The sequence below is a fragment of the Stenotrophomonas sp. YJH_SMC_37 genome (genome assembly GCF_059370035.1).
Genome location: NZ_JCAFTG010000005.1, coordinates 1 through 57,671 on the forward strand (window position 1 = coordinate 1; position 57,671 = coordinate 57,671).

49 protein-coding genes and 1 tRNA gene (1 of these 50 running past the window's edge) are annotated in these 57,671 nt (G+C 66.3%); 21 read left to right on the forward strand and 29 right to left on the reverse strand.

Going from position 1 to position 57,671, the window contains the following annotated elements; all coding sequences use genetic code 11:
- Positions 1–347: 347 nt before the first annotated feature.
- The 3 genes from AC5P8J_RS08885 to AC5P8J_RS08895 all read right to left on the reverse strand — a co-directional run bounded on the left by AC5P8J_RS08885 (position 348) and on the right by AC5P8J_RS08895 (position 3,552).
- Complete coding sequence (locus AC5P8J_RS08885; RefSeq protein ID WP_111098295.1) at positions 348–2,066, reverse strand: thiamine pyrophosphate-dependent enzyme; 1,719 nt, start codon at positions 2,064–2,066, stop codon at positions 348–350.
- A 109-nt stretch (positions 2,067–2,175) separates the two neighbouring features.
- The gene (locus AC5P8J_RS08890) at positions 2,176–3,033 is read right to left on the reverse strand and encodes an SH3 domain-containing protein (protein ID WP_111098296.1); all 858 of its coding nucleotides are present in this window, start codon (positions 3,031–3,033) and stop codon (positions 2,176–2,178) included.
- A gap of 36 nt (positions 3,034–3,069) precedes the next feature.
- The gene (locus AC5P8J_RS08895) at positions 3,070–3,552 is read right to left on the reverse strand and encodes a DUF3574 domain-containing protein (protein ID WP_021202058.1); all 483 of its coding nucleotides are present in this window, start codon (positions 3,550–3,552) and stop codon (positions 3,070–3,072) included.
- 214 nt (positions 3,553–3,766) lie between these two features.
- Between AC5P8J_RS08895 and AC5P8J_RS08900 the strand changes: the two genes are divergently transcribed.
- From AC5P8J_RS08900 to otsA, 4 genes are all read left to right on the forward strand, one after another.
- Positions 3,767–6,199, forward strand: a complete 2,433-nt coding sequence (locus tag AC5P8J_RS08900) for a TonB-dependent receptor plug domain-containing protein (RefSeq protein ID WP_227854175.1) — start codon at positions 3,767–3,769, stop codon at positions 6,197–6,199.
- 263 nt (positions 6,200–6,462) lie between these two features.
- Complete coding sequence (gene otsB / locus AC5P8J_RS08905) at positions 6,463–7,221, forward strand: trehalose-phosphatase (RefSeq protein WP_021202060.1); 759 nt, start codon at positions 6,463–6,465, stop codon at positions 7,219–7,221.
- Between the two features lie 39 nt (positions 7,222–7,260).
- Positions 7,261–9,042, forward strand: coding sequence for a glycoside hydrolase family 15 protein (locus tag AC5P8J_RS08910; protein WP_227854176.1), 1,782 nt, complete (start codon positions 7,261–7,263; stop codon positions 9,040–9,042).
- Positions 9,039–10,403 carry an alpha,alpha-trehalose-phosphate synthase (UDP-forming) gene (gene otsA, locus AC5P8J_RS08915; RefSeq protein ID WP_021202062.1) on the forward strand — a complete coding sequence of 455 codons (1,365 nt, stop codon included), beginning with the start codon at positions 9,039–9,041 and terminating at the stop codon, positions 10,401–10,403. Before AC5P8J_RS08910 ends, otsA begins: the two co-directional genes overlap by 4 nt.
- Before the next feature lie 125 nt (positions 10,404–10,528).
- Here otsA and AC5P8J_RS08920 read toward each other — a convergent pair whose 3' ends face one another.
- From AC5P8J_RS08920 to rluD, 4 genes are read right to left on the reverse strand one after another with little or no spacing between them, the layout of a single operon-like run.
- The gene (locus tag AC5P8J_RS08920) at positions 10,529–10,966 is read right to left on the reverse strand and encodes a thiol-disulfide oxidoreductase DCC family protein (RefSeq protein WP_171953466.1); all 438 of its coding nucleotides are present in this window, start codon (positions 10,964–10,966) and stop codon (positions 10,529–10,531) included.
- Complete coding sequence (locus AC5P8J_RS08925) at positions 10,941–11,447, reverse strand: DUF4166 domain-containing protein (protein WP_134731297.1); 507 nt, start codon at positions 11,445–11,447, stop codon at positions 10,941–10,943. The genes AC5P8J_RS08920 and AC5P8J_RS08925 overlap by 26 nt, the downstream gene beginning before the upstream one ends.
- A 20-nt stretch (positions 11,448–11,467) precedes the next feature.
- Positions 11,468–12,238 carry a peptidoglycan editing factor PgeF gene (gene pgeF / locus AC5P8J_RS08930; RefSeq protein ID WP_494533835.1) on the reverse strand — a complete coding sequence of 257 codons (771 nt, stop codon included), beginning with the start codon at positions 12,236–12,238 and terminating at the stop codon, positions 11,468–11,470.
- Complete coding sequence (gene rluD, locus AC5P8J_RS08935; RefSeq protein WP_021204201.1) at positions 12,238–13,227, reverse strand: 23S rRNA pseudouridine(1911/1915/1917) synthase RluD; 990 nt, start codon at positions 13,225–13,227, stop codon at positions 12,238–12,240. Before rluD ends, pgeF begins: the two co-directional genes overlap by 1 nt.
- A 113-nt stretch (positions 13,228–13,340) precedes the next feature.
- On the opposite strand from rluD, the gene AC5P8J_RS08940 reads away from it, so the two are divergent.
- Together AC5P8J_RS08940 and AC5P8J_RS08945 are read left to right on the forward strand one after the other, a co-directional pair.
- Positions 13,341–14,228 (forward strand): outer membrane protein assembly factor BamD, encoded by an 888-nt coding sequence (locus tag AC5P8J_RS08940; protein ID WP_031270743.1) that lies wholly within the window; start codon positions 13,341–13,343, stop codon positions 14,226–14,228.
- 190 nt (positions 14,229–14,418) lie between these two features.
- On the forward strand, positions 14,419–15,621 hold the full coding sequence (locus tag AC5P8J_RS08945) for a lipase family protein (RefSeq protein WP_495216763.1): 1,203 nt from the start codon (positions 14,419–14,421) through the stop codon (positions 15,619–15,621).
- A 113-nt stretch (positions 15,622–15,734) separates the two neighbouring features.
- On the opposite strand, the gene AC5P8J_RS08950 is transcribed toward AC5P8J_RS08945, so the two are convergent.
- The 3 genes from AC5P8J_RS08950 to sucC form a co-directional block, all read right to left on the reverse strand.
- A complete protein-coding gene (locus AC5P8J_RS08950; RefSeq protein WP_021204204.1) occupies positions 15,735–17,369 on the reverse strand; it encodes an NAD+ synthase in 1,635 nt (544 codons plus the stop codon).
- Between the two features lie 224 nt (positions 17,370–17,593).
- The gene (gene sucD / locus AC5P8J_RS08955) at positions 17,594–18,469 is read right to left on the reverse strand and encodes a succinate--CoA ligase subunit alpha (RefSeq protein ID WP_005418610.1); all 876 of its coding nucleotides are present in this window, start codon (positions 18,467–18,469) and stop codon (positions 17,594–17,596) included.
- Positions 18,470–18,493: 24 nt separating this feature from the next.
- Positions 18,494–19,663, reverse strand: coding sequence for an ADP-forming succinate--CoA ligase subunit beta (sucC, locus tag AC5P8J_RS08960; protein WP_005418614.1), 1,170 nt, complete (start codon positions 19,661–19,663; stop codon positions 18,494–18,496).
- A 379-nt stretch (positions 19,664–20,042) separates the two neighbouring features.
- Between sucC and AC5P8J_RS08965 the strand changes: the two genes are divergently transcribed.
- Both AC5P8J_RS08965 and AC5P8J_RS08970 read left to right on the forward strand, forming a co-directional pair.
- A complete protein-coding gene (locus AC5P8J_RS08965) occupies positions 20,043–21,656 on the forward strand; it encodes a sensor histidine kinase (RefSeq protein ID WP_021204205.1) in 1,614 nt (537 codons plus the stop codon).
- A 60-nt stretch (positions 21,657–21,716) separates the two neighbouring features.
- Positions 21,717–23,090 carry a sigma-54-dependent transcriptional regulator gene (locus tag AC5P8J_RS08970; protein WP_134731295.1) on the forward strand — a complete coding sequence of 458 codons (1,374 nt, stop codon included), beginning with the start codon at positions 21,717–21,719 and terminating at the stop codon, positions 23,088–23,090.
- Between the two features lie 173 nt (positions 23,091–23,263).
- Here AC5P8J_RS08970 and pilB read toward each other — a convergent pair whose 3' ends face one another.
- From pilB to AC5P8J_RS08985, 3 genes are all read right to left on the reverse strand, one after another.
- Positions 23,264–24,991, reverse strand: a complete 1,728-nt coding sequence (gene pilB / locus AC5P8J_RS08975; RefSeq protein ID WP_494533836.1) for a type IV pilus assembly protein — start codon at positions 24,989–24,991, stop codon at positions 23,264–23,266.
- Between the two features lie 90 nt (positions 24,992–25,081).
- The gene (locus AC5P8J_RS08980) at positions 25,082–27,112 is read right to left on the reverse strand and encodes a sulfatase-like hydrolase/transferase (protein ID WP_494533837.1); all 2,031 of its coding nucleotides are present in this window, start codon (positions 27,110–27,112) and stop codon (positions 25,082–25,084) included.
- Positions 27,113–27,241: 129 nt separating this feature from the next.
- Positions 27,242–27,640 (reverse strand): pilin, encoded by a 399-nt coding sequence (locus tag AC5P8J_RS08985; RefSeq protein ID WP_134731289.1) that lies wholly within the window; start codon positions 27,638–27,640, stop codon positions 27,242–27,244.
- A gap of 361 nt (positions 27,641–28,001) precedes the next feature.
- On the opposite strand from AC5P8J_RS08985, the gene AC5P8J_RS08990 reads away from it, so the two are divergent.
- Genes AC5P8J_RS08990 through coaE form a run of 3 tightly spaced genes read left to right on the forward strand, consistent with a single transcriptional unit; the run spans position 28,002 to position 30,756 of the window.
- Positions 28,002–29,261 (forward strand): type II secretion system F family protein, encoded by a 1,260-nt coding sequence (locus AC5P8J_RS08990; protein WP_134731287.1) that lies wholly within the window; start codon positions 28,002–28,004, stop codon positions 29,259–29,261.
- Between the two features lie 8 nt (positions 29,262–29,269).
- Positions 29,270–30,133 (forward strand): prepilin peptidase, encoded by an 864-nt coding sequence (locus AC5P8J_RS08995; RefSeq protein WP_021204211.1) that lies wholly within the window; start codon positions 29,270–29,272, stop codon positions 30,131–30,133.
- A gap of 11 nt (positions 30,134–30,144) precedes the next feature.
- Positions 30,145–30,756, forward strand: a complete 612-nt coding sequence (gene coaE, locus AC5P8J_RS09000; protein ID WP_019660174.1) for a dephospho-CoA kinase — start codon at positions 30,145–30,147, stop codon at positions 30,754–30,756.
- Between the two features lie 160 nt (positions 30,757–30,916).
- Here coaE and AC5P8J_RS09005 read toward each other — a convergent pair whose 3' ends face one another.
- The 6 genes from AC5P8J_RS09005 to rimK form a co-directional block, all read right to left on the reverse strand.
- Positions 30,917–31,303: a hypothetical protein gene (locus AC5P8J_RS09005; RefSeq protein ID WP_134731285.1), complete on the reverse strand. Its 387-nt coding sequence runs from the start codon at positions 31,301–31,303 to the stop codon at positions 30,917–30,919.
- A gap of 494 nt (positions 31,304–31,797) precedes the next feature.
- On the reverse strand, positions 31,798–33,165 hold the full coding sequence (locus AC5P8J_RS09010) for a sensor histidine kinase (RefSeq protein WP_031269244.1): 1,368 nt from the start codon (positions 33,163–33,165) through the stop codon (positions 31,798–31,800).
- A complete protein-coding gene (locus AC5P8J_RS09015; RefSeq protein ID WP_005410804.1) occupies positions 33,128–33,805 on the reverse strand; it encodes a response regulator transcription factor in 678 nt (225 codons plus the stop codon). Before AC5P8J_RS09015 ends, AC5P8J_RS09010 begins: the two co-directional genes overlap by 38 nt.
- Before the next feature lie 8 nt (positions 33,806–33,813).
- On the reverse strand, positions 33,814–34,287 hold the full coding sequence (locus tag AC5P8J_RS09020) for a hypothetical protein (RefSeq protein ID WP_021201975.1): 474 nt from the start codon (positions 34,285–34,287) through the stop codon (positions 33,814–33,816).
- A gap of 93 nt (positions 34,288–34,380) precedes the next feature.
- A complete protein-coding gene (locus AC5P8J_RS09025; protein ID WP_019660178.1) occupies positions 34,381–34,857 on the reverse strand; it encodes a hypothetical protein in 477 nt (158 codons plus the stop codon).
- Positions 34,858–35,100: 243 nt separating this feature from the next.
- Positions 35,101–35,979, reverse strand: coding sequence for a 30S ribosomal protein S6--L-glutamate ligase (rimK, locus tag AC5P8J_RS09030; protein WP_026347043.1), 879 nt, complete (start codon positions 35,977–35,979; stop codon positions 35,101–35,103).
- A gap of 167 nt (positions 35,980–36,146) precedes the next feature.
- Between rimK and AC5P8J_RS09035 the strand changes: the two genes are divergently transcribed.
- Entirely contained in the window at positions 36,147–36,512 is a 366-nt protein-coding gene (locus AC5P8J_RS09035; RefSeq protein ID WP_227845086.1) for a hypothetical protein, read from the forward strand.
- 92 nt (positions 36,513–36,604) lie between these two features.
- On the opposite strand, the gene AC5P8J_RS09040 is transcribed toward AC5P8J_RS09035, so the two are convergent.
- Complete coding sequence (locus AC5P8J_RS09040) at positions 36,605–37,762, reverse strand: hypothetical protein (protein ID WP_494533821.1); 1,158 nt, start codon at positions 37,760–37,762, stop codon at positions 36,605–36,607.
- 115 nt (positions 37,763–37,877) lie between these two features.
- On the opposite strand from AC5P8J_RS09040, the gene AC5P8J_RS09045 reads away from it, so the two are divergent.
- Positions 37,878–38,747 (forward strand): PoNe immunity protein domain-containing protein, encoded by an 870-nt coding sequence (locus tag AC5P8J_RS09045; RefSeq protein WP_332329872.1) that lies wholly within the window; start codon positions 37,878–37,880, stop codon positions 38,745–38,747.
- 134 nt (positions 38,748–38,881) lie between these two features.
- Here AC5P8J_RS09045 and AC5P8J_RS09050 read toward each other — a convergent pair.
- Positions 38,882–38,955 (reverse strand) — tRNA-Gly (locus tag AC5P8J_RS09050).
- A 115-nt stretch (positions 38,956–39,070) separates the two neighbouring features.
- The gene (locus tag AC5P8J_RS09055) at positions 39,071–40,891 is read right to left on the reverse strand and encodes an autotransporter outer membrane beta-barrel domain-containing protein (protein ID WP_180832925.1); all 1,821 of its coding nucleotides are present in this window, start codon (positions 40,889–40,891) and stop codon (positions 39,071–39,073) included.
- Positions 40,892–41,131: 240 nt separating this feature from the next.
- Between AC5P8J_RS09055 and thiS the strand changes: the two genes are divergently transcribed.
- From thiS to AC5P8J_RS09075, 4 genes are all read left to right on the forward strand, one after another.
- A complete protein-coding gene (gene thiS, locus AC5P8J_RS09060) occupies positions 41,132–41,332 on the forward strand; it encodes a sulfur carrier protein ThiS (RefSeq protein ID WP_019660184.1) in 201 nt (66 codons plus the stop codon).
- Positions 41,333–41,438: 106 nt separating this feature from the next.
- Positions 41,439–42,233, forward strand: coding sequence for a thiazole synthase (locus tag AC5P8J_RS09065; RefSeq protein ID WP_494533820.1), 795 nt, complete (start codon positions 41,439–41,441; stop codon positions 42,231–42,233).
- Positions 42,233–42,967 carry a tRNA (guanosine(46)-N7)-methyltransferase TrmB gene (trmB, locus tag AC5P8J_RS09070; protein ID WP_019660186.1) on the forward strand — a complete coding sequence of 245 codons (735 nt, stop codon included), beginning with the start codon at positions 42,233–42,235 and terminating at the stop codon, positions 42,965–42,967. The genes AC5P8J_RS09065 and trmB overlap by 1 nt, the downstream gene beginning before the upstream one ends.
- 27 nt (positions 42,968–42,994) lie before the next feature.
- Complete coding sequence (locus AC5P8J_RS09075; protein ID WP_019660187.1) at positions 42,995–44,842, forward strand: SLC13 family permease; 1,848 nt, start codon at positions 42,995–42,997, stop codon at positions 44,840–44,842.
- 169 nt (positions 44,843–45,011) lie between these two features.
- Here the strand turns inward: AC5P8J_RS09075 and AC5P8J_RS09080 are convergent, their stop codons facing one another.
- Entirely contained in the window at positions 45,012–45,347 is a 336-nt protein-coding gene (locus AC5P8J_RS09080; protein ID WP_111098281.1) for a Rieske (2Fe-2S) protein, read from the reverse strand.
- A 178-nt stretch (positions 45,348–45,525) separates the two neighbouring features.
- On the opposite strand from AC5P8J_RS09080, the gene AC5P8J_RS09085 reads away from it, so the two are divergent.
- From AC5P8J_RS09085 to AC5P8J_RS09100, 4 genes are all read left to right on the forward strand, one after another.
- On the forward strand, positions 45,526–45,807 hold the full coding sequence (locus AC5P8J_RS09085) for a hypothetical protein (RefSeq protein ID WP_227852955.1): 282 nt from the start codon (positions 45,526–45,528) through the stop codon (positions 45,805–45,807).
- Between the two features lie 75 nt (positions 45,808–45,882).
- Complete coding sequence (locus tag AC5P8J_RS09090) at positions 45,883–46,599, forward strand: fumarylacetoacetate hydrolase family protein (RefSeq protein ID WP_227852954.1); 717 nt, start codon at positions 45,883–45,885, stop codon at positions 46,597–46,599.
- Positions 46,600–46,653: 54 nt separating this feature from the next.
- Positions 46,654–47,058 (forward strand): large-conductance mechanosensitive channel protein MscL, encoded by a 405-nt coding sequence (gene mscL, locus AC5P8J_RS09095; protein ID WP_019660191.1) that lies wholly within the window; start codon positions 46,654–46,656, stop codon positions 47,056–47,058.
- Between the two features lie 244 nt (positions 47,059–47,302).
- A complete protein-coding gene (locus AC5P8J_RS09100; protein ID WP_019660192.1) occupies positions 47,303–48,724 on the forward strand; it encodes a M28 family peptidase in 1,422 nt (473 codons plus the stop codon).
- Between the two features lie 164 nt (positions 48,725–48,888).
- Here AC5P8J_RS09100 and AC5P8J_RS09105 read toward each other — a convergent pair whose 3' ends face one another.
- The 6 genes from AC5P8J_RS09105 to AC5P8J_RS09130 form a co-directional block, all read right to left on the reverse strand.
- Positions 48,889–49,722 carry a TrmH family RNA methyltransferase gene (locus tag AC5P8J_RS09105; RefSeq protein ID WP_134731279.1) on the reverse strand — a complete coding sequence of 278 codons (834 nt, stop codon included), beginning with the start codon at positions 49,720–49,722 and terminating at the stop codon, positions 48,889–48,891.
- Positions 49,723–51,234, reverse strand: coding sequence for an alanine/glycine:cation symporter family protein (locus tag AC5P8J_RS09110; RefSeq protein WP_021202003.1), 1,512 nt, complete (start codon positions 51,232–51,234; stop codon positions 49,723–49,725). It lies immediately after the preceding gene.
- Between the two features lie 179 nt (positions 51,235–51,413).
- A complete protein-coding gene (locus tag AC5P8J_RS09115) occupies positions 51,414–51,953 on the reverse strand; it encodes a GNAT family N-acetyltransferase (protein ID WP_019660195.1) in 540 nt (179 codons plus the stop codon).
- Positions 51,946–55,071: an efflux RND transporter permease subunit gene (locus AC5P8J_RS09120; RefSeq protein ID WP_134735752.1), complete on the reverse strand. Its 3,126-nt coding sequence runs from the start codon at positions 55,069–55,071 to the stop codon at positions 51,946–51,948. Before AC5P8J_RS09120 ends, AC5P8J_RS09115 begins: the two co-directional genes overlap by 8 nt.
- Positions 55,068–56,174 carry an efflux RND transporter periplasmic adaptor subunit gene (locus AC5P8J_RS09125; protein WP_019660197.1) on the reverse strand — a complete coding sequence of 369 codons (1,107 nt, stop codon included), beginning with the start codon at positions 56,172–56,174 and terminating at the stop codon, positions 55,068–55,070. Before AC5P8J_RS09125 ends, AC5P8J_RS09120 begins: the two co-directional genes overlap by 4 nt.
- A gap of 272 nt (positions 56,175–56,446) precedes the next feature.
- Positions 56,447–57,671, reverse strand: partial view of a TonB-dependent copper receptor gene (locus AC5P8J_RS09130; RefSeq protein ID WP_495216764.1) — the 3' portion only. 839 nt of this gene lie beyond the right edge of the window; only the last 1,225 of its 2,064 coding nucleotides appear in the window; the start codon falls outside the window, past its right edge; the stop codon is at positions 56,447–56,449.

The following is a 57,671-nucleotide window of genomic DNA, read 5'->3' on the forward strand; positions in this document are numbered from 1 at the left end:
GGCGGGGTGGGTCCGGTTGCGGGGGCGTGAGCCGCATGGGCCCGAGGCATGCCTCGGGCGGGTTGGGCAGGACGCCCAACCCCGGTCTTGCCGTGTGCGCAGGATTGCGCACACGAGCAAGCGGCGACCGAGCTTACATGGGTGAGGGCGCTTTGCTTGCGAAGCACTGCTTCGCAAGCGCCCGAACGCACAGCCGCCAGCGGCTGGGCCGGGCCCCGGAGGGGGACTTGCAGCGCCCCCCGCAACCGGACCCACCCCGCCTACTCACGGCAAACCTGCTTTTGACCTTGCTTCGGCGGTTGCGGTGGTGTCGGCGGGTGCAGGGCGCAGCCCTGCATCGACTCCCCCTACTTCTTCAGGAAGTTGTCCACCAGCAGATGCTTCACGTCGTCGAAGCGGCCGTTCAACACCGCCTTGGCCGCGTACAGCGCCGTGCCGGCGACCTGCTTGGCCTCGATCTGCGGCGGCATCACCAGCTCGGCGCGGCTGGTGTGCACGTCCAGCAGTGCCGGGCCGCGCTGCGACAGGAAATCCTGCACCGCTTCCTCCAGATCCTCACTACGGGTCACCGTGCGGCCGTGGAAGCCGATCACCTCGGCCAGGCGCCCGAAGTCCGGGTTCTTCAGGTCGGTGTAGTTGTCCAGCAGGCCTTCCACCTTCTGCTCCAGCTCGACGAAGTTCAGCGAGCCATTGTTGAACACCACCACCTTGATCGGCAGGTTTTCCTGCACCGCGGTCAGCAGGTCACCCAACAGCATCGCCAGGCCACCATCGCCGGACAGCGAAATCACCTGCCGGCCGGGGAACGCCTTCTGCAGGCCCAGGGCCTGCGGCATTGCATTGGCCATCGTGCCGTGCAGCAGGCTGGTCAGCGTGCGGCGGCGACCGTTGACGCGGATATGGCGCAGCACCCAGACCATCGGCGAGCCGCCGTCAGCGGTGAACAGCGCATCGTCGCTGGCATGCTTCGACAGCAGCGCGGTCAGATGCTGCGGGTGGATAAGCTTGCCCTCGCCCGGCTGTTCTTCCTGTTCGCGCTTCTTCAGCGCCTTGTCGCGACGTTCGATACATTCGTCCAGGAAACTGCTGTCCTCGCGCGGCGGCAACATCGGCAGCAAGGCATCCAGCGTCGGTGCGATGTCACCGACCACGCCCAGGTTCACCGGGTGGCGGCGGCCAAGGTGGCTACCATCACGGTCGACCTGGATGATCGTGGCCTTGTCGGGGTAGAACTGGCCCCAGGCGAAGTCGGCGCCGAGCAGCAGCAGCGTGTCGCACTCCATCAGCGTGTGGAAGCCAGACTCGATGCCGAAGATTCCGGTCATGCCCATGTTGTACGGGTTGTCCGGCTCGACGAAATCCTTGGCGCGCGAAGTGTGCGCAACCGGCGCCTGCAGGTGCCGGGCCAGTTCCAGCAGCTGCGCGTGCGCGCCCTGGCAACCGGCACCGGCATAGATGCCGATACGCTTGCCCTGCCCCAGCAGCTCGGCAATGCGCTGCAGTTCGGCGTCGGACGGGCGCAGCACCGGCTGGGTGTAGTGCACCGAGAACGGCACATCGTGCTTCACCTCAGCCTGGCTGATGTCGGCCGGCAGGATCACTACCGCCACGCCACGCCGGCTGATCGCCGCCTGGCAGGCCAGGGCCACCACGCGTCGCGCCTGCTCCGGGCTGTGCACCTGCTCGCAGAACACCGTGCAGCTGCCATAGACCGCCTTGAAATCCACTTCCTGCGGGAATTCCATGCCCAGCTCGCTGGTCACCACCTGGCTGGCGATCAGCACCATCGGTGCACGGTTGCGGTTGGTCTCGAACACACCGTTGATGAAGTGCAGGCCACCGGGACCACAGGAGCCCGCACAGGCGGTCAACTCGCCGCTCACCAGCGAATCGGCGCCGGCGGCGAACGCTGCCACTTCTTCATGGCGCACGTGCACCCAGGCGATCTCGCTGCCATGCATCGCATCGGTCACATGGTTGAGCGTATCGCCCACGATGCCGTAGCAACGGCGGACACCAGCCTGCTGCAGGGCGTCCACCACGATTTCGGCCACGCGCTTGCTCATCGGATACATCCTCGAACGGGGGAACGTCCGAGGCTAGACCCGATGAAGTGATGCCCTCGTGGGCAAGTTGCCCATTGCCTCGATGTGCAAACTGCGGGTAGACGTCTCGTCAATCATTGACGTTGATCCAACCCTCCACTGCACCGCTTTTCGGGTTGCGGTAGCGCAGCTTCACCCAGCCGTCCTGTTCATCCAGCAGTTCCACGCGATCCCCCTGCACCAGGTAACGCTTGGTGCTGGACGCGCCGGGTCGGTCGAAGAGGAACAGGCGCGCGGGCACCACGGTGGCCTGCTGCCCCTGCAACGGCCCGTCCGGCGGTGCTCCCAGGCCATCGGCGATGGCACTTTCCAACACACGGCCGGCGGGGTCATAGGTGCGCCAGACCGCCAACGGGCCCTGCTCTTCGGTCTGTTCCCACTGCAGCGCGGCGTTCAACGTATCGGCCAGCATCAGCACGCTCTCAGAGCGGTACAGATGGAGCTTCGCGCCTGCAAACCGGTACTGGTCGGTGTACCACATCGGGCCGCTGCGGCAACTGCTGGTGAGGGTGCGGGTGGCAACGTCCACGCTCAGCCCCATCAGGTCACCACAACTGTCCTTGCCGTGGGTACCGGCCTGCAGCGCGCGGAAACCGGCACTGGTCGGATCGAAGCGGTACACCGCCACCGCCTCGTTGACCATGCCGACCGGGGCGCGCGCGACCAGTTCCGGGTAGCCATCGAAATCGACGTCTTCCAGACCCCAGCGCGAATTGCCGTCGGCATCGGCCGCGCCCGCCAGCGTCTGGCGCTTGCCCGACGGTGACAGCTGCACCACGATGCTTCCGTCCTGCTGGGGATCGGCATGCGCCTGCACATGAGCGGCCACCTGGAAGCGTAGCGTTTCGCCGTCGTCCCCACCCGCCTGCGCCGGCGGTGCCAGCACGCCCACCAATACCAGGCCCAGCAGGCATTCCCTGTAGTTCATCATTGCTCCCTGCGGCACCGCGGCGGCGCCTTCAACTCAGAACGATACCTCGACCGGCTGCCGCGACCACAGCACCGACTGATGCCTGGTCTGCTGCTTCCACGCCAGGCGGATCGCTTCGATATCGGCGCGGCGCTGCGGGGTGTCCTCATGCAGCACCACCAGCACCTTCGTGCGCAGGCGGTTGGGCGCGGCATCGCCGCGGAACAGCCACTGGCCATAGGCATCGAACACGGTCAGGCCATCCGGGAAGCGCGGGGTCACCTCCTTGTCCAGGAAGGTGCGCCACTGCGCGTCGCTGATGGTGTCGGCCTGCGGGCGGTTGCCGGCGCCCTGCTCCTCGCCGACGCCAAAATACAGCTCGCTGCGCACCCAGCCGTGCGCGGAAGACGGGCGGGCGGCATCGCCCTTCAGTTCGGCGGTAGTGGCCGTGGCATAGGCGCTGGGCGCCTGCGAAGAAAGGCTGGCGCAGCCGCTGGTGGCCAGCAGCACGGCAAAGACGAGGCCAAGGTGTTTCATCGGTACAGCTCCGGGGAAGGGGGGACAAGGCGAGCCGGCAGCGTACAGCGCCACCGGCCCGGCGTGCTGATGCCAGCAGGGCATCAACTCATGCCAGGCCGGCAGGGGCTTGCATCGGCACCGGCCATCACGCGAAGATAATATATCGCTTCATCCGGATGGATGTAAGTGAAACTATCTCCCCTTCCCCGTCGTCGTTGTTGCTGGAGCCCCCATGTCCTTCCGCCTGCCCGCGTCGCCGCTCGGCCTCGCCATCGCCATCGCGCTTTCCTCCGCCGCCCCAGCCCTGGCCCAGGACGCCACCAACCTGGACACGGTGATCGTCACCGGCACCCGTGCCGCCGACCGCACCGTGCTCGAATCCACCTCGCCGGTGGACGTGCTCACCGCCGAGGACATCCGCAAGGCCGGCGTGGTCAACGGTGAACTGGGCAGCGCGCTGCAGGCGCTGCTGCCGTCGTTCAACTTCCCGCGCCAGTCCAACTCCGGTGGCGCCGACCATGTGCGCGCCGCGCAGTTGCGCGGCCTGTCGCCGGACCAGGTGCTGGTACTGGTCAACGGCAAGCGCCGCCACCACACCGCGCTGGTCAACACCGACAGCAAGATCGGCAAGGGCACCACCCCGGTCGATTTCAATTCGATCCCGGTCAGCGCGATCAAGCGCATCGAAGTGCTGCGCGACGGTGCCGGTGCGCTGTACGGCTCGGACGCCGTGGCCGGCGTGATCAACGTGATCCTCGACAACGGCGGCGACGGCGGCGAGATCGAGGCCAGCTACGGTGCCAACCACACCGACCTCCAGCCGATCGGCCGCACCCTCACCGATGGCCAGACCGGCAACATCAGCGCCAAGGTCGGCACCTCGCTGGGCGAAGACGGTGGCTTCCTGCGCGTCGGCCTGGAATACAAGCACCGCAACGGCACCAACCGCGCCGGCTTCGACCAGGTTCCGCCGTGGGACCAGACGCCGGACAACCTGGCGCTGCAGGGCAAGCGCAACTACGTGCTGGGCGATGGCAAGAGCAAGGACATCAACCTGTGGCTGAACACCGAGATTCCGGTCGGCCAGACCTCGACGTTCTACGCGTTCGGTACCTTCAACCAGCGCGATACCGAAGGCGCCAACTACTTCCGCTATCCCGATGGCGATGCCAACTGGAAGCAGGTCTATTCGAACGGCTACCGACCGATCTCCGAAGGCGAGAACCGCGACGTACAGGCCGTGGCCGGCGTGCGCGGCCAGTGGGGCGAGTGGAGCTACGACGGCAGCCTGGATTACGGCCAGAACGACTTCACCTACCGCCTGCGTGATTCGCTCAACGCCTCGCTGGGCCCGACCAGCCCGACCCGCTTCAAGACCGCCGACTACGAGTACGCGCAGACCGTGGGCAACCTCGACCTGAGCCGCGTGTTCACCCAGAGCGACAGCATCAGCCACACGCTGGGCCTGGGCGTGGAAGCGCGCCATGAGCGCTACCAGACCCGCCCCGGCGACCCGGCCAGCTATGCGGCGGGCCCGTACACCGACCGCCCGACCGGCTCGCAGGCCGGTGGCGGCCTGACCCCACAGGACGCCGCCACCCTGTCGCGCGACGTGGCCAGCGCCTATGCCAGCCTGTCCAGCCAGTTCGGCGAGAAGTTCTCCACCGATCTGGCCGCGCGCTACGAGCACAACGACGACTTCGGCGGCGAGCTGACCGGCAAGCTCGGCCTGCGCTACGAGTTCACGCCGGCGTTTGCATTGCGCGGTGCTATCTCCAACAACTTCCGCGCACCTTCACTGGCGCAGATCGGCTACGAATCCACCTCCACCGGCTATAACGCTGGTGGCCAGCTGGTGCAGGGCCGACTGCTGTCGGTCAACAATCCGATCGCGCGTGGCCTTGGCGCGCAGGACCTGAAACCGGAAAAATCCCTGAACACGTCGCTGGGCTTCACCAGCCGCATCGGCGAACACTTCGACCTCTCGCTGGACTTCTTCCAGATCGACATCGACGACCGCATCGCACTGTCGGAGAGCATCACCGGTGATGCACTGACCGGCTACGTGGCAGCCAACTACGGTGTCAGCGGCCTGCAGAGCGCCAGCTTCTTCGTCAACGCCGCCGATACCCGCACCCGTGGCGCCGAGCTGGTGACCAACTGGCGCCAGTCGCTGGGCGATGGCCAGCTGCTGTTGACCGGCACCTATGCGTATACCAAGACCACGCTGAAGAACGTGCTGGCCACGCCGGCCCAGCTGCAGGCGCTGGACCCGGATTATGTGCTGTTCGGGATTGAAGAGACCAACACGCTGACCGATGCCACACCGCGTACACGTGGCAGTTTCTCGGCTGCCTGGAGCAACGACCACTGGTCGCTGAGCAGCCGCGTGAACCGCTACGGCAGCGCCACCCGCGTGTTCAACTTCGGTGATGGCTACATCCCGCGCCAGACCTACCAGGCCGAGTGGCAGCTGGACGCGGAAGTCGAATACCGCATCACCCCGCAGTGGAGCGTGGCCATCGGCGGGCAGAACCTGACCGACAACTACCCGGATCGGTCCAACAGCGATATCCACTACTTCGGCAACCTGCCGTATGACGTGCTGTCGCCGATCGGCAGCAATGGCGCGTACTACTACGGCCGCGTCCGCTATACCTTCTGATTGCTCTGGGTGTAATTGCCTTGGGTGGGTGCGGACCGTTGGTCCGCACTGCCCGGGTTCAATGCAGGCTGACCCTTTGTGCCAACCAACGGTTGGCACCCACCGGAAGTGATCGCTCTCGGTGGGTGCGGACCGTTGGTCCGCACTGTCTGGGTTCAATGCAGGCTGACCCTTTGTGCCGACCAACGGTCGGCACCCACCGAAGCTGATCCGTAGCCTGCCCTCGACCCCACGTACACGCCCACGCTGGCAAGGTGGGCGGCATGGCTGAACCGCTCCCCCTGCGTCCGCCACCGCCATTGCTGGACGACGCCTGTGCGTTGTTCCTCGATGTCGATGGCACCCTGATCGAGTTCGCTGCGCGCCCGGATGCCGTGCAGCTGCTGCCGGATGTGCGTGACGCCATCGGCCGCATCAGCGACCGCCTGGAAGGTGCCGTAGCACTGGTCAGTGGTCGCCCGCTTGAGCAGCTCGATCAACTGTTCGCTCCCCTGCAACTGCCTGCCGCGGGCCTGCATGGCCATGAATTGCGCGGCGAGGACGGTCGTGTGCTGCGCGAGGAGCACGACGACGACACCGCCGAGTGGCTGCACGCGCTGCACCAGCAGGCGATGCGCTTCGCCCATGGCCACCCCGGCGTGCTGGTGGAAGACAAGGGTGTCGGCCTGGCGCTGCACTGGCGCGGCGCGCCGCACGCCGCCAGCGATGTGCGCGCCTTCGCCGACCGCCACGTGCGCGGCCGTTCCAGTTACCGCCTGCAACCCGGCGACCACGTGGTCGAGTTCGTCCCGGTTGGCAGCGACAAGGGCCGTGCGGTACGGAGGATGATGCAGTACCTGCCCTTCCGTGGCCGCCTGCCCGTCTTCCTCGGTGACGACCTCACCGACGAATTCGGCTTCGACGCTGCCAACGGCCAGCATGGCTGGAGCGTGCTGGTGGGCGAACGCGAACCCAGCGTGGCCGTGTTCGCGCTGCCCGACATACGCAGCGTGCACGCGTGGCTGCGTGAGAATGCCTATTGACCCGGCCCCCCCACGGCCGCAACCGAGATGTACCGCGTGATGACCCAACCCGATCTTGATCTGGGCGTGGTCGGCAACGGCAGCTTCGGCGCCCTGGTCGACAAACGTGCCCGCGTTGTCTGGAGCTGCCTGCCCACCTTCGACGGCGACCCCACCTTCTGTGCCCTGCTCGGCCCCAACCAGCAGACCGGTGGTGACTTCGCCATCGAGCTGGAAGACTTCGCCAGCAGCGAGCAGGAGTACCTGACCAATACGGCGATCCTGCGCACCGTCCTGCGCGACACGCACGGCGGCGAACTGGAGATCCTCGACTTCGCGCCCCGCTGGCGGCAGAACGACCGCTTCTACCGGCCGGTCAGCCTGATCCGCCAGGTGCGCCCGCTGGCCGGTAGCCCACGCATCACCGTGCGCGCCCGCCCGCTGGCCGATTGGGGCGCGCGCGTGCCGGAGTCCACCTGGGGCAGCAACCATGTGCGCTGGATCCTGCCCGAGCACGTGCTGCGGCTGACCACCGATGTGCCGGTCCGCTTCGTGCGCGACGGCCTGCCCTTCGTGCTCAGCCATCCCGTCCACCTGATCCTGGGCGTGGACGAATCGCTCAACCGCTCGATCAGCGGCTACGTGCAGGAAGCCTTCCAGCGCACCCGCGACTACTGGCGCGAATGGGTGCGCTACCTGTCCATTCCCCTGGAGTGGCAGGACGCGGTGATCCGCAGCGCGATCACGCTGAAGCTGTGCCAGTACGAGGACAGCGGTGCGATCATCGCGGCGATGACCACCTCCATTCCGGAAGCACCCGGCAGCGTGCGCAACTGGGACTACCGCTACTGCTGGCTGCGTGACGCAGCTTTCGTGGTGCGCGCGCTGAACCGTCTCGGCGCAACGCGCACGATGGAACAGTTCCTCGGGTACATCTTCAACCTGGCCACCACCGACGGCACGCTGCAGCCGCTGTATGGCATCGGCTTTGAAGCCAAGCTGGACGAAGACGAAGTGCCCAGCCTGTCCGGCTACCGCGGCATGGGCCCGGTGCGCCGCGGCAACCTGGCCTGGGTGCAGCGCCAGCACGACGTGTACGGCAGCGTGGTGCTGGCGTCCACGCAGCTTTTCTTTGACCGTCGCCTGCAGAATCCCGGCGACGCGCACACGTTTGCCCGCCTGGAACCCCTGGGCGAACAGGCCTTCGCCCTGCACGACGTCCCCGATGCCGGCCTGTGGGAATTCCGCGGCCGCACCGAAGTGCACACCTACACCAGCGCGATGTGCTGGGCTGCGTGCGACCGCCTGTGCAAGATCGCCGTGCGCCTGAAGCGTGATGACCGCGCACACTACTGGCGCGAGCGCGCCGACACCATCCACGCCCGCATCATGGCCGAATCCTGGAGCGAGGAGCTGGGCCACTTCACCGATACCTTCGGCGGCCATCGCCTGGATGCCTCGCTGCTGCTGCTGGCCGACATCGGCTTCATCGACGCGATGGACGCCCGGTTCATTGCCACCGTCGATGCCATCGGCCGCGACCTCAAGCACGGCAATTCGCTGTACCGCTACGTCGCGCCGGATGACTTCGGCGAACCGGAAACCAGCTTCACCATCTGTACGTTCTGGTACATCGATGCGCTGGCGGCGATCGGGCGCATGGATGAAGCACGCGAGATGTTCGAGCTGCTGCTGAAGCAGCGCAACCACCTGGGCCTGCTGTCGGAGGATCTGGCCTTCGACAGCGGCGAGGCCTGGGGCAATTTCCCGCAGACCTATTCGCACGTCGGCCTGATCACCGCCGCGATGCGCCTGTCGCGGTCCTGGCAGGAGGCATCGTGAGTCGTCTGGTCGTGGTTTCAAACCGTGTGGCCGTGCCCGGCGAGAACCGCGCAGGCGGCCTGGCGGTCGGCCTGCTGGCCGCCCTGAAGGAGCGCGGCGGCCTGTGGTTCGGCTGGAGCGGCAAGACCGTAAAGGAAGGCAGCGGCACGCTGCACCGGCAGAAGGACGGTGACATCGACTACGTCACCATGGACCTGAGCAAGCGCGAGGTCGATGGCTACTACAACGGCTTTGCCAACCGCACGCTGTGGCCACTGCTGCACTTCCGCCTGGATCTGGTCGACTATGACCGCGGTACCCGCGAGACCTACCACAAGGTCAATGCGCTGTTCGCCGACAAGCTCGCGCCATTGCTGCGCGAGGATGACATCGTCTGGATCCATGACTATCACCTGATTCCGCTCGGCGCGCTGCTGCGCGAGCGCGGCATCGGCTGCCGCATCGGCTTCTTCCTGCACATCCCGATGCCGTCGGCGGACCTGCTGCAGGCGATGCCCGATCACCTGCGGTTGTTTTCGGCGCTGTATGCCTACGATCTGGTCGGCTTCCAGACCCAGCGCGATGCCGATCGCTTCCAGACCTACCTGCGCCTGTTCGGCGGCGGACGCGTGCTCGACAACGGCGAGCTGGAAGCGCCGGGCGGGCGCCGCTTCCGTGCAGCAGCCTTCCCGATCGGCATCGACACCGAGCTGATCGCACGCCAGGCCGGCACAGCCGCCACCAAGACCGCCGTGAAGAATCTTCGCGCCAGCCTGCGCGACCGCCAGCTGGCAATCGGCGTGGATCGCCTGGACTATTCCAAGGGCCTCCCCGAGCGCTTCCTTGGCTTCGAGCGCTACCTGCAGCGCCACCCTGACCAGCGCGGCTCGTTGACCTACCTGCAGATCGCCCCGGTCTCGCGCGGTGATGTCACCGAGTACCGGCAGTTGCGCAGCCAGCTGGAGCAGATCGCTGGCCACATCAACGGCGGCCATGCCGAGCCGGACTGGACGCCGCTGCGGTACGTCAACCAGAACTTCACACATGCCACGCTCACCGGCTTCTACCGGGCGGCGGCGGTCGGCCTGGTCACGCCGCTGCGCGATGGCATGAACCTGGTGGCCAAGGAATACGTGGCGTCGCAGGACCCGGAGGATCCGGGCGTGCTGGTGCTGTCACTGCTGGCTGGCGCCGCCGACGAACTGAAGCAGGCACTGCTGGTGAACCCGCATGATCTGGACGGCGTGGCCGATGCGATCGCCACCGCAGCCACGATGTCGCTGAGCAGGCGCAAAGAGCGCTGGCACGCGATGATGGAGCACCTGCGCACCTACGACATCAACCACTGGCGCCGCAGCTACCTGGACGCGCTGGAGGGTTGAGGCACGCGTTCCTGTAGAGCCGAGCCATGCTCGGCTGCGTTTTGTAGAGCCGAGCCATGCGCGGCTGCTATTGGCAGGAGAAAAAAGCAAGTCGAGCATGGCTCGACTCTACAAAAGACAGGCGATCAATCCAGGAACCGCGCGGCCTGCTCCGGTGCGGGCAGGTAACAGGCCTCATGCCGACCGAACCAGTGGTAGCGGTTGCGTGCCAGCGCGCGATACGCCGCATCACGCCAGCCGCGCGGCACGAGCCGCAGCACGCCGGCCAAGCGCCAGGCGCCGCCCAGCCCCTCAAGGACGCGCAGCATCGCATCGGTATCGGTCCAGGCACCCTGTGCGTCCAGCAGCAGGAACGACATCGGGTCCTGCGGATCAAGCCCGTGCGCGCGCAGCATCGCGCTGCCCTTCTGCCCCTGCATCGCTGCAAAGCGATAGCGCCCCCTGCCGTCGAAGCGCAGCAGGAAGCGCACCCAGCGGTTGCACAGCGCGCATACGCCATCGAATACGATCACCGCGGTCCCAGCCTCGGCGGCGGCCTCACCGCGGTTCGAGCCAGCCTTCATAGCGGATCAGGGCTCCCACCCAGGGCAGCGTCACATCGACCAGGAAAGTGTAACGCTCGCCCTGCCAGGCTTCGCGGCAACGCGCGCCATCAAACCAGCGCCTTGGCAGCGGCAGCAGCCCGAACGCCCAGACCCGCCGCACCGACCAGTCGATGCCACCCTCGCGGGCCTGCAGATCAAATTCGAAGCGCACCGCGCCCAACTGCTCGCGCAGATGCCCGTCGTGCGCCCACAGCCGCGACACCATTGGCCAGCGGCCGAACCGCCGCGCCCACTGCTCGCCCTGCCGGTAGCGGTTGAACGCCACCTCGGTGGGCAGCGCGTCACCGTCCTGTGGCAACCGCGCCAACGCAGCCAGCAGCGGCACCAGCCAGTGCCGCCCCCTCACGATGCAGGCCTGCCCCACGTAGCGGCACGGCAACGGCGCGGCATGCAGCGCCTGCACCGGTCCTGCCAGGGTGGCGAAGGCCGGCCCCAGCACACACGCGAACAGCGGCGGAGTCAGGGCGCGATCCAGGCCAGGGTCGCCATGCGCCCGGTGCGACGATCGCGCCGGTGCGAATACAGGTCCGGGTCGGCCATCGTCGACACCGTGCCGCCATACACCTGTGCCGGGTGCATCCCCACAGACTGCAGACGCTGCCGCGCCAGCGCGAACAGGTCCACCTTCCAGTGACCGGGACGGGTCGCGACGAACGCCCGCTCAGCAGCGGGATCATGGCCGACGAAGGCGTGATAGACCTCCTCGCCGATCTCATAGTCGGACGGCCCGGCGGCCGGGCCCAGCCAGGCCCGCAGCTGCGCCGGCGGCGTCTGCAGCGCGGCCACCGTGGCCTCCAGCATGCCGTCGGCCAGCCCCCGCCAGCCGGCATGGGCCGCGCCCACCTCGCTGCCGTCTGCGGCGGCGAACACCACCGGCAGGCAGTCGGCGGTCAGGATCGCCAGCACCACGCCGGGCACCGAGGTCACCGCGGCGTCGGCCACCGGCTCGGCGGCACCCGGCACCGGCGGTGCATCGAAGCGCAGCACGGTGCTGCTGTGCACCTGGCGCAGCCAGTGCGGGGCCGACGGCAGCGCCAACCCCTGCTGCAGCAGCTGGCGGTTGTGCTCGACGTTGGCGGGGGTATCACCATCGGCCGCGTGCCGGTTGCCCAGGTTGAACTGCGCGAACGGCGCCGGCGAGATGCCCGCGCCGTGCCTGCGCGTGGTCAGCGCGTGGACGCCTGCGGGCGCCGGCCAGTCGGCCTGCAGCAACGGCAGCGCGGCCGCCATCACCAGCGGTCCCGCTCGCGGGCGGCGAAGGCTTCGCTGTCTTCGCGCAGCACCTTCATCAGGTGCAGCATGTCCTCCGGCACCGGCGCGGTGTTGCGCACCGGTTCACCGGTGATCGGGTGCATGAACTCCAGCGTCTCGGCGTGCAGGGCCTGGCGCTTGAAGCCGCGCAGCGCAGCCACCAGCTCGTCGCTGGCGCCCTTGGGCAGCTTCAGCGCGCCGCCATACAGCGGGTCGCCGATGATCGGATGGCGCACGTGCGCCATGTGCACGCGGATCTGGTGGGTACGGCCGGTTTCCAGGCGGCACTCGAGCGCGGTATGCGCACGGAAGCGCTCGCGCAGGCGGTAATGGGTCACCGCTTCCTTGCCGTCCTCACGCACCGCCATCTTCAGGCGATCGCGCGGGTGGCGGTCGATCGGGGCATCGGCAGTACCACCGGCCACCAGCGCGCCCATCACGATGGCCAGGTACTGGCGGTGCACGTCGCGTGCGGCCAGCTGCTCGACCAGCGCGGTCTGCGCTTCCAGGGTCCTGGCCACCACCATCACGCCGCTGGTGTCCTTGTCCAGGCGGTGCACGATGCCGGCGCGCGGCAGCACCGCCACCGACGGGTCGCGGAACAGCAGGGCGTTGACCAGGGTGCCGCTGTGGTTGCCCGCGCCCGGGTGTACCACCAGGCCGACCGGCTTGTTGATCACCAGCAGGTGCTCGTCCTCGAACAGCACGTCCAGCGGGATGTCCTCCGGCTGGGCGTCGGTCTGGGTTTCCAGTACCACGTTGAGGGTCACCACCTCGCCGCCGCGCAGCGGATCGCGCGGGCGCACCTGGGCACCGTCCAGCAGCACCTCCCCGGCCTTGATCCATTCGGTCAGGCGCGAACGCGAGTATTCGGGGAACAGTTCGGCCACGACGGCGTCGAAACGGCGCCCGGCAGCGGTGTCGGGGACGATGGCCTGGCGGGCCGATTCAGAGGGTTGTTCAGACATGGCAGGGGGCATTCTTTGAAATTTTGGGGTCCCGGCGGCCGGTTTCAGTCGCTGGACAGGACACTAGGCTATCATCGACCCTTCGTATTCCAGCCGCGTCCCGCCTCGACCCCATGATCCGACGCTCCGCCATGCTCTCCGCGCCCGTCCGCCTCACCGCCCTGCTGCTGGTGCTGGTCATCGCCGCCACCGGCTGCCATCGCGGCGCCAAGAAGGGTGATCGCCCCGATGAAGGCGTGCCGGTCGAACAGCTGTACGAGAAAAGCCACAAGCTGATGCAGGGCGGCAACTGGAGCGGCGCCGAGGCCAGCTTCCGCCGCCTGGTGGCCCAGTATCCGTACGGTCCGTACACCGAGCAGGCGATGATCGAGACCGCCTACGCCCAGTACAAGGCCGGCAAGCACGATGACGCGGTGTCCAGCATCGACCGCTTCATCCGTACCTACCCGACCCACCGCAACATCGCGTACCTGTACTACCTGCGCGGCCTGGCGAACTCCAACCGCAGTACGGTTTTCCTGCGTCGCGTATGGGCGTTGGATGCCAGCCGCCGCGACCTGTCCACGCCGCACCAGGCGTATTCGGACTTCAATATCGTGGTGGACCGCTATCCGAACAGCCGCTACGCCGCCGATGCGCGCCAGCGCATGCTGGAACTGCGTGACGTGTTCGCCCAGCACGAACTGGACAACGCCCTGTACTACATGCGCCGCGGCGCCTGGGTCTCGGCCGCCGGCCGCGCCAACTACCTGCTGGAAACCTATCCGCAGAGCGCGTTCCAGTACGACGCCGTTGCGGTCCTGGCCGATTCCTACACCCACCTGGGCAACAAGACCCTGGCCGATGATGCGCGCCGCGTCCTGCAGTTGAACCAGCCGGACCACCCGTGGCTGGAAGGCAAGTGGCCGAAGTACCCATGGATGATCCGCAAGCTGAACCCGTTCGCTGGCGAGAAGTCCGCCAGCACCGGCCAGCGCAACGCGCGACTGGAAAAGAAATAAGAAAAAGGCCCCGCAAGGGGCCTTTTCTTTGTCGGTTATCCACGCCATGCGTGGATGGTTCGTGCGCCCATGGACCACGACACTAGGAATTCTACGAATCCCCGGCGGATGCGACGCCGGTCCCAATCGGCGCGGGCGAGCCCCTCCACACTGCGGCGCAACGGCCATCCCGGCCGTGAAGGAGCGCCTCATGACCCCACCGCCACGCCATTTCCGTCCCCGCGCCTGCCTCCTCGCCACTGCCCTGCTGGCGCTGTCCTCGGCCTCCCTGGCTGCCGCACCGGCAGCACCGGGCGATCTGCTGTCTGCAGCCCCCTATCGCGCGTCGTGGGTGCCCTCCAAGGCCGCGCACGCCTACAAGCTGTACTACCGTACCCCGGATCATCGCGGCCAACTGGCCGAAGGCACCGGCCTGCTGTACCTGCCCGCCGGCACGGCGCCGGCGGGCGGCTGGCCGGTCGTGTCCTGGGCGCATGGCACGCAGGGCATCGCCGATCGCTGTGCGCCTTCGGTCTCCGGCCCGTACCAGCCCGCGCGCGACGGGCGCTTCCTCGATCAGTTCCTGGCGCAGGGCTATGCCGTGGTCGCGGCGGATTACCAGGGGTTGGGCAGTCCAGGCAGCCATGCCTATCTGCATGTGCGCACTGCCGCGCGCAACGCCATCGACATGATCAAGGCCAGCCGCCAGTACCTCGGCAACGGGACGCTGTCGCCGCGCTGGGTCTCGGTCGGCCATTCGCAGGGCGGTGCCGCCGCGCTCACGGCGGGCCACATCGCCCCCTCCTATGGTGGGCCGTCGTTGCAGTACCGCGGCAGCTTCACCACCGGAACGCCCACCGCAGTCGAACTGACCGCGCTGGTGATGAAGCCCGACAACCGCACCGCCAATCCGGGCGCGCTCAACGCGTATCACGCGTATCTGCTCGATGGCCTGCTGCAGGCCGCGCCGCAGATCGACCGCGTCCTCAGCGATGAAGGCCGCGCGCGGGTGGCGGTGGCACACGAGCAGTGCCTGGGCGAACTGGCCGTCACCCTGGACGGCGCGGACACCGGCAGCATGTTCACTGCACCGCTGACCCACGTGCCGGGCATCTGGGCCGTGCTGTACGACTACCTTGGCGTACCGCGCCGCGGCTTCAGCCAACCGCTGATGCTGGGCCACGGCAGCGAGGACCGCGATGTGCCCTATCTGACCACCCTGCTGTATGCCGCAGGCCTGGCCCTGCGAGGCGAGCCGGTCGCGTTCCGGCGCTATCCGGTCGATCACCGCGGCACGCTGGACGCGGCGGCGGCGGATGGCCTGGCGTTCGTACGTGCGCGGTTTGAGGATGGCCACTTCAGCGACGCTGCGGAAACTGCCGGCATCGAACAGCTGCTCGACGAAGTCCCGTAGATCCATGCCACGCGTGGATGATCTTCGACCACCGTGCGGACCAAGGTCCGCACCCACCGGAGAGGGCCGACGGGTTGCGGGCCAGCGACCGGCACTGCCCACCCACCGTTGCCTCAGCCCTTGTAGCCGTTGCTGATCGGGTAGCGACGCTCGCGACCGAACGCCCGGCGCGACACCTTCGGCCCCGGCGCGGCCTGGTGCCGCTTCCACTCGCTGATGCGCACCAGGCGCAGCACGCGGTCAACCACGGCCGCGTCGTAGCCGGCGGCCACGATCTCCGTGCGCGACTGTTCCTGGTCGATGTAGCGGTACAGGATGCCGTCCAGCACGTCATAGGCCGGCAGCGAATCCTGGTCCAGCTGGTTCTCGCGCAGCTCGGCCGATGGCGGGCGGCTGATCACCGCCGGCGGAATCACCGGCGCGCCGCCCACGGTATTGCGCCATTTGGACAGGCCGAACACCTCGGTCTTGTACAGGTCCTTCAACGGCGCATAGCCACCGCACATGTCGCCGTAGATGGTGGCGTAGCCGACGGCGTACTCGCTCTTGTTGCCGGTGGTCAGCAACAGGCCGCCGAACTTGTTGGCCAGTGCCATCAGGATCACCCCGCGGCTGCGCGACTGCAGGTTCTCTTCGGTCACGTCCGGCGCGGTGCCTTCGAACATCGGCGCCAGCGATTCCATCAGGCCCTTGAACGCCGGCTCGATCGAGACCGCTTCCAGCTTCACGCCCAGTGCCTGGCACTGCTCGGCGGCCAGGTCGTTGGACATGCCGGCGGTATAGCGCGACGGCAGGCGCACGGCGGTAACGTTCCCAGCGCCGAGCGCGTCGACCGCCAGCGCCAGTACCAGCGCCGAATCAATGCCACCGGACAGCCCCAGCCACACCTTCTTGAAGCCGTTCTTGCGGCAGTAGTCCTGGATGCCACGGGTCACGGCACGCCAGGCCAGCGCGTCCATGCTCTCGTCGCCATCGTCCATCCACACGTGCGGCATGAAGCGGCGGGTCTCACCGTCGTACTCCACCACCAGCCACTGGTCGACGAAGGCAGCGGCAGCCGGGTGTACCGTGCCGTCACCATCGGCCACCACCGACGCGCCGTCGAACACCAGCGCATCCTGGCCACCGACCACGTTGAGATAGGCGATGGCCGCCCCGCTCTCGCGGGTGCGTGCGGCCAGCACCGCGTCGCGCTGGGCGTGCTTGCCCCGCTCGTACGGCGAGGCATTGGGCACTACCACCAGTTGCGCCCCCGCGCGCACGGTGTCGGCCAGCGGCTCGGCGAACCAAAGGTCCTCGCAGATCAGCAAACCCACCGGAATGCCATTGACCTCGAACACACAGCTGCCGCCGTCCGGATCGACATCGAAGTAGCGACGCTCGTCGAACACCGCGTAGTTGGGCAGCTCGCGCTTGCGGTAGGTCTGCTCCAGCAGGCCATCGCGCAGCACGCTGGCGGCGTTGTAGACCACCGCACCAGCCGCCTGCGGCCAGCCGACCACGGCGGTGATGCCACGGCAGGCAGCAGCGATACGGCCCATCGCCTGCTCGCATTCGTACAGGAAGCCGGGACGCAGCAGCAGGTCCTCCGGCGGATAACCGCTCACTGCCAGCTCGGGGAACATCACCAGCTCGGCGCCATACTCGTCGCGCGCCTGTCCGATCATCTCGATGATGCGCTCGGTGTTGCCGGCGACATCGCCGACCGGGAAATCGAACTGCGCCATCGCGATGCGGATCGAAGCCATGGGAATCCAGCCTGTGGTTGCAATGCGCCCATTGTAGCGCCGCGTCGTGCGCGCGCCGGGGGCGTTCACTGCGTGGACAGCCCTGGCTCAGTAGATCCACGCCATGCGTGGATGGGCCGACCAGGCGGCCGCCAGACGCAGAAAAGCCGCCCGAGGGCGGCTTTTCCAAAGCAAGCCGAGCGTGGGCTCGGCTCTACAGAATCGGCTGCCAGAGGCAGTCGTTCTTACTTCACCAGCTTGGCGATGGCAGCGCCCAGGTCGCCCGGCGAACGGACGGTGACGACGCCAGCAGCTTCCATGGCGGCGAACTTGCCTTCGGCAGTGCCCTTGCCGCCCGAGGCGATCGCACCGGCGTGGCCCATGCGCTTGCCGGCCGGAGCCGACGCACCGGCGATGAAACCGACGACCGGCTTCTTCACGTGGTTCTTGATGTACTCGGCACCGGCTTCCTCGGCGTCACCGCCGATTTCGCCGACCATGATGATGCCTTCGGTCTGCGGGTCTTCGTTGAACAGCTTCAGGCAGTCGACGAAGTTCAGGCCATTGATCGGGTCGCCACCGATGCCGATGCAGGTGGACTGGCCCAGGCCGACTTCGGTGGTCTGCTTGACCGCTTCATAGGTCAGGGTGCCCGAACGCGACACGATGCCGATCTTGCCCGGCTTGTGGATGTGGCCCGGCATGATGCCGATCTTGCACTCACCCGGGGTGATGACACCCGGGCAGTTCGGACCGATCAGGACGGTGTCCGGGTAGGAACGGGTCAGCACGTTCTTGACGCGCAGCATGTCCAGCACCGGGATGCCTTCGGTGATGCAGACGATGACCTTGATGCCGGCAGCAGCGGCTTCCAGGATCGCATCGGCCGCGAACGGCGGCGGCACGTAGATGACCGACGCGTTGGCGCCGGTGCTCTGCACGGCGTCGGCAACGGTGTTGAAGACCGGCAGGTCGATGTGGGTGGTGCCACCCTTGCCCGGGGTCACGCCGCCAACAACCTGGGTGCCGTACTCGATCATCTGAGTGGCGTGGAAGGTGCCCTGCTGGCCGGTGAAGCCCTGCACGATCACCTTGGTGTTCTTGTTAATCAAAACAGACATGGGAATTTCCTTCGGTGTCGTGGATCAGGCGGCGTTCTTGACCGCTTCAACGACCTTCTTGGCGCCGTCGTTGATGTTGTCAGCCGGGATGATGGCCATGCCGCTGTCACGCAGCAGCTGCTTGCCTTCTTCCACGTTGGTGCCTTCCAGGCGCACCACGACCGGAACCTTGACGCCCACTTCCTTCACGGCGGCGATGATGCCTTCGGCAATCATGTCGCAGCGGACGATGCCGCCGAAGATGTTGACGAAGATGCCTTCGACCTTGTCCGAGGACAGGATCAGCTTGAACGCTTCGATGACGCGCTGCTTGTTCGCACCGCCGCCCACGTCCAGGAAGTTCGCCGGCTCGCCGCCGTTGAGCTTGATGACGTCCATGGTGGCCATGGCCAGGCCGGCACCGTTCACCATGCAGCCGATGTTGCCGTCCATGGTGACGTAGTTGATGTCCAGCTCCGAAGCGGTCACTTCGGTTTCATCTTCCTGGGACTTGTCGCGCATCGCGACCAGTTCCTTGTGGCGGAAGTTGGCGTTGTCGTCGCTGTTGAACTTGCCGTCCAGCGCGTACAGGTTGCCATCGTCCAGGATGGCCAGCGGGTTGATCTCAACCAGCGCCAGGTCCTTTTCGTTGAAGATGCGGTACAGGTTCACCATGATGTTGGCGAACTGGCCGGCCTGCTTGGCGGTCAGGCCCATCTTGAAGCCGATGTCACGGCCGTGGTAACCCTGCACGCCCTCGACGAAGTCCACGTTCAGGGTGTGGATCTTGTCCGGGGTCTCGGCAGCGACCTGCTCGATTTCCATGCCGCCTTCGGAAGAGGCGATGTAGCTGATGGTGCGGGTGCCGCGATCCACCAGGACCGACAGGTACAGCTCCTTGACGATCTCACCGGCGGTGGTCACCAGCACCAGGTTGATCGGCAGCTCGACGCCGGCGGTCTGGTAGGTGGCCATCTTGGTGCCGAGCATCTTGGCCGCTGCGGCCTTCACATCATCGACGGTCTTGCAGAACTTGACGCCGCCAGCCTTGCCGCGGCCGCCAGCGTGGATCTGCGCCTTGACCATCCAGGGGCCCTGGCCCAGCGACTGGGCGACTTCAACCGCCTCGTCCGGGGTCGCCGCGACCTTGCCGGCCGGGACCGGGATGCCGTATTCGGCAAGCAGTTGTTTTGCCTGGTATTCGTGGAAATTCATGCGTCACCGTGGGAATAGGAACGACCGCACGCAATTCCTCAGGGCCCCTGGAAGAGGCACCGGCACGGACCGCGGCGGGCCCACTATTGTGGCCGAGCCGGCGCCGGGGCGCAAAGAAGTCTGTACAAAACGCCAGACGCGGGCGGATTTTCGCGGTCATTCAGGCAGTTGCGCCCGCCCTGGCGCTGGCCTCCGGTCTCCGCGGCGGGCCAAATGCGCGATGCGGGGCGGTCCCGCGGCGCCAGCGCAGGGGCCCTATACTGGCCCTCTCGAGCACGCTCGACACTACATCGACGCGACGTGCCCGCCCGGCCTCAGGGGATGCCAGGCAGGCCCGCCGCAGATTCCAGACCCAGGCAGCCAGAAGGGGAGTTCCGGCGTGTCACCCAGTGCTTCATTGATCGACCGCATCGAATCGATTCCGCGGCGTGAGCTGTACTTCTTCGCGCTGTACCGGGTGCTGATCGCCGCAGTCATCGCCGGCCTGCTCTACAGCCCCCTGTCCGGCATGGTCGGCGAGGCCCACCACCCGCGCCTGGCCGATACCGTTGCGGCCATCTATCTGGTGCTGTCGCTGCTGGCCCTGGCGATCGGCCGCAACGAACGCTGGCTGCGCCCCATCGTGGTCACCAGCGTGCTGGTGGATATCATCGCCGCCACCCTGCTGGCGCACGCCCTGCCCGGCGCCAGCGCCGGCATCTCGATGTCGCTGCTGTTCAACATCGCCGCGGCCGCCACCCTGCTGCCGCTGAGCTGGGGGCTGGGCCTGGCAGTCGCGGCCAGCCTGGCCACCGGTACCGAATACCTGTGGAAAGTGCTGGAAGGCGGCGATCCCACCCGCACGCTGGCCGAGCTGGCCATGTTCGCCACCAGCTACCTGGCGCTGGCCTTCATCAGCTACCAGGTGGGCAGCCGCGCACGCCGCAACCAGCAGCTGGCCAACCAGCGCGGCGACGAAGTAGCCAACCTGTTCCAGATCAACGAACTGATCATCCGCCGCATGCGCACTGGCGTGCTGGTGGTAGACGCCGACAACCGCATCACCCTGGCCAATGAAGCGGCCTCGATGCTGCTCGGTGACAATGACGGCATCGGTGAGACAGGACGCCTGGATCTGGCCAGTGCCGCGCCGGAACTGGCGCGCCGCCTGCAGCGCTGGCGCAACGGCTGGGCGCAGGACGAACTGCCGCTGCAGCTCAACCCCGACCAGCCGGAAGTGCAACCGCGCTTCGCCCGCCTGCTGGCGGGCAGCGAGCTGGCCCTGGTGTTCCTGGACGATTCCAGCGTGGTCTCGCGGCGCGCCGAATCGCTCACCCTGTCGGCCATGGGCCGCTTCTCGGCCAGCCTCGCCCATGAAATCCGCAACCCGCTGGCGGCGATCAACTATGCCGTGCAGCTGCTGGAAGAAGGCACCGGCTTCAACGAAAGCGACCGCCGCCTGCTGCAGATCATCCGCCAGCAATGCCAGCGCACCAATGGCATCGTCGAAAGCGTGCTGGGGCTGGCACGGCGCGAACGCGCCACGCCCGAGAACGTCGACCTGGTCGCCTTCGTGCGCCGCTTCGTGCTGGAGTACAAACAAGGCCAGACGCTGGAAACCGACAGCATCGAACCGATCATCAGCGATACGGCGGTGATGGCGCAGGTCGACGCCAAGCACCTGTACCAGGTGCTCACCGTGCTGGTGCACAACGCATTGAAGTACGGCCGCATCGGCCAGCAGCCGGCGCGGGTGCGCCTGCGCGTGGCCCAGCACGAGCGCAGCGCGGTGATCGACGTGATGGACCGTGGCCCGGGCATTCCCGAGAGCGTGGCCGCGCAGCTGTTCCGTCCGTTCTTCACCACCTCCGAGCACGGCACCGGGCTGGGCCTGTATATCGCCCGCGAGTTGTGCCGGGCCAACCAGGCACGCCTGGACTACATTCCCGTGCCCGCCGGCGGCTCCTGCTTCCGTTTGGTGCTGCCCGGCCCCCACACCTTGCTGCCCACCTGATTGCAGATCTGTGCGTCAAACATTTGTCGCTTCCAGCCCCCTCGTTTATCTTTCACGCCCATGAACGAAACCCGCAGCGCCCTCGTCGTCGACGATGAACGCGACATCCGCGAACTGCTGGTACTGACCCTTGGCCGCATGGGCCTGCGCATCAGTACCGCCGCCAACCTGGCCGAAGCCCGCGAGCTGCTGGCCAGCAATCCGTACGATCTGTGCATCACCGACATGCGGCTTCCGGATGGCAACGGTATCGAGCTGGTCAGCGAGATCGCCCAGCACTACCCGCGCACGCCGGTGGCGATGATCACCGCGTTCGGCAGCATGGACCTGGCCGTGGAAGCGCTGAAGGCCGGTGCCTTCGACTTCGTCAGCAAGCCGGTGGACATCTCGGTACTGCGTGGCCTGGTCAAGCACGCGCTGGAACTCAACAACAGCGAGCGCCCTGCGCCCGGCCCCGCCACCGAACAGGCAGCACGCCTGCTCGGCGCTTCGCCGGCCATGGACGTACTGCGCACCACCATCAGCAAGGTCGCGCGCAGCCAGGCGCCGGTCTACATCCTCGGTGAATCCGGAGTTGGCAAGGAACTGGTTGCTCGCACCATCCACGCCCAGGGCGCGCGCGCGGCCGGGCCGTTCGTGCCGGTCAACTGCGGCGCCATTCCCGGCGAGCTGATGGAAAGCGAATTCTTCGGTCACCGCAAAGGCAGCTTCAGCGGCGCGCATGCCGACAAGCCCGGCCTGTTCCAGGCCGCGCACGGCGGCACCCTGTTCCTGGACGAAGTGGCCGAGCTGCCGCTGCAGATGCAGGTGAAACTGCTGCGCGCCATCCAGGAAAAGTCGGTGCGTGCGGTCGGTGCGGCCAACGAGGAACCGGTGGACGTACGCATCCTCTCGGCCACCCACAAGGACCTGGCCGAGCTGGTCGAGGACGGGCGCTTCCGCCACGATCTGTACTACCGCATCAACGTGATCGAGTTGAAGGTGCCGCCACTGCGCGAGCGCCGCCAGGACCTGCCGGAGCTGGCGGCCGCCGTGCTGGCGCGGCTGGCCCGCAGCCACGGCCGCGCCACCCCGCTGCTGGCGCCGTCGGCGCTGGAAGCGCTGGCCCACTATGCATTCCCGGGCAATGTGCGCGAGCTGGAGAACATCCTGGAACGCGCGCTGGCACTGGCTGAAGAAGACCGCATCGGCGCCGATGACCTGCGCCTGCCGCAGCACGCCCCACGCACGCCCGGCAGCGCGGCCCCCGCCGAAGCCGTGGCCGACCTGCAGCCGGGCGGTGCCGCCCTGCCCTCCTATATCGAACAGTTGGAGCGCAGCGCCATCCAGCGTGCGCTGGAGGAGAACCGCTGGAACAAGACCCGCACGGCTGCGCAGTTGGGGATTACCTTCCGCGCGCTGCGCTACAAGCTGAAGAAGCTGGGGATGGAGTAGAGCCGAGCCCATGCCCGGCTGCGCGGTGGTCGGGTCCGCGCCATCCACGCATGGCGTGGAACTACTATGGGATCCGTGGCCGATCATCCACGCATGGCGTGGATCTACTGTAGAGCCGAGCCCACGCTCGGCTGCTCTTCGGTACCTCAGCCGAGCATGGGCTCGGCTCTACCTCAATCCTTGGTAACGCGATTGATCTCCGCCAGGCTGGTGATCCCGGCCGCAGCCTTCTTCAACGCAGACTGCCGCAGGTCGTTCACCCCGATCTGCTGCGCCGCCTCTGCAATCTGCAGTGCATTGCCACCGGCCAGCACGATGGTGGCGATCTCATCGGTCATCGGCATCACCTGATAGATACCCGTTCGGCCCTTGTAGCCCTCGGTACACTCATCGCAGCCCACCGCCTCATACAACTGGATACCCGCATCCAGCCGCGCCTGGGTGAAGCCCTCGGCCAGCAGCGCGTGCTCCGGCAGGTTCGCCGGGCGCTTGCAGTTCGGGCACAACCGGCGTGCCAGGCGCTGCGCGATCACCAGCGTCACCGAGCTGGTGATGTTGTACGGCGCGATGCCCATGTTCATCAGACGAGCAATGGTCTGCGGCGCATCGTTGGTATGCAGCGTGGACAGCACCATGTGGCCGGTCTGCGCCGCCTTGATCGCAATCTCGGCCGTCTCCAGGTCGCGGATTTCGCCGACCATGATGATGTCCGGATCCTGTCGCAGGAACGAGCGCAGCGCTGCGGCGAAGGTCATGCCGCGCTTGTTGTTCTGCTGCACCTGGTTGACGCCGGGCAGGCGGATTTCCACCGGGTCTTCGGCGGTGGAAATGTTGCGCGTCTCGTCGTTGAGGATGCCCAGCGCGGTATACAGCGAAACGGTCTTGCCCGAACCGGTGGGGCCGGTCACCAGCACCATGCCGTAAGGCTTGTGGATCGCATCCAGGAACAGCTTCTGCTGGTCCGGCTCGTAGCCCAGTTTGTCGATGCCCAGCTTGGCCGCGCTGCCATCCAGGATACGCAGCACCACCTTTTCACCGAACAGGGTCGGCAGCGTGCTGACGCGGAAATCGATCTGCTTGGTCTTGGACAGGTTGAGCTTGATGCGCCCGTCCTGCGGCACGCGCTTTTCGGCGATGTCCAGCTGCGCCATCACCTTCAGGCGCGCGGCAATGCGCTGGTTCAACTTAACCGGCGCGCGCGCCACCATCTTCAGCAGGCCGTCGATGCGCAGGCGCACGCGGTAATCGTCTTCGTAGGGCTCGAAGTGGATGTCCGAGGCCCCCTTGCGGATCGCATCGACCAGTACCTTGTTGACGAACTTCACTACCGGGGTGTCGTCGCCCTTGGCGTCGATGCCGGCGTCGGTGCCCGCGCCTTCGTCGTCGCCCAGGCCGACATCGAGGTTGGCCATGCCCTCGTCGTCGCCGCCCAGCGCGTCGCCGATGGTGTCATGGCTGGCGTGCCACTGTTCCAGCGTGCGGCGGATCTGGTCCTCATCGACCAGGATCGGTTCCACCACCAGGTTGGTATGGAACTTGATCTCGTCCAGCGCATGGGTCGGATTGCTGGTACCCACGAACAGCTTGCCGCCGCGTTTGAACAGCGGCAGCACGTTGTGCTTGCGCAGCAGCTCCTCGCTGACCAGGCTCATGGCGTTCTGGCTGGCGTCGAACGTGGACACGTCGAACAAAGGCATGCCGAACTCGACCGCGTTGGCGGCGGCGAGCTGCGAGGCACTCACCAGCTTGTTCTGCGCGAACCAAGTGGGCAGCGGCTGGCGTGCCGCAGCGGCCTTGGCCATCGCATCGCGGGCGGAGGCCTCATCCAGGGCACCGTCCTGGACCAGACGGCGGGCCAGGCCGGTGATGCCGACGAGGTTGGGGGTGGCTGCTGCGTTCATGCTGGTTTCCAAACAAGGGTTTAGACGACGTGTTTCGGTTAGACGTGCTGTTGCAAGACCTAGCCCATTGCGTCCGCAGGCATGGTAACCCTACAACACTGGTACTGCCGTAACCGCAGAAATGCTCTTCACGGCCGGAGCTGAATGGCAGAACAAACGGCCAGCATCGTCCATCTTCCAGTGCTCGCACCAAGCTTCATGCAACTCCTTCAATGGTGCCTGCGGTGGTGCGTCTTGCATGCGCCAGCCGCGACGGGCCGTCCGATCGATCACCAACAAGCCATCGTCTGGGGTCTCCGCAGCCATTAGCACCCAATTGCCCAGATAGGCAGCACGCTGCCGGTGGCTAATCTGGTAGGCCATCCACTGCGGCTTCACCTCCACTCGCCCAGCCGAGGTGATTCGATACATCGATGCCATCTCGCGTAGCACTGCCCCTTCGTTAATCTCGGACTTGCGCAGCGAACCGGGGAAGTAAGATGACTCCACGAATCTGATGCGGTTGTTCATTGGGATTTGATTCGGCGTCAGCAGGTCACGCCCGTCTCGCAGCACGTGGTCTGCCACGCCGGCAGCCTTCAGCACCGTCGGCGCAACATCCACCAAACTGGCCGGGTCATGACGCACTGTCGGCACGAAGCTTCCTTCGCCGAAACGCGTGAAAGCCAGCAGCACAGACGTCTGCGGCGCACGAATAGCTGACCCTCCATGTCCATTGACGATACCGCCAGGCACTTGGATTTCACCATCCGGCCACAGATCCTTTCGCAAATCGAAATCTTCGCCGTGGTCAGACATCACCACCACGATGGCGTTATTCAGTCGACCATTGCGCCGAAGACCGTCCAGCAGTTGAGCCACTTGCTGATCAGCGGTAGCCAACCCACGCAGATACTGCGGATTGGCATCGGCATACTCGCCCGTGGGCAGATCCTCGAATCGATCGTCGTCACCTAGACGACCAAACTGGTAGGGCCAATGCGCCATGCAGAAGTGTACGTACAGGAACAGTGGCTTATTGGCCGGTGCTCGCTGTACTCCGTCAGTTAAACGCCGACTGAAGGCCTCCGGTCTATATACCGACACATGTGCTCGGTTACCGTACACATTCGGAGTTAGCGCTCGAGAAACCGGCGCAGCCATTAGCAGATTGCTAAGCACGTTGTCGCCAAGCACGCCGAGCAGCATCTCGCTGACTCCCATGCCTGGCGACAGTATCCGCTGGAATCCATAGACCTGATCGATGTTCGCGAATCGCGTTTCATCCATCGCGAACATGGTCTCGTAACCAGCCGCAGCAAAAGCGTGTGCCATGCTTGCGGAGGCTATCGAATTGCTGGCGGGGAACAGATTGCCGCGTGCGCCACTGTGCGCCGGCCACTGACCGGTCAGTACGCTAGTCGTAGCAGGCGAGGTGTGGGGCTGCGTGCTCAGCGCGTCGTCGAATACCACAGAACGATCCAGCAGCGCCTCCACTTGGGGCATCACCCGGAACGGCGCATGATTGCGCTGAAGGTGGTCTGGACGCAGCGAGTCTATGCCAATGATGATCACATCTGGCGCTTGTACCGAGGCCGAGCGCGGCACGCTGAACCAAAGCCCCGCGCCCGGCAGCACCAACGCGACTGCAATCAATGCTAGTACGACCCGCGTTGGGCGGGAACGACGACAGATCACATAAACCCAGATCAGCAATATGGCCACGCTGGCAAACAGCAGGGCAATTGCAATAACTCGCGTACTTGGTTGCAGCAGCGCGAGGCCCAACACGTCACCCATAGCCGACTGCGGATAGAGCCAAGCTCCTGCAAATGACAATGCCAATGTCATCAGCAGCAGTTGAGCGAGCAGAGTCAGAAGCCGTTGTCTCGGTCTCAAACAGGGGAGCAATACCGTTTTAAAGGCGTCTGCGCTGGCCCAGGCCAGAGCAACGTGCAACAGCAGCATCACCCCAAAGTATGAAGCAGTGCCTGCCAGTGCTTGCTCCACTGGGAAGGCGGCCAAACCGTCGCCACCAACCCGCGGCAGACCACTGATCAGCTCGGATTGGCGCTCGAACACGAGCGCGAACTGGCCTCCTAACCAGAGGCCCCACCACAGGAAGGACACGACGTAGTACATATAACTCCCTGGGACCACAACTGCACGACCACACACATCAGATGCAGCTGTAAGCGGTCACACTCCCCCAAAACGAAAACGGGGAGGCCAAAAGCCCCCCCGTTCATGCCACAGGTCAATCAGAGGCGATTAGCCCTGGCAGGTGCCCGGACGGTACTTCTTGTCAACGGTACCGCCACAAACCCACGTGACCTGCTGGTTGGACTTCAGGGTTGCAGTCAGGGTCACGGTGCCGGTCGCACCATTAACAGTCGACGTCGCAGTGATCTTGCTACCATCCCAAGTCACACCCGAGACGTAATCAGACTCCTGTGCTTCCGGGGTCCAAGAGCTCGGCGGCAGGGCGCCGTTACCCGCAGCGTACTCGGACACAGCCGTACGCACGGCGGAGGCAGCCAGGATCACTTCCGAGACCTTGGCCTTCTTGGTGTAGTCGCTGTAAGCCGGCAGCGCGATGGCGGCCAGGATGGCGATGATCGCAACGACGATCATCAGTTCGATCAGGGTGAAGCCCTTCTGGTTCTTCATGGTGGTACATCCCCAAGATAAGTGGTGGTTGATGTCGGGGGTGGCTGCCGGCCGGCCAGATGACCGGATGAGCAGGCTGCCCGTCCCCGCGGGTGGATCAACGCAGGTTACGTGCCAATCTCCCATGGCAGCGTCTCCCCGATTTCCCCGCGCCAATGATGGCAGCAATTTCGCGGATGGGAACCCCCCAGAAGCGAATCTGCGATGGACGCGGCAATGTGACGCGGTACGTCACCTTTCGTCTCGCCAGGTCGAAAACCCTGCGCGGCGTCACGCCAGCAGGCTCCCCGGACGGCCCTGAACCGGCTACCATCGCCGGTCAGGATGCCCGCCTGGGGATGGCGGGCCTTGGGGAGCCAACATGTCTGTCAGTCGCAGTGCGATCAAGAAAGAGCCCGTGGCGCGTAGCACCATGGAGCTGCAGCCGTTTGTCTGGGAGGGGACCGACAAGCGGGGTATCAAGATGAAGGGCGAGCAGTTGGCGAAGAACGCCAATCTGCTGCGCGCCGAACTACGCAAGCAGGGGATCAACCCCGGTCAGGTCAAGCCGAAGCCGAAGCCGCTGTTCGGCGCGGCCGGCAAGCCGGTGAATGCCAAGGACATCGCCTTCTTCAGCCGGCAGATGGCCACGATGATGAAATCCGGCGTGCCGATTGTCTCGGCGCTGGAGATCATTGGCAGCGGGCACAAGAACCCGCGCATGAAGAAGATGGTGGACGCAGTTCGCGCCGACATCGAAGGCGGCTCATCGCTGCACGAAGCGATCAGCCGCCACCCTGTCCAGTTCGACGAGCTCTACCGCAACCTGGTACGGGCTGGTGAAAGTGCCGGTGTACTGGAAACGGTGCTGGATACCATCGCCACCTATAAAGAGAACATCGAGGCGTTGAAGGGCAAGATCAAGAAGGCCCTTTTCTACCCGGCCATGGTTCTGGTGGTGGCCTTCCTGGTAAGCACCATCCTGCTGGTCTGGGTGGTGCCGCAGTTCGAGGAGGTCTTCAAGAGCTTTGGTGCCGACCTCCCGGCCTTCACCCAGATGGTGGTCAACCTGTCCCGGTTCATGGTGTCCTGGTGGTGGCTGATGGCCATCGTCCTGATCGGATCGGTGGTCGCCATCGCCATGACCTACCGGCGCTCGGAGAAGATGCAGCACACGGTCGACCGGCTGGTGCTGAAGGTGCCGGTAATCGGGCAGATCATGCATAACAGCGCCATCGCCCGTTTCGCCCGGACCACGGCGGTGACCTTCAAGGCCGGCGTGCCGCTGGTAGAGGCCTTGGGCATCGTGGCCGGCGCCACCGGCAACAAGGTCTATGGCGAGGGGGTGCTGCGGATGCGCGACGACGTCTCGGTCGGCTATCCGGTCAACATGGCCATGAAGCAGCTAAACCTGTTCCCGCACATGGTCATCCAGATGACCGGCATCGGCGAAGAGGCCGGCGCCCTGGATGCCATGCTGTTCAAGGTGGCTGAATACTACGAGCAGGAAGTGAACAATGCCGTGGATGCCTTGAGCAGCCTGCTGGAACCGATGATCATGGTGTTCATTGGTACCATTGTCGGTGGCTTGGTCATCGCGATGTACCTGCCCATCTTCAAACTCGGCGCCGTCGTCGGCTAAAGGTATCAATGGCATTTCTCGACCAGCACCCTGGCCTCGGCTACCCCGCCGCGGCCGCCCTGGGACTGCTGCTGGGCAGTTTCCTGAACGTGGTCATCCTGCGCCTGCCCAAGCGGCTGGAGTGGCAGTGGAAGCGCGATGCGCGCGAAGTCCTGGAGGAACCGGACTTCTATGAGCCACCCCCACCGGGGATCGTGGTCGAGCCGTCGCACTGCCCGCACTGCAAGCACAAGCTGAGCTGGTACGAGAACATCCCGCTGTTCAGCTGGATCATCCAGGGCGGCAAGTGCCGCCACTGCAAGGCACCGATCTCGCTGCAGTACCCGCTGGTGGAGGCGCTGACCTCGGTGCTGGTGCTGGCTTGCGTCTGGCAGTTCGGCTTCGGCTGGCAGGGCTTCGGCGCCATCGTGCTGACCTGCTTCCTGATCGCCCTGTCCGGCATCGACCTGCGCACCCAGCTGCTGCCCGATCAGTTGACCCTGCCACTGATGTGGCTGGGCCTGATAGGCAACATCGACAACCTGTACATGCCGGCAAAGCCTGCATTGGTCGGCGCGGCGGTGGGCTACCTGTCGCTGTGGATGGTCTGGTGGCTGTTCAAGCAGCTGACCGGCAAGGAAGGCATGGGCCACGGTGATTTCAAGCTGCTGGCCGCGCTCGGCGCCTGGTGCGGGCTGAAGGGCATTCTGCCGATCATCCTGCTGTCGTCGGTGCTGGGCGCCATCATCGGCTCGATCTGGCTGTACAGCCGGGGCCGTGACCGCGCCACGCCCATTCCCTTCGGGCCGTATCTGGCCATCGCCGGCTGGCTGTACTTCATGTGGGGCGCACCGCTGGTGGATCAGTACCTGATGATGAGCGGGCTGCGCTGAGGGGAGTCCCCATGAGCCGCTATGTAGTTGGCCTGACCGGAGGCATCGCCTCCGGCAAGAGCGAAGTGACCCGGCGCTTCGAGGCGCTGGGCATCGTGGTGGCCGACGCCGATCTGGCCGCACGCGCCGTGGTGGCCGCCGGCAGCCCGGCGCTGGCACGCATTGCCGAGCGCTTCGGCGCCGACATGCTGCTGGCCGATGGCAGCCTGGACCGGGGGCGCCTGCGCGCCCACGTGTTCGCCGACCCGGCCGAACGGACGGCGCTGGAAGCGATCACCCACCCGGCTATCCGCCTGCTGATGCAGCAGCAGTGCGAGCAGGCTGAGAGCCCCTATGCGGTTGCCGCCATTCCGCTGCTGACCGAGGTGGGTGGGCGGAAGGCCTACCCATGGCTGGACCGGGTGCTGCTGGTGGACGCGCCGGAGGCCGTGCAGCATGCCCGGCTGATGCAGCGCGATGGCATTGATGCTGCGCTGGCCGACCGGATGATTGCTGCGCAGGCCAGCCGCGCGCAGCGGTTGGCGCTGGCCGATGACGTGGTGGTCAATGATGGGCAGCCGGAGGACCTGCAGGTGCAGGTGGAACAGCTGCACGCGCGGTATCTGAAGTTGGCCGGGGGGTGAGGCCAGGTTGCCGGCCAGCGGCCCGCGCTACCGAAGTGCATCCACGCATGGTATGGATCGGGGGATCTGCTGTAGAGCCGAGCCGATGCTCGGCTGCGACCATCAAGCCGAGCATCGGCTCGGCTCTACAAAACGCTCTGCATCCACGCGTGGCGCGGATCTACTCCAGCTGCAGGCGGGCGTAGCGGGCCAGTTCGCGCGCGCCGAGCAGCAGGCCGTCGACGACATCGGGATTGAGTTGCTGACGGGCACCGCCCTGCTCCCGCGCGATTTCGGCGGCGTGCAACAGCTGGATCAGGGTGTTCAGACCGGCAAGCGTGCGGCTGAGGCCGGCCATCGTGGCGGCCTGCGCCGGGCTGGCCCCCTGCACGTCCAGCCGCTGGCCGTCGGCGGCGTCGCGGCCATCCATGCGCGCCAGCAGGGCGGGCAGCAGGTCCTTGGGGTCATCCAGCAGCACTTCGACACGCTCGGCGACGCCGGCAGGCAGCAGGTGGGCCGCATCGCCGATCAGGGCGTGCAGCTGGGGGAACAGCGGGCGGGTGGACATGGTGGAGCTCCTCGCAGTCGGCAGGCCACCTGCAGATGCAAGGTGGCGGACGGTGCGGGTTGGCGTACCGGAGACCCAACAACTCAAAAGCGAAGGAAAAAGACTCCAGCGGATTCTGGCGAATCCCCACGCACCGTCCGCCAAAGCCAGGGCAGACGATGCATTTTCCATGATGAGCTAGAGCACATCCGGAGCTTTTGATTTGTTGGTTTTTTTCAGGACGCCAATCCCGGCCAAGGCACCTGCCCCGGCCAGGTCATCAGGCCATCGCCGCGCACGGCAATCTGTAAGGAAATTCCCAAGTACGGTGCGGGCATGCCAATGCGTGCACTGGAACACGCGCGGGGCGCGGCAGCGATCACGGTGGTGTCGCGTTGGGCCTGATGCCTGATCATCGCGCGAGGGTAATTCAGTGGCACAAGCGACACAGAGCGCGATGCAAGGTCGGCAGGGTCCGTGCCGACCAAGGTCGGCACCCACCAAAGCAGGGGCCCTTACAACGGCTTCGGCGAGAACGTCAGGGTGGCGATCACGCCACGCTCGCCACCGGGGCGCACGCTCACCTGCCAGCCGTACAGATCGCACAGGCGGCTGACGATCGACAAGCCGATGCCGCCGCCCTGCGAATGGCCAGCATGCGTGCCGCGGTAGCCACGCTGGAACAGCTTGGCGGCATCTTCCTCGCTCAGGCCCGGGCCACTGTCGGTCACCGAGACCGAATTGGCGCCGACGAACACGCGCACCTCGCCGTCCTGCGAGTACTTCACCGCATTGCCGATCAGGTTGCCCAGTGCCACCGACAGCGCCGCCTCGGGCGCATCGATCACCAGGTTGCGCTCACCTTCGAGCACCAGCTCCAGCGGCTTGCCACCCAGCTGCGCACGGTGCGCGTCCAGCAGCTGCTCGGCTACGCGGGCCACGTTGCTGGTGCCCTGACCGCGTTCGTTGCGCGACAGCAGCAGCAACGCGCCGATCAGATCGCTGCACTGCTGTTCGGCACGCTGGATGCGCTGCAGGCGCTGCAGCACCTTTTCGTCCAGGCCGGGCCGGGTCAGCAGCAGCTCGGTGGCACCCCGGATCACCGCCAGCGGCGTGCGCAGCTCATGGCTGACGTCGGCATTGAACTCACGGTCGCGCTGCACAACTTCGGTCAGCCGCGAGGAATAGTCGTCCAGTGCCTGTGCCAGCTGCCCCACTTCGTCATCGGGGAAACGCGGCGCCAGCGGCTCAGGGTCACTGGTACCACCACGGTAGGCGCGCAACCGTGCGGCCAGGTCCGATACCGGCTTCATCACCTTCGAGGCCGACCACCAGCCCAGCACCAGTGACAGCAGGCTGAACACCAGCACCGACAGCACCAGCGCGCGGTTGAGCTGCTTGCCGCCGCGCACGCTGTCGGTCATGTCATAGGCGAGGAAGAACCAGGCGTCCGGCGTCTTGCGCACGGCCAGCTTGTAGGAGTACGGCTCGCCGTGCTCATCACCGCTGACGCTGTGGATGCCATCGGAGAAGCCCGCCCACTGCGCGCGTTCTTCGCGCACCCGGTCGAACTTGTCCTTCGAATAGGCATAAGCCCTGATCTGCAGCACCGGTGCATCCGGGTTATGCCCGGGGTGCTCGTAATAGCGGCGCGCATACTCGTCGATGTTGCGGTTCATCAGCTCTTCCACCAGCTGGTTTTCCACGCGCAGGCGGGCCCAGTTGGTGGCGAACGCGAACAGCGTTGTCAGGCAGAAGCCCAACAACACGAACGAAACGATGATGCGGCTGCGCAGGCGCCGCCGATACGGCGTGCGCCGGCGCTCCCCCTTGCTTGCCACCGAATCAGGCTTCCGGGGTGGCGATGCGGTATCCGATGCCATGGCGGGTCTGGATCAGCGGCACTTCAAACGGCTTGTCGACCACCGCACGCAGGCCGTGGATGTGCACGCGCAGGGAATCCGAATCGGGCAGTTCTTCGCCCCACACGCGGGTTTCCAGTTCCTGGCGGGTCACCACGGCCGGGGCCGCTTCCATCAGCGCCTGCAGGATCTTCAGTGCAGTCGGGTTGAGCTGCAGCAGCTTGCCCTGGCGGCGCACTTCCAGCGTATCCAGGTTGTATTCCAGATCGCCGGTTTCCAGCACGCGGGTCTGCACGCCCTTGCCGCGTCGCGACAGGGCGTTCAGACGCACTTCCACTTCCTGCAGCGCGAACGGCTTGATCAGGTAGTCGTCCGCGCCGGAATCGAAGCCGGCCAGCTTGTTGTCCAGCGAGTCGCGGGCGGTGAGCATCAGTACCGGGGTCTGCTTGCGTGCTTCGTTGCGCAGCTTGCGGCAGACCTCGATGCCGTCCATGCCTGGCAGGTTGAGATCCAGCACGATCGCGTCGAACTCGTGCACCACGGCCAGATGCAGACCGGTAACCCCGTCAGCCGCGAAGTCCACGGTGTGGCCCCGGTCCTCCAGGTAGTCGCCCAGGTTGGCCGCAATGTCGCTGTTGTCTTCGATTACCAGGATTCTCACTGTCACCTCTAATTGACGAATTTGCCGACGCGCTGGGCCTGGCCCATATCACGCTGTGCCTTGTCCTTCCGTCGCGCGCGCTCGGCTACGGTCGTGCACTGCGTCGTGGACCGGTTCGAACCCGTGGCCTTTTCACGTTGGCATATTAGACGACTATCTTCACGGGCCTGTGTCAAAACCGTGTTCACGATCTGCTGATCGTTGAAGACATCGGTTCGTACCTGTTCAGGCATGGAATCGCGGTCGGGATGCTGCTCGACGGCCGTACGCATGCGCACCAGCGCCTCGCGCACGCGGCTGCGGTCGGCCTGTTTCAGCTCGCTGTAGGTCTCGCCATCGTTGAGTTCGATTTCGATGCGCTCGATCTGCTGCTGCAGCGGCTTGCCCGGAATAAAGACCTCACCGGCCTGGCTGGATGCGGAGGCGGCGGTGGCCAGGGTCAGGCCCGAGACCAGGACCGCCGACATCAGGAGGGACTTCATGACAAACGAATCCTTGTTTGAGTTGAGGGTTGACTGTATTCGCACCGCCTTCACGCGAGCAAGTGCCGGTCGCTCGGGCGGAAATCGGCCCGGCTAGCGGTTACTGGGAGGCGTGAGATTGTTGAAGGTGCGCTGGTCGTTGAGCAGGGCCTTGCCCTTTTCCTCGATCCGGCGGCGCTCGGCCACCGTCAGGCAGCGGCTCTTGGGCATGTTGCTGCCCGTGGTGCGGGTGTGCTGGCAGATCTGGCGGCTGTCTTCGTGGGCGCGGACAAGAACGGTGTTGATCCGCTCCTGGTCGTTGAAGACCTCTGCCTGGACCTGCGGCGGGAGCTCCTGAAGCGTGCTGTGGTCCCCCATGCGCTGGGTGATGCGCGCCAGTGCCTGCTGCACCTGGGCGCGGTCGTCAGCGGAAATCTCGCTGTACTCGCCATCATCAAGGGCCCTTTCAACCCGCCGGACCTGCTCGGCCACCGGTGCCTGCCCGTCCATCTGTATGGCGGTCTTCTCCGGCTTGGCGGAGACAGTGCCAGACAACCCCAGCAACAACGCGATCATCGTGATGCGGTACATCGCCAGCCTCCGGATCCATCCAGGAACGATGGCCACTCTACGGCCGTCACGCGGCCTCCACAAGGGACTTCCGGCAGGTATAAAAAAGACCCAGGCGGTGGCCCGCCTGGGTCTGAAGTCGTATCCCGATACCGATCCTGCTGAGAGGCAGAGCTGCGGTTCGCTGAAGGCTACGCCGGCGCCGATTAAAGGCATGTTAAAGCCGGCCTCATTTGCCCATGAGAATCTCAAAATATTGATTTGTCATGGCTTTTTCAGCTTCTCGACGTGCTCGATGATGCGCGTGGCCACATCTACCCCGCAGGCGGCTTCGATCCCCTCCAGCCCCGGCGTGGAGTTGACCTCCAGCACCAGCGGGCCGCGCGCGGAGCGGATCAGATCCACCCCGCACACCGACAGGCCCAGCGCCTTGGCCGAACGCACCGCCACCTGCTGTTCGGCGCGGCTGGCCTTGGCCGCCACCGCAGTGCCACCGGCATGCAGGTTGGAGCGGAAGTCGCCTTCCGGCGCCTGGCGTTGCATCGAGGCCACCACCTGGTCGCCCACCACGAAGCAGCGCAGGTCGGCGCCCTTGGCCTCACCGATGAACTCCTGCATCAGGAAATTGGCATACAGCCCGCGCAGGGCCTCGACGATACCGCGCGATGCGCTGGCCTTTTCGGTGAGGATCACGCCCCGCCCCTGGGTGCCCTCGTTGAGCTTCACCACGTGGGGCGGCGGGCCGAGCATGGACAACAGGTCGACGGTGTCATCCGGGTTGTCACCGAACACGGTGACAGGCATGTCGATGCCCTTGGCGGCCAGCAGCTGGTGCGCACGCAGTTTGTCGCGCGAACGCAGGATCGCGTCGGAGGGGTTTGGGGTGCGTGCGCCCATCAGCTCGAACTGCCGCAGCACGGCGGTGCCATAGCGGGTGATCGAGGCACCGATGCGCGGGATGACCATGTCCACGCCGGTCATCGGCCGGCCCTTGTAGTGCATCGAAAAACCATCGGCGGCGATGCGCATGTAGCAGCGCAGCGGGTCGAGGATGCGAACGGTATGGCCACGCGTGCGTGCCGCCTCGACCAGCCGGCGGGTGGAATACAGGGAACTGTTGCGGGACAGGATGGCGAGCTTCATCGCGGCAGGATCGGACGGCAGGCGCGCAGCATAGCGCGGGCGTGTGGCGGGTGGATGATGCCCAGCAAGCCGCCGCATCTGCGTGCCTGATGGGGCTGTGCGAAGATGCCTTTCGCCGGCTGATGGACAGGACACGGCCGGCTTACATACCCCAAGGAGAACCACAGATGCGAATGGGAATTCCGCTGTTGTTGCTGTTTGGCCTGGTGGGCGGCGCCGCAGACGTACAGGCTGCGCCGACCCATGCAGTCTCCCGGCTCTACTTCGATGCCAACAACACGCTGATCGGCCAGGGCCTGCGCTACTGCACAGGCAAGACACAGCACCAGGGCGTTGCCTCACACGCCAATACCCGCTGGATCGATGTTTCCTACGCCTGCCAGGGCGACTCGACCGACGTTTCCTATGGCAGCTGGGTGCCTGCGCAACTTCGGCAGGACTTCTGCACGCTGTATGACGCCTGCACGTCACTGATGCCGTGGCCGGAACCCGGCCTGCCCGGCATCCTTGGCAACGGCTTCTACTCAGACTGACAGCCGATAGTCGCCGCACCGTCTCCGGCGATGACCGCACCGTCGCCGGGGACATCCTCATGGCTCATCCAAGGGATGCCTGCCGCCGCTGATCAGCGCGGGGGCAGGCGCAGCGAGAAGTGCCCATCGCGGACACGCACGGCCAGCGCGGTTTCCCGCCATTCCACAGGCAGGGCGAGCGCAGTGTGTGGCGTGGGCATGCGTGTGATCGCGTCGAACGTCCAGTGTTCCTCATAGGCTTCGCAGCGAAGCGAACCGTCATCGCCGGCCTCGATCACATCGATCCAGGCACCACTGCGGGCCTTGCCGCTGCCGCCCGTCGCACGGCGGCCAATGGCCTGCCAACACCCCTGCCAGTGGACGAGCCATACGCCCTCGATGGGACGCAGATCCCCATCAAGCACGCTGCCCGCCACCGCCACGCACCGTCCGGACGGGCTGGTAATCACCGTTTCCAGATCGCAAGCGTGACGGTCACTGAGCTCGCCATCAAGACAGAGCGCGTACGGGCAGATGCGCGCGAACAGCGTCGGATGCGCGGTCAGGCGCAGATCGTCGGGCAGCAGCGGTATGGCCTGCAGCACCCGGGCATCCGGCAGGACATGCCGCAATGCCTGCGGCAACCCGGCGGCCAGCGCGGGATGCTCCGGTTCCAGCCATAGACCCCGGCAGGGCCGCAGCGTGGTCGATCGACAGGGGATATCCCGCAACCACATTGCGGCTTCGGCATCCCCGCCAAGCTGCCGGCGCTCGTGCAGTTCCTGCCAGAACAGGCTGGGAACAATCGCCTGCAGGTGCATCACCCGCTTGTCCGCTTCGTCGTAGACGATCACCGCTTCGCTGCGATCAACATAGCCACTGGCCACACGCAGCCCGCTTCCCGCCAGCGTCTGCCACTCGCCACTGACGTCGTGGCTGCCTCCAGTGGATACGCCCTCGACAATGGCGCCATCGCGCAGCATCTGGGTGCTGTAGGCCGGCCCCCCCATGCCCAGTTCGCCCCAATCCAACAGGACATCATGCGTGGGCGGCCGGGTAGCAAAGGGCAGCGTCGCCCGCGAGCGCAGCAGTGCGCCGCCTACGGTATCGCCGACCAGATCAAGGCGCTGCAGCACACCACCCACTGCAAGGCACGCGGCCAGGGCGACAACCACGCCCAGCGGCGACCACCAGGCCACGCAGATGGCGACCAGGACCAGGAACGGCAGCCACTGGGTGAAACGGCGGAGGGCGATTCGATCAACGGTCATGCGGGCATGGTGACTGCGATTGCGCACCATTCAAACCTTCAACGCGGTGCCAGGCAATGGGGGTCGAACCGGCATTGCCGCTAGACTTTCCCTGATGATGGAACCGATGACTGCCGTGAACCGCCGGAATCTGCTGCTGGACGTACTACCGCGATGGAGAGCACTGGCCAAGGATCCGGGAGTACCGCGCCGCATGCTTCGCCTGCCGGACTGGCAGGCAGACTGGAACGCGGGCATGGCCCTGCTTGCGCGTCATGCGCGCAATGGCGGTGACCCTGCGGAGGAACCGCTGCAGGGGCATGCGGCGCTGGAACATGCGTACGGCTGGGAAGCGGTTGCCCAGACCGGCAGCAACCTGCTGCTGAAAGGCATCGACCGTGGATTCGCCCCCACGGCATTGCAGCAGATGCATGCCGACGTTGCAGAACTCTGGCTCGAGCATGCACGTTTGCTGGCCATTGCCCGGAACAGCCTGCAACAGCAGGGCCACGACATCGCGCTGGCCGCGCCGTTGCAACCGCGCACAACGCAGCACTACGAGTACGCCCTGCAGCTGTTGTCACTGGGCGTGCTGCTGGATGCGCAGGACCGTCTTCCAGCGTTGGTGGAGAAGGTGCTCTGCTTCGACACCGACCGCGTGCTGGACTACCTCAGCGCACCGGCACTGGGCCTTGCCGAAGCCAGCGATGCGATATTCCATCCGCGCCCGTTCGCCGAGCTGTTCGCGCCGTTGCGCGACGGTGAAGCGTTCGTTCCATCCCTGCTGACCGGCTACCTGCAGGTGCACTACCGTGACTTCTTTCTACTGTCGCCCCAGGCTCAGAAGCGGACCCGACGGCTGACCGGACCGCATGCATGGGGTTACTGGGCGCTGGAGGTAGCAGCGCTGGTGGTGCTGTATGGCGGCGACGATGCCGCGCTGCGCACCTGCCCGCACTATCCTTCCGACCTGGTGGACTTCGCCCGGCCGCAAGCGGGCGCATAAGCCACTCCAGCTATGGTTCGAAGGGGCCACAGCCCAACACTGAGGAGGAGATTGCGGCGCTGCTGCCACACGCTCGAGCTGGGTGTGGTGCATCGAGTACGCCGCGTCTGCCGGGGGTGAATACCCTGGAGACATGGAGCGGGCGATGGGAATCGAACCCACGTCAGTAGCTTGGGAAGCTACAGCTCTACCATTGAGCTACGCCCGCGTTGCGGTGGAAAGTCTATGCGCTGGGGCCGGTGTTGCGCAATGGTGCCCCCGCATCAGAGCGGGGCCGGCGCCCTTTCGTTCCCGAAAGGGGTCCGGCCCCGCCTGGTTTCTGCTTAGAAGCTGCCGCTGAAGTTGGCGAACAGCGTCGCGTCCTGGCCACGCTTCTGCCCGGCCGAAGCGCTCAGGCCGAAGTTGCTCTGCAGGCCGAACAGCTCGGTACGGGCACCCAGCACCACGGTGGCGTAGTTCTTGTCGAAGTTCAGGCCCGGCACACGATAGCTGCCCAGTTCCGGCAGGGTCTGCAGCCATGCGCTGGCCTGCTTGGTGTCTTCGAACTCGTGGTCGTAGGTCACCTGCGCGTACGGCTTGACGGTGCCGCCATCGAAGCGGGCCTGCCAGCCGATGCGGCCGACGGTCGAATCGACGTTCTGGCGGTCGTAGCCCAGTGCGGTGGCCAGGGTGCCGGCCGCAGCGCTTTCGGTGTAGCCATCGATCTTCACCTTCTGCCAGATCACCGAAGCAATCGGGCCGTGGCGGAAACCGCCTTCGGTGCCGAACTCGTAGCCGGCGTTCAGCGCGGCGGTCAGGTTGCTGCCGTCCGGCGAACCGCCGTGCTCACGAGTGGCCGGGCCCAGCTGGACCTTGCGGTTCACGTCATAGGACAGCCAGGTGTAGCTGACCTGGCCATTGATCCAGATGCGGTCACCATACCAGCCGGCGAACAGACCGGCAGTGGTGTCCTTCTGGGTGAAGTCGCCACGGCTGTTGCCGAAGTCTGCGTTGAGGCGGCCGAAGCCGGCGAAGCCGCCGAACACCATGCCGTCGCGTGCCCAGTCGATACCGAACAGGCCGGCGGGCGCCAGGCCGTCGTACAGGTCGGCATGGTCATAACGCTGCAGGTCACCGCGCACGCCGCCCCACCAGGACAGGCCATCGGCCGGGCGACCACCCAGGTGCATGCTGACCTGGTCGGCACGCGAACGGCCGATGGTCTGGGCCGAGTGGCTCAGCACCTGCTGCAGACGCGGGCCTTCCAGCACCGAGACAGCATACTGGCCCAGCAGCTGATGGCCGGCGGTGGTCGGATGCACGCCGTCGGCGAACAGGTAGGTGTTGGCTGCATCCGGGCTGACGTAACTGGTCGGGTTGCAGCCGATGATGCTGGCGGTGGAGTTGTTCGGATCGATCCTGCAGGCGGTGCTGGTGACGTTGGTGAAGCCGTACATGCCCGGATTGGCAGTCACTTCGCGCAGGATGCTGAAGGTATCGAGCGGAATGAACTCGATGCCTGCCTGCTTCAGGCCACCGTACAGCGCCTTGTTGTAGCCGGCCGACAATGCGGTGGCGGCGGCGGCATTGGGGCCGCGGAACTGCGGGGTGATGCCCACATCCGGCAGGTTCGGTACCAGCACGTACTGGGCACCAGCCTGCTTCAGCGCACCTACCAGCGCGATCTGGTCGGTGACCGCTGCGCCGATGATGCCCTGCACCTGGGCCTGCGACGCGCCACCTGCCGCCGCACGGGTGGCCGCAAACAGATCATTGGCGCCTCCCCATACGGTGTACAGTGCGTTGCCGTCAGCCTTGCCACCGTTCGCGGCAAGGTAGCGGGTTGCTTGCGACTTCAGCGACGGAATCACGCCCAGGCCACCGGCCTCGTCCACCGATACCCGGGCACCGCCCACGGCGTAGTTGTCGCCACTCTGGCCGTTGCCGTTGGCACCCCCGTTGAGGCCGTAGTAGTTGGCGACCTGCTGTGCCCACACCCAACCCGGGTTGGTGGTGAACTGGCCGGTGACCGGCTGCACGCCCGGATCGAGCAGCGGCCGGAAATAGCCGGCGTCGGTGAGGCTGTCGCCGAAGAACACGGCCTTGGAATACGGACTTTCGCCTGCCATGGCCGGCAGCGCGGCGAGTGCGATCGCAGCCGCCATCAGGGAGCGGATCGGGTGTTTGCTGAGCTGCATCTAGGAACTCCTGTGGGGTAAATAGGTTGGAATCCGGCACACGTACGCCGGCGCACGGTCAATGGTTTCACCGGGCCGCCGTTTGCTCACGCTGCGCCGCCGCATGGATTGTCGCCTGAGCACGCCGAAGCCTGCTGTGCTGGAGCTGGCGCCCCGATCAAATTGCAAACGTTCCGATCACGAAGGGCTATAAGCGACAATGCAGGCATGAACATCCAGCTCAACGGCGAACCCCGCACCCTGCCCGCCTCGGCGACCCTTCACGACCTGCTCGAGGCCGAGCAGCTGCTGCAGCGCCGGGTGGCAGTGGAGGTCAACGGCGAGATCGTCAGCCGCAGCCGCCATCGCGAGCATGTCCTGGCTGAAGGCGACATTGTCGAGATCGTGCACGCGCTGGGTGGGGGCTGAGGCCTGTCCGGGTTTGCCGGCCAGCGGCCGGCACTACCCATGCCGATCCACGGCCGGCACGCCATTGCGTGATCCCATCTTCAGGCGGATAGGCGATAATCGCGCCATGAACGTTCATGTCTCCCCCGATTCGCTGGTGATCGCCGGCAAGACCTATGGCTCGCGGCTGCTCACCGGCACCGGCAAGTTCAAGGACCTGGAAGAAACCCGCCTGGCCACCGAGGCTGCTGGCGCCCAGATCGTCACCGTGGCCATCCGCCGCACCAACATCGGGCAGAACCGGGGCGAGCCGAACCTGCTGGACGTGCTGCCACCGGAGCGCTTCACCATCCTGCCCAACACCGCTGGCTGCTACACCGCCGAAGACGCGGTGCGTACCTGCCGCCTGGCCCGTGAGCTGCTGGACGGCCACAACCTGACCAAGCTGGAGGTGCTGGGCGACCAGAAGACCCTGTACCCGGACGTGGTGCAGACCCTCAAGGCCGCCGAGCAGCTGGTCAAGGACGGCTTCGAGGTGATGGTCTACACCTCCGACGACCCGATCCTGGCCAAGCGCCTGGAAGAGATCGGCTGCGCCGCAGTGATGCCGCTGGCCGCGCCGATCGGTTCGGGCCTGGGCATCCAGAACAAGTACAACCTGCTGCAGATCATCGAAGACGCCAAGGTGCCGATCATTGTTGATGCCGGCGTGGGCACCGCCTCGGATGCGGCGATCGCGATGGAACTGGGCTGCGACGGCGTGTTGATGAACACCGCCATTGCCGGTGCGCGCAACCCGGTGCTGATGGCCACTGCCATGCGCAAGGCAGTCGAGGCCGGCCGCGAGGCTTTCCTGGCCGGGCGCGTCCCGCGCAAGCGCTACGCCAGCGCATCCTCTCCGGTGGACGGGCTGATCGGCTGATGACCAATCCTTTTGACAGCGCCGGCTCCAAGGCCCCACCCAAGCCCTTCACCGTAAGCGAGGGCCGCCGCGAGGTGCGCAGCTTCGTGTTGCGCCAGGGACGTTTCACCCCCGCCCAGCAGCGCGCGTTCGACGAACGCTGGCCGCGCTTCGGCCTCGACTACACCGGCCAGCCGCGTGACCTGGATGCCACCTTCGGCCGCCCGGCACACAAGGTGCTGGAAATCGGCTTCGGCAACGGTGCCGCGCTGCGCTTCGCCGCCCAGCACGATCCGTCGCGCGACTACATCGGCATCGAAGTGCACGCCCCCGGCGTGGGCCGGTTGCTGAACGCGCTGGCTGAGGACAATGCCGACCACGTGCGCCTGTACCACCATGACGCGGTGGAAGTGCTGCAGAACGAGATCGCCGATGGCGCGCTCGATGAAGTGCGCATCTACTTCCCGGACCCGTGGCACAAGAAGCGCCACAACAAGCGCCGCCTGCTGCAGCCGGCATTTGCCGAGCTGCTGGTGCGCAAGCTGCGCCCGGGTGGCCGCCTGCACTGCGCCACCGACTGGGAAGACTACGCCGAGCAGATGTGGGACGTGCTTGACGCGACTGCCGGCCTGGTCAACCGCGCCGGCCCGCGTGGCAGCGTGCCGCGTCCGGACTGGCGCCCGCAGACCCACTTCGAGACCCGCGGCCAGAAACTCGGCCACGGCGTCTGGGACCTGCTGTACGACCGCACCTGATGATCGCCTGAGGACGCCGCGCCCCACATGGATACCGCGCTGACGCTGACCAACGACATGAAGCTCGTGCTCGGGCTGGTCGGCTTCACGATGGCGATGTTCCTGTTCGAGCGCATCCGCGCCGACGTGGTCGCGCTGGTGGTGCTGGTGGTACTCGGTGTCACCGGCCTGATCGCGCCGGAGGAGATCTTCGGCGGTTTCTCCGGTAACGCGGTGATGAGCATCATCGCCACCACCATCCTCGGTGCGGGCCTGGACCGCACCGGGGCGCTGAACCGGCTGGCCGCATGGCTGCTGCGGCGCGGCCACGGCGTCGAACAGCGGCTGCTGATGATGACCACCGCCATCGCCGGCCTGAACTCGTCCTTCATGCAGAACCCGTCGGTGATGGCCTTGTATCTGCCGGTCGCCTCGCGACTGGCAGCGCGCACCGGGCTGACGATGCAGCGCCTGCTGCTGCCGATCTCGGCGGCGATCGTGATGGGCGGTGCGCTGACCATGGTCGGCAATTCGCCGCTGATCCTGCTGAACGATCTGCTGGCCTCGGCCAACAACAACCTGCCTTCCGGCCTGGCCACCATCGAGCCGCTGCGCATGTTCGCGCCGCTGCCGATTGGCGTGGCACTGCTGATCGCCTCGCTGCTGTACTTCCGCTACTACGGCGACCGCAAGCTGATCGAGGAAGAAACCCTGGTCAACGACGGGGTCACCCCAGCACGCACCGAGAGCTACTTCGCCAAGACCTATGGCATCGAAGGCGATGTGTTCGAGCTGGTGGTCAGCGCGGAAAGTCCGCTGGTGGGCATGACCCTGGGCGAGGCCGAGAACCTGCACGACGCCCCGCTGCTGCTGGCCCTGAAAACCGGTAATGACACCCGCCTGGCGCCGCCGGCGGAGATGCGCATCTGGGTAGGCAGCGTGCTCGGTGCGATGGGCCCGCGCCAGCAGATCAACGATTTCGCGCAGAACCAGTTCCTGCGCATGTCTTCGCGCCTGAAGCACCTGGGTGACCTGTTCAACCCGAGCCGCGCCGGTATTTCCGAGGCGGTGGTACCGCCGACCTCGAACGTGATCGGCAAGAGCGCGGCCGACCTGCGCCTGCGCAAGGAGCGTGGCATCAGCCTGCTGGCGATCAACCGCGACAAGCAGGTGATCCGCGAGGACGTGCGCGACGTGCAGTTGCGTGCAGGCGACATGCTGGTCTTCCACAGCATCTGGACCGACCTGGCACAGGCGGCCAAGAGCCGCGACTTCGTGGTGGTGACCGACTATCCGACCGGCGAGCAGCGCCCGCACAAGTTCAAGATTGCGATGGCGATCTTCGCGCTGACCATCCTGATCGCGCTGACCAGCAAGCTGCCGGTCGCGCTGACGCTGATGACCGGCGTGGCCGGCATGCTGCTGACCGGCGTGCTGCGCATGGACGAGGCGTATGCCTCGATCAACTGGAAAACGGTGTTCATGATGGCCGGGCTGATCCCGCTCGGATGGGCGATGGACTCCAGTGGTGCGGCGGCATGGGTGGCCGGCCACACCATCGACAAGCTGCCCACCGGCATCCCGGTGTGGGTGCTGGAGGTGGCGCTGGCACTGCTGACCACGGCGTTCTCGCTGGTGATCAGCCATGTGGGCGCGACCATCGTGATGGTACCGATCGCGGTGAATCTGGCACTGGCGGCGGGCGGCAACCCGACCGCGTTCGCGCTGATCGTGGCGCTGTCGGCGTCCAACAACCTGATGACGGCCTCCAACCCGGTGATTTCGATGATCACCGGCCCGGCCAATTACACCCCGCGCGAGATGTGGCGGGTCGGCGGACCGTTGTCGCTGATCTACACCTGCGTGGTGGTGTTGATGATCAACCTGATGTTCTGAGGGTTGGGTTTGTTGGCAGGGCTGCGCCCTGCACCCGCAGAATCAACGTCAACGTCAACGTCAACGTCAACGTCAACGTCAACGGCTGGCATTCCGTGGGATGGCGGGGTGGGTCCACGCCATGCGTGGAGCCTTTGTAGAATCGAGCCGTGCTCGACTGCTTCCGGCCTCAGGCCAGATAGACCTGCCCATCGCGGATATCGACCGGCACCGCACGCAGGCGGTCGCCCTTGCACGGGCCGGCAATGCAGTCGCCGCTGTCCAGCGTGAACGAGGCGCCATGCGCGGCGCACACCAGGTGGCCCTCGCGGCTCTTCAGGAACTGGCCCGGGGCCCAGTCCAGGCGACGGCCGGCGTGCGGGCAGATGTTCAGGAATGCGCGCACCTGCGCGCCGTCGCGGTACAGCACCAGCGATTCGGCATCGCCATCGATCACCGCTTCGACCTCGGCAAACGCGCCATCGGCAATGGCATCAAGGGCGATCAGGGCAGCAGCGATAGTCATGGCGAAAGCTCGGACGGTAAACCGGAATTGTCGCATGCCTGCTCAGGTGACTGGCTGCGACATGAACACAAGTCATTGATCCGTAATAAGCACAGGCTATATTTAACGAGTTTTTCACTCAATGACAGTGGCGCGTCCCGATACTCTGTTTTCGCTGATCCCAGCCTATCGAGCCGCCATGTTCAACCGCGCATCCGCCTTCAACCAGTTCCGCACCCTGTTCGCGCCGCGCAAGCCGCGCCATCCGTTGGTGCGCGTTGCCGTGGGCCTGCTCGGCCTGGCGATCCTGGCCGTGATGGTGTTCATCGGTGTGTTCGTCGGTGCCGCGATGATCCTGGTTGGCCTGGCATGGAAGCTGCTGGCCTCGCGCAAGCCGGGCGCCGCGCGTCCGGTGGACCCGACCGTGGTCGAGGGCGAGTACCGCGTGGTGCGCAAGCCGGTGTTGCCGGCCTCGCGCTGATCCAGGCCTTCCGCGCCCGCTGACGGCGGGCGCCATGCGTTCTAGACTGCGGGCACGCCCTTCCTGGATGCCCGCATGTCCGATGTCTCCGATGTGATCCCTGCCGTAGCCCTGCCGCGTGTACCGGTAGCCGGTGGCGGCAGCTTCCCCGTGCACCGTATCTACTGCGTCGGCCGCAACTTCGCCGACCACGCCCGCGAAATGGGCGCGGCGGTGCCGGCGGCCGATGACCGCGGCCGCCCGATGTTCTTCAGCAAGCCGGCCGACGCCATCGTGGTCGGCCACGACGATGCCATCCCCTATCCGCCAGCAACCGCCAACCTGCACCACGAAGTGGAACTGGTGGTGGCGATCGGTCGCGATGCGCCCGCCGGCGAGCTGGCCGTCGCCAACGCCGATGCGCTGGTCTACGGCTACGCCGTCGGCCTGGACCTGACCCGCCGCGATCTGCAGGCCGCAGCCAAGGACAAGGGCCATCCTTGGGATGCCGCGAAGGGGTTCGATGCCTCCGCGCCGATCAGCGAAATCGTGCACGCCGAAGAAGTCGGCGACCTGGCTGCGCTGAACCTGTCGCTGGAGGTCAACGGCGAGGTGCGCCAGCAGGCACTGCTCGACCAGATGATCTGGAACGTGCCGGAGATCCTGCATGAGCTGTCCAAGCTGTGGCAGCTGCGTGCCGGTGACCTGGTGTTCATGGGCACCCCGTCCGGGGTGGCTGCGCTGAAGCCCGGCGACCGCTTCAGTGCCCGCCTGGAAAACGTGGCCGAGCGCCACGGCGTGATCGCCGGCTGACGTCACCTGCGCTACCCTGCGCGCTGTCCACTTCCCCACCGGAGAAAAACAACAATGGGAATGCTCACCGAGTTCAAGGAATTCGCCATGCGCGGCAACGTCATCGACCTCGCCGTCGGCGTGGTGATCGGCGCGGCCTTCGGCAAGATCGTGACGGCGCTGGTCGAGAAGATCATCATGCCGCCGCTGGGCCTGCTGATCGGCAAGGTGGACTTCTCGCAGCTGGCGTGGACGCTGTCGCCGGCACGGATCGGCCCGGACGGCAAGGAGATTCCGGCGGTGGTGATCGGCTACGGTGATTTCATCAACACCCTGATCCAGTTCGTGATCGTGGCCTTCGCGATCTTCATCGTGGTCAAGGCGATCAACCGCCTGTCTCGCAAGAAGGAAGCTGCACCGGCCGCACCGGCCGAGGAAGTGGTGCTGCTGCGCGAGATCCGCGACAGCCTGAAGAAATAAGGTATCGGGCGCCTATGGGCGCCCCTCCCACCTGTAGAGCCGAGCCCACGCTCGGCTGATCTGCAAAAGGCAGCCGAGCATTGGCTCGGCTCTACAGAAGCAGGCGAAAGCCCCGCCCCGGCGGGGCTTTCGCTTTGCTGCATCTGGCGGGAAACAGCATCCGCGCCAGCCATGACCTCCCGCCCATGCGCCGGGCTGAACGACTGTTAAGCTCCAAGGCTTAGGTCCCTTCCCGGAGTTGTCCATGCGTCGCCGCGTTCTTGCCATCGCATCCTCCCTCGCCCTGCTGGCCGCCCCGGCCTTCGCGGCGCCGCACACCACTACCCTGCCCCCGGCGTCGCTGGCCACCGCCGCACAGCTGCGCGACCAGGCCTTGGCCGATGACACCGGCTGGAAGGTGGTCGAATCGCTCACCACCGAGATCGGCCCGCGCATCGCCGGCAGCGAGGCTGACGCCCGCGCCGTGGCCTGGGCCGAAGCCAAGTTCAAGGCACTGGGCTTCGACAAGGTGTGGAAGGAACCGGTGACCTTCCCGAAGTGGGAGCGCCGCAGTGAACACGCTGCCGTGACCGGCAAAAATCCGCAGCCGCTGCAGATCACCGCACTGGGCGGCAGCCCGGGCGGCACCGTTGAAGCCGAGGTGGTGCGCTTCGCCGACCTGGCCGCACTGCAGGCGGCGCCGGCCGGTTCGCTCAAGGGCAAGATCGCCTTCGTCGATTACCAGATGCTGCCGTTCCGCGATGGCCGCGACTACGGCCGCGGCGGCGCGATCCGCAGCAAGGGTCCGTCCGAGGCGATCCGCAAGGGCGCGGTCGGTTTCCTGATGCGTTCGGCCGGCACCGACTCGCACCGCGTGCCGCACACCGGCATCACCCGTTTCGATGACGGCCTGACCCCGGTGCCGTCTGCGGCACTGTCGGTGCCCGATGCCGACCAGCTGGCCCGCCTGCTGGCCCGTGGCAGCACCACGGTGAAGGTGGCGCTGGACTGCGGCTGGGATGGTACGGCGACCTCGTACAACGTGATCGGCGAGATCACCGGCCGCAGCCTGCCGAAGGAAGTAGTGGTGATTGGCGGGCATCTGGATTCGTGGGACCTGGGCACCGGTGCGGTGGATGACGGCGCGGGCGTGGGCATCACCATGGCCGCAGGCCACCTGATCGGCCAGCTGAAGCAGGCACCGAAGCGCACCATCCGCGTGATCGCCTTCGCCAACGAGGAACAGGGCCTGTATGGCGGCAAGGCCTATGCCGAAGCGCACGCGAAGGACGTGGCCCTGCACCAGCTGGCCGCCGAGAGCGACTTCGGCGCGGGCCGCATCTACGCCTTCAATACCGGTTCGCCGAATCCGGAAGGCTCGCGCGAAGCGACGAAGCAGATTGCCGAAGTAATGAAGCCGCTGGGCATCGAGTACCAGGCCGACAAGGGTGGCCCGGGCCCGGACGTCGGCCCGCTGGCCGCCAAGGGCGGTGCGTGGGCGTGGCTGGCGCAGGACGGCTCGGACTACTTCCACCTGCACCACACCGCCGACGACACGCTGGACAAGATCGACCCGAAGGCGCTGGCACAGAACGTGGCCGCCTACACTGTGTTCGCCTACCTGGCGGCGGAAGCCGATGGCAGCTTCGGCAGCGAGGCCAAGGCGACCACGCCGCCGAACGAATGATGCGGTAGCGCCGGGCCATGCCCGGCGTTTGCGGCGGGAAGAGCGGTGCGAACCAGGGTTCGCACCCACCAAGCCAGATCCCGCATCGGTAGCGTCGGGCCAATGCCCGGCAAGCGCAGCGGCACGAGCGGTGCGAACCAGGGTTCGCACCCACCGGGCGTCACTCAGCCGCGGCGGCTCGCCCACTGCGCCAGCAGCACGGCCGTGGCGGAAGCGACATTCAGGCTTTCCACCGCGCCGCTGCCGGGGATCGAGACCTGCAGATCGCACTGGCTCGCCAGGCCACGGTCCATGCCCTCGCCTTCGGCGCCCATCACGTACACCAGCCGGTCTGGCAGGGACGCGCGGAACACGTCATCACCGCCCTCGACCAGGGTCGCGGCCAGGCCGAAACCGGCTGCGCGCAGTTGTGCCATTGCCTGAGCGGTCTCCGGCAGCTGCACCAGCGGCACCGCTTCGGCGCCGCCTTCGGCCACGCGCGCGGCGGCGCCGGACAGGGCCAGCGTGCTGCCGGCCGGCAACAGCAGCGCCTTGGCACCGAAGTGCGCGGCCGAGCGCAGGATCGCGCCGAGGTTGTGAGGGTTGCCCACGCCATCCAGCCACAGCGCCAGCGCCGGGCCGTCACCGACCTGCTGCAGCCACTGCGCCAGCGGCAGTGCCGGTGCGCGCAGCATGTCGGCCACCACGCCTTCGTGATGGGTGGTGCCGGCCAGCTTGTTCAGATCGCCATCCTCGACCACGCGGTAGCCCACGCGGTTGGCCACGCACCACTTCAACAACGGCTGCAGGCGCGGAATGCGTGCTTCCAGCAGGTACAGCTTGCGCAGCGCCTGCGGCCGCGCTTCGAACGCAGCCAGCACGGCATTCAGGCCGTACAGACGCAGCTCATCGCTGCCACCGCGCCCACCACCGCCCGTGGCCGGCACCTCCGGGCGCGGCAACGGCGTTGCGCGCGGCGGACGGGCGGACGGGCGGCGGTTGTTCCAAGGGTTGTTCACTTACACACTCTCCTGCTTGCGCTGGCGCCAGAAATCGGCGTTCTTGATGCCCAAGGCATCAGGGTCGAACACCGGATCCAGGCCCAGCTTCTTCTGTCGTTCGTAGTCACGCAGGGCCAGCATCGCCGGCTTCTGGATGATGAGGATGGCAATGATGTTCAGCCAGGCCATCAGGCCCACGCCGATGTCGCCAAGCGCCCAGGCCAGGGTGGCATTGTGGAACGCGCCGAACACCACCATGCCGATGATGCCCAGGCGCAGCACCAGCACCGTCAGCGGGCGCTTCCTGTTGTGGTTTACATAGCTGAGGTTGGTCTCGGCCATGTAGTAGTACGCCATGATGGTGGTGAAGGCGAAGAAGAAGATGGCGATGGACACGAATGCCGAACCCCAGCCCGGCAGCACCGCTTCCACGCCGGCCTGGGCGTAACCGGCGCCTTCGGGAATGCCGGCCAGGCCCTGGAAGATCGGCGGTGCGCTGGCACCTGCCGGCGAGTACACGTTGTAGGTGCCGCTGGCCAGGATCAGGAACGCGGTGGCGGTGCACACCATCATGGTGTCGAAGTAGATGGCGAAGGCCTGCACATAGCCCTGCTTGGCCGGGTGCGAGACTTCCGAGGCGGCCGCTGCATGCGGGCCCGAACCCTGGCCGGCTTCGTTGGCGTAGATGCCGCGCTTGATGCCCCACTCCACCGCCAGGCCCATCATCGCGCCGAATGCGGCATGCGTGCCGAAGGCACTCTGGAAGATGATGCCGAACATTTCCGGCACGCGGTCGTAGTTGATGACCATGATGATGATGGCCATCAGGATGAAACCGGCAGCCATGAACGGCACCACCACTTCGGCGAAGTTGGCGATGCGTTTGACGCCACCGAAGATCACCACGCCCAGCAGCAGCGCGACCACGATGCCGATGCCCAGCTTCAGCGCCTGCACCGATTCCATGCCGAAGGCCTGGCCGTCGAGCGGCCCGCACAGCGCGGTGCCACGGCAGGCGTTGATGATGCTGTCGGCGATGGCATTGGCCTGCACGCCCGGCATCAGGAAACCTGCGGCGATGATCGTGGCGATGGCGAAGGCCAGCGCATACCACTTCAGGCCCATCGCCTTCTCGATGTAGTACGCCGGGCCACCGCGGTAGCGGCCTTCGGCGTCCTTGGTCTTGTAGATCTGCGCCAGGGTGCATTCCACGTACGAGGTGGACGCGCCGAGGAAGCCCATCACCCACATCCAGAAGATCGCCCCGGGGCCGCCGAAGGCGATGGCGGTGGCCACGCCGGCAATATTGCCGATGCCCATGCGGCCGGCCATCGACATGGCCAGCGCCTGGAACGAGGACACGCCGGCGTCGGATTTCTCACCCCTGACGGTGAGGCGGCACATTTCGAAGAAGCCACGGATCTGCATGAAGCGCGTGCGCAGGCTGAAGAACAGGCCGGCGCCCAGGCACACGAAGATCAGTGCCTTGCTCCAGATGATGCTGTTGATGAAGTGTACGGTTGCTTCCACGCGCGCTCTCTCCAGTCGGCGGGTTGTAAGGACGTCCCGTCGGCTGGAGGGGACCGGTCGATTCTCCCTGATCGAAGGCCGCTGCGGTAGCGCTGTCTTGTAGCGCCGAGTCCATGCCCGGCTTGGGCCCCGGAATCAGCCGAGCATGGGCTCGGCGCTACAGCGGCCAGCCCGCGCGTTCAGGGCAGCTGCGTGCGTACCCGGGCGAAGCGGCGCAGATCGTGCAGCACGCCGCGCTTGTAGACCGCGCAGCGCTCCACGCCCTCTTCCTGGAAGCCGTTCTTCTCCAGCACCCGGGCCGAGCCGAGATTGAAGTCGACCACCGTGGCCTGCAGCCTGAACAGGCGCAGCTCGTCCATCACCCAAGGCGCAAACACACCGACCACCCGGGTCATCAGGCCCTGGCCCCAGTAGGCCCGGCCCAGCCAGTAACCCAGTTCGGCGGTATGCCCACGCTCGGCCACGCCCTGCTGGGCACCGACGCTGCCGCAGGCCTGGCCGTCTATCTCGATGGCCAGGTTCAGGGTGCCGGGAGCCAGCACGCGGCCGGCGAGGAAGGCCTCGCCATCCCCGCGCGTGTACGGGTACGGAAAGCGATCACGCAGGCCCCGCGACACCTCGGCGTCGTTGGCGTGGTGCAGCAGCGATTCCAGGTCATCCGGGCGCCAGGGGCGCAATTGGAAGCCTTCACCTCGCAGCACGGTGGTCGGGTCAGGCATGGCCACCCACCGATGGCGATTCCGCTTCCTGCTTCTCCAGCTCGCGCTTCACCGCTTCCGGCGAGCGGGTGTACGGGGCCAGCCGTGCGTAGAACGCCGGCACCACGAACAGCGACAGGAAGGTCGAAAGAGTTACGCCGAAGATAATCACGATACCGATCGTGCCACGGCTGGCCGAGCCGGGGCCACCGGCGACCACCAGCGGAATCGCGCCGACCACGGTGGCGATCGAGGTCATCAGGATCGGGCGCAGGCGCACCATCGCCGATTCGATGATCGCCTCGCGCACCGTGCGCCCGTCATCGCGCAGCTGGTTGGCGAATTCGACGATGAGGATGCCGTTCTTCGCTGCCAGGCCAACCAGCATCACGATGCCGATCTGGCTGAACAGGTTCACCGTGCCGCCACTCACCCACAGGCCGACCAGCGCACCGAGCACACCCAGCGGCACGGTCAGCATGATGGTGAGCGGGTGGATGAAGCTTTCGAACTGCGCGGCCAGCACCAGGTACACCACCAGCAGGGCCATCGCGAAGGTCAGCAGCACCGCACCGCCGGCACTCTGGTACTCACGCGACTCACCCTTCCAGTTCACCTGTGCGTACTGCGGCAGCTCTTCCCGGGCCACGTTCTGTGCCCAGGCAATGGCCTCGCCCAACGGATAGCCTGGCGCCAGGCCGGCACTGATGGTGATCGAGCGCAGTCGGTTGAAGCGGTTCAGGGTTCCGGCCTCGGCCACTTCGCTCAGCGTGACCAGGTTGGACAGCGGCACCAGCTCGCCGGAGGTGGCACGCACGCGGATCGCGGCCAGGTCGGCCGGGCTGGCACGGCCATCGCGCCCGGCCTGCACCAGCACGTCGTACTCCTCGCCGTTGTCGACGAAGGTGGTGACGCGGCGCGAACCCATCATGGTTTCCAGCGCCGATCCGATCGCGGTGACCGGCACGCCGAGGTCGGCCGCGCGCTGGCGGTCGATGTTCACCCGCATCTGCGGCCGGGTTTCCTTGTAGTCCGAGTCCGGGCCAACCAGGCCGGGATTGTCGGCCATGCGCAGCAGGATGCGGTCGCGCCACTGCGCGATCTCGGCATATTCGGGGCCGCCCAGCACGATCTGGAACGGCTGCCCGCCACTGCGCACCAGGCCACCGCCCACCTGCGTGCGCACGCGCACGCCGCGGATGGTGTCCAGTTCTTTCTGCAGCGCGTCGGCCACTTCAGGCGTCCCCTCGCTGCGCTGGCGCCACGGCTGCAGGAAGATGCTGACGCGGCCGGTGTGCATCTCCTCGCTGGCGCCCCAGCCGCCCGGCACGCGCGGGTTGGCGCGCACGATCGGCTTGTCCGGGCCGACATGCGGCGCCAGCAGCGCTTCTACCTGCTGCACCTGCTGCACGGTGTAGTCGTAGCCGGCGCCTTCCGGGCCGTCGATCATGATCTGGAACGAACCGCGGTCTTCGGCCGGCGCCAGTTCCGACGGCAGCAGCTTGAGCAGGCCCCAGCTGGCAGCCAGTGCGGCCACCATCACCAGCAGGTAGATCCAGGTGCGGTCGACATGGTGGTCGAGCACGCGGCCATAGCTCGAGGCCAGGCGCTCCAGATTGCGGTTGATGAAGCCATGCAGGCCACGTGGTGCGTGCCCTGTGTGCGGCTTGAGCAGCTTGGACGCCATCATCGGCGTCAGCGTCAGCGCTACGAATGCGGACAGCGCCACCGCTGCCGCCAGCGCCACCGCCAGCTCGCGGAACAGGCGCCCGGTATTGCCTTCCAGGAAACCGACCGGCAGGAACACCGCCACCAGCACGGCGGTGGTGGCTATCACCGCGAAGGCAACCTGCGTGGTACCGCGCTTGGAGGCCACCAGTGGGGGCTCGCCCAGGTCGATGCGGCGCTGCACGTTTTCCACCACCACGATCGCATCGTCCACCACCAGGCCGATGCACAGCACCAGTGCCAACAGGGTCAGCAGGTTGATCGAGAAGTCGAACGCGTACAGTGCGATGAACGCGGCCACCAGGCAGACCGGCACGGTCACCGCCGGAATCAGTGCGGCACGGAAGCTGCCGAGGAACAGCCAGATCACCGCCAGCACCAGGATCATTGCCTCCACCAGCGTGGCGTAGACGCGGTCAACGGCGGCTTCAATGAAGGTGGTGTTGTCGAACGCAACAAAGATCTGCGTGCCCTTGGGCAGGGTCAGTGCCACCCGCTCGGCTTCAGCGCGCGCGGTGCGCGCCACGTCCAGCGAGTTGGCGGTGGAGGTCTTGACGATACCCAGGCCGATGCCCGGCTCGCCGTTACTGCGGTAGTAGGCGCGGCGCTCGGCCGAGGCCAGTTCGATCTTCGCCACGTCGCCCATGCGCACCACGTAGCCATCGCGGCCCTTGCCCAGCGGGATGGTGGCGAAATCCTCGGGCTTGATGTAGTTGCGCTCCACGCGCAGGGTGAAATCACGGTCGGTCGACTCGATGCGGCCGGCCGGCAGTTCCACGTTCTCGTTGCGCAGCGCGGTTTCCACGTCGCCGGTGGTCAGCCCACGTGCGGCCAGCTGGTCGCGGTCCAGCCAGATGCGCATCGCATAGCGCTGGCGGCCGCCGATGCGGACCTGGGCCACGCCGTCGAGGCTGGAGAAGCGGTCGACCACATAGCGGTCGGCGTAATCGCTCAGTTCCAGCGTGTCCATGGTCGAAGAGACCATGTTGAACCAGATGATCGGGTCGGCATCGCTTTCGACCTTGGCGATTTCCGGCGGCCGCGCTTCTTCCGGCATGCGGTCGGCGACGCGGCTGACCGCATCGCGCACGTCGTTGGCCGCCGCTTCGATATCGCGGTTGGAGGTGAACTCGATGCTGACCTGCGAGCGGCCGTTGGTGCTGCGCGCGTTGATCGTATCGATGCCTTCGATGCCGGCCAGCGCATCTTCCAGCACCTGGGTGATGCGGCTTTCGATGACCGCCGCCGAGGCACCGGTGTAATCCACCGACACCGAAACAATGGGCGGGTCGATGGCAGGCAGCTCGCGCAGGGTCAGGCGGGTGAAGGACATCACGCCCAGCACCAGCAGCAGCAGGCTCATCACCACGGCGAACACCGGCCGCTGGATGGAGATGTCGGACAGTTTCATCCGCCGTGCCCCTCGGCCGCGGCCGGTGCCGGCGCGGCATCCGGTTTCGCGCCGCTGGCCGGTGCCGCATCCCTGGCCGCGACCTTCAGGCCCGGGCGCAGTTTGCCGGTGCCATCAACCACGATGCGCTGGCCCGCTTCCAGCCCCTGCTTGATCTCGACCACGCCGGCGCGGCGCGCACCGGTGACCACGTCCACGCGCTCGACGCTGTCGTCGGCCTTGATGCGGTACACGAAGGTATCGCGGCCGACCTGCACCACGGCGATTTCCGGGACCACCAGCGCCGGGCGCTCGGGGCGGAACAGCCGCACGTCCAGCAGCATGCCCGGGCGCAGCGCATGATCGCCGTTGGCGAAGTCGGCGCGCACGGTCACCGCACGGGTGACCGGATCGATGCGCGCATCGATGGTGCTGACCTCACCCTCGAAGGTGCGGCCCGGCCACGCCACGCTGGTGGCGCTGACCTTGTCACCGACGCCCAGCGCAGCCAGTTCCACTTCCGGCACCTGGAAATCGACGTGCATGTGCTCGATGTCATCGAGCGTGGCGATGACCGTGGTCGGGGTCACCAGCGAGCCGGGGCTGACTTGGCGGATGCCGAGCACGCCAGCGAACGGCGCGCGCACGCGGCGGTCACCGATGTCGGCCTGCATCTGCATCACGCGCGCCTCGGCCGCATCGCGGATCGACTTCTGCGTATCCAGGGTGGCGCTGGACACCAGGCGCTGGGAGGCCAGCTCGCGCTGGCGCCTGTACAGCTGGTCGGCTTCGTGGAAGGTGGCCTGCGCCTGCACCAGCGCGGCCTCCTGGGCCTGCCCGCGCAGGGTCACGATCGGCGCACCGGCGGCCACATGCTGGCCACTTTCAAAGTGCACCTTCTCGACGATTTCGCTGACCTTGGCCGTCACGCTGATGGACTCGCGCGCCTTGGCCGTGCCCAGCGCCTGCAGCGTGTCATTCCACTGCGAGGACTGCACGACCTGCGCGGTCACCGGCACCGCTTCGCCCTGCCGACGGGCGGCGGCCTCCTGTTTGCCCCCGCACCCGGCCAGAAGGGCCAGGCTGAGGCCAAGGGCCAGGGTCGAAGCAATGCGAGCCAACATGAACGGTCCTGATAGATCCACGGCCGCCGAGTGTAGGCAAGCACCCGTGGAAGCGATATGTGCCAAGCGTTTACTGGCGTGGCACCGGCGGCGCGATAGCGCCGTGAACCTGTTCCGTGCAAGGCTCACAGCAGCGGTGTCGGCATGTGTCGAGGTGTATCCCGCCGTGCGCCGCAGGCGTTGTCATCGTAGAGTCGAAGCTGCCCGACAGAGGGCGTCGGGCGGGGACGGATCCTGGCGGGGATCCGGCCCCGTTTTTTTTACCCGGCCGATCAGTACCGGTAGTTCACCTTCATCCACAGGCTGCGCCCGGGTTCATTGATGCGCACCGGGTCGGCCGGGAAGCCGAAGTCGGCGCTGCCGGCCAGGTTCAGGTGCTCGCTGTAGGCGCGGTCGAACAGGTTGTCGACGCCCGCACTGAGCTGCAGCTGCGAACTGAAGCGGTAAGCGGCATTGAGCGCGAAGGTAGCGAAGCCGGCACTCGGCCCCAGGTCCTGCGCGACCACAGTGCCCTGGCCATCTGCGACACGATGCTGATGGGTCACCGCACGCAGCAGCGCACCGGCACTCCAGCGCTGGCCTTCCCAGTTCGCGCTCAGGCGCGCTTCCAGCGGCGGCATCTGCGGCAGCGGACGCTGCTGGTCGCGGTTCTCGCCCCAGGCATAGGCTAGCGTGCCACCCAGCTTCCACTGCGCAGCCAGGCTCACTTCCAGCCCGGCTTCGGCACCGGCGATGCGCGCATCGACGTTGTTGGCCTGGCTCATGCCCATCATGCCGCTGCCGTGATAGGTGAACAGGATGTAGTCCTGGATCTGCCCGGCATATGCCGATACCCATGCCTGCACACGCGGTCCCTTGAACTGCAGGCCCATGTCGAGCTGGGTGGTGCGCTCGGGCTGCACGCCGGTGAACGCGTTCACTGCGCCCGACGGGCCATGATCGGGCGAGAACAGTTCCCAGTAGTCGGGCATGCGTTCACTGTGGCCGAGGCCGGCGTACCAGGTCAGGCCGTCGGCAAGGTCCTGCTCGTAGCGCAGGAACCCGCTGCCGAGCCATTCCTTGCGCGTCTGCCCGGCGCTGGGATTGGGCCGGTTGCCCATCATGCCGCCGATCGATTGCCGCTCATCGCGGGCGCTGGCACGGTCGATGCGCAGGCCACTGATCCAGCGCTGGTCCGTGCCGGCACCCAGGGTCAACTCGGTGAACACGCCATAGCGGTGGAAGTTCGCATCGGTCTGCCACGCGGCCTGGCGGTAAGTATCGCGGCCCATGCCGTTGCGGCCACGGTGGCGGCTGTCCTCACCGTCCACACCGGCCACCAGCTGCACCTCCTGCCAGCGCCACTCGGAACTGGCCCGGCCGCCCTGGGTTCGGCGGTCCACATTCGAAGCCATCGGCATGGGCATCATGCTGTTGGGATTCGGCGTGCGCAGCGTGTAGTTGTCCATCACATGGTCGGCTTCGTTGTAGTACACGTTGGCCTGCAACGTTTCCCAC

Coding starts and splice junctions, on each gene's coding strand:
- AC5P8J_RS08885 (WP_111098295.1), bottom strand. CDS start 2,066: ATGAGCAAGCGCGTGGCCGAAATCGTGGTGGACGCCCTGCAGCAGGCT.
- AC5P8J_RS08890 (WP_111098296.1), bottom strand. CDS start 3,033: ATGAACTACAGGGAATGCCTGCTGGGCCTGGTATTGGTGGGCGTGCTG.
- AC5P8J_RS08895 (WP_021202058.1), bottom strand. CDS start 3,552: ATGAAACACCTTGGCCTCGTCTTTGCCGTGCTGCTGGCCACCAGCGGC.
- AC5P8J_RS08900 (WP_227854175.1), top strand. CDS start 3,767: ATGTCCTTCCGCCTGCCCGCGTCGCCGCTCGGCCTCGCCATCGCCATC.
- otsB (WP_021202060.1), top strand. CDS start 6,463: ATGGCTGAACCGCTCCCCCTGCGTCCGCCACCGCCATTGCTGGACGAC.
- AC5P8J_RS08910 (WP_227854176.1), top strand. CDS start 7,261: ATGACCCAACCCGATCTTGATCTGGGCGTGGTCGGCAACGGCAGCTTC.
- AC5P8J_RS08920 (WP_171953466.1), bottom strand. CDS start 10,966: ATGAAGGCTGGCTCGAACCGCGGTGAGGCCGCCGCCGAGGCTGGGACC.
- pgeF (WP_494533835.1), bottom strand. CDS start 12,238: ATGGCGGCCGCGCTGCCGTTGCTGCAGGCCGACTGGCCGGCGCCCGCA.
- rluD (WP_021204201.1), bottom strand. CDS start 13,227: ATGTCTGAACAACCCTCTGAATCGGCCCGCCAGGCCATCGTCCCCGAC.
- AC5P8J_RS08940 (WP_031270743.1), top strand. CDS start 13,341: ATGATCCGACGCTCCGCCATGCTCTCCGCGCCCGTCCGCCTCACCGCC.
- AC5P8J_RS08945 (WP_495216763.1), top strand. CDS start 14,419: ATGACCCCACCGCCACGCCATTTCCGTCCCCGCGCCTGCCTCCTCGCC.
- AC5P8J_RS08950 (WP_021204204.1), bottom strand. CDS start 17,369: ATGGCTTCGATCCGCATCGCGATGGCGCAGTTCGATTTCCCGGTCGGC.
- sucD (WP_005418610.1), bottom strand. CDS start 18,469: ATGTCTGTTTTGATTAACAAGAACACCAAGGTGATCGTGCAGGGCTTC.
- sucC (WP_005418614.1), bottom strand. CDS start 19,663: ATGAATTTCCACGAATACCAGGCAAAACAACTGCTTGCCGAATACGGC.
- AC5P8J_RS08970 (WP_134731295.1), top strand. CDS start 21,717: ATGAACGAAACCCGCAGCGCCCTCGTCGTCGACGATGAACGCGACATC.
- pilB (WP_494533836.1), bottom strand. CDS start 24,991: ATGAACGCAGCAGCCACCCCCAACCTCGTCGGCATCACCGGCCTGGCC.
- AC5P8J_RS08980 (WP_494533837.1), bottom strand. CDS start 27,112: ATGTACTACGTCGTGTCCTTCCTGTGGTGGGGCCTCTGGTTAGGAGGC.
- AC5P8J_RS08985 (WP_134731289.1), bottom strand. CDS start 27,640: ATGAAGAACCAGAAGGGCTTCACCCTGATCGAACTGATGATCGTCGTT.
- AC5P8J_RS08990 (WP_134731287.1), top strand. CDS start 28,002: ATGTCTGTCAGTCGCAGTGCGATCAAGAAAGAGCCCGTGGCGCGTAGC.
- AC5P8J_RS08995 (WP_021204211.1), top strand. CDS start 29,270: ATGGCATTTCTCGACCAGCACCCTGGCCTCGGCTACCCCGCCGCGGCC.
- coaE (WP_019660174.1), top strand. CDS start 30,145: ATGAGCCGCTATGTAGTTGGCCTGACCGGAGGCATCGCCTCCGGCAAG.
- AC5P8J_RS09005 (WP_134731285.1), bottom strand. CDS start 31,303: ATGTCCACCCGCCCGCTGTTCCCCCAGCTGCACGCCCTGATCGGCGAT.
- AC5P8J_RS09010 (WP_031269244.1), bottom strand. CDS start 33,165: ATGGCATCGGATACCGCATCGCCACCCCGGAAGCCTGATTCGGTGGCA.
- AC5P8J_RS09020 (WP_021201975.1), bottom strand. CDS start 34,287: ATGAAGTCCCTCCTGATGTCGGCGGTCCTGGTCTCGGGCCTGACCCTG.
- AC5P8J_RS09025 (WP_019660178.1), bottom strand. CDS start 34,857: ATGTACCGCATCACGATGATCGCGTTGTTGCTGGGGTTGTCTGGCACT.
- rimK (WP_026347043.1), bottom strand. CDS start 35,979: ATGAAGCTCGCCATCCTGTCCCGCAACAGTTCCCTGTATTCCACCCGC.
- AC5P8J_RS09035 (WP_227845086.1), top strand. CDS start 36,147: ATGCGAATGGGAATTCCGCTGTTGTTGCTGTTTGGCCTGGTGGGCGGC.
- AC5P8J_RS09040 (WP_494533821.1), bottom strand. CDS start 37,762: ATGACCGTTGATCGAATCGCCCTCCGCCGTTTCACCCAGTGGCTGCCG.
- AC5P8J_RS09055 (WP_180832925.1), bottom strand. CDS start 40,891: ATGGCGGCTGCGATCGCACTCGCCGCGCTGCCGGCCATGGCAGGCGAA.
- thiS (WP_019660184.1), top strand. CDS start 41,132: ATGAACATCCAGCTCAACGGCGAACCCCGCACCCTGCCCGCCTCGGCG.
- AC5P8J_RS09065 (WP_494533820.1), top strand. CDS start 41,439: ATGAACGTTCATGTCTCCCCCGATTCGCTGGTGATCGCCGGCAAGACC.
- trmB (WP_019660186.1), top strand. CDS start 42,233: ATGACCAATCCTTTTGACAGCGCCGGCTCCAAGGCCCCACCCAAGCCC.
- AC5P8J_RS09075 (WP_019660187.1), top strand. CDS start 42,995: ATGGATACCGCGCTGACGCTGACCAACGACATGAAGCTCGTGCTCGGG.
- AC5P8J_RS09080 (WP_111098281.1), bottom strand. CDS start 45,347: ATGACTATCGCTGCTGCCCTGATCGCCCTTGATGCCATTGCCGATGGC.
- AC5P8J_RS09085 (WP_227852955.1), top strand. CDS start 45,526: ATGTTCAACCGCGCATCCGCCTTCAACCAGTTCCGCACCCTGTTCGCG.
- AC5P8J_RS09090 (WP_227852954.1), top strand. CDS start 45,883: ATGTCCGATGTCTCCGATGTGATCCCTGCCGTAGCCCTGCCGCGTGTA.
- mscL (WP_019660191.1), top strand. CDS start 46,654: ATGGGAATGCTCACCGAGTTCAAGGAATTCGCCATGCGCGGCAACGTC.
- AC5P8J_RS09100 (WP_019660192.1), top strand. CDS start 47,303: ATGCGTCGCCGCGTTCTTGCCATCGCATCCTCCCTCGCCCTGCTGGCC.
- AC5P8J_RS09115 (WP_019660195.1), bottom strand. CDS start 51,953: ATGCCTGACCCGACCACCGTGCTGCGAGGTGAAGGCTTCCAATTGCGC.
- AC5P8J_RS09120 (WP_134735752.1), bottom strand. CDS start 55,071: ATGAAACTGTCCGACATCTCCATCCAGCGGCCGGTGTTCGCCGTGGTG.
- AC5P8J_RS09125 (WP_019660197.1), bottom strand. CDS start 56,174: ATGTTGGCTCGCATTGCTTCGACCCTGGCCCTTGGCCTCAGCCTGGCC.